This window comes from Bradyrhizobium sp. Mp19, from assembly GCF_029952935.1.
GTDB classification, from domain to species: domain Bacteria; phylum Pseudomonadota; class Alphaproteobacteria; order Rhizobiales; family Xanthobacteraceae; genus Bradyrhizobium; species Bradyrhizobium elkanii.
Map to the genome: position 1 here is coordinate 1 of NZ_JASAUT010000009.1, position 54,893 is coordinate 54,893.

Annotated in this window: 61 protein-coding genes and 1 pseudogene (1 of these 62 running past the window's edge); 38 read left to right on the plus strand and 24 right to left on the minus strand. The window is 62.3% G+C overall.

Annotation, left to right across the window (positions count from 1 at the left end):
• The 3 genes from QJT82_RS13570 to QJT82_RS13580 form a co-directional block, all read left to right on the plus strand.
• Positions 1-1,779: recombinase family protein (locus QJT82_RS13570; RefSeq protein ID WP_281446642.1), on the plus strand; the 1,779-nt coding region annotated here is incomplete at its 5' end.
• Positions 1,780-1,902: 123 nt separating this feature from the next.
• Positions 1,903-2,283, plus strand: a complete 381-nt coding sequence (locus tag QJT82_RS13575) for a hypothetical protein (protein ID WP_264641786.1) — start codon at positions 1,903-1,905, stop codon at positions 2,281-2,283.
• Positions 2,262-3,524, plus strand: a complete 1,263-nt coding sequence (locus QJT82_RS13580; RefSeq protein WP_264641787.1) for an IS66 family transposase — start codon at positions 2,262-2,264, stop codon at positions 3,522-3,524. The genes QJT82_RS13575 and QJT82_RS13580 overlap by 22 nt, the downstream gene beginning before the upstream one ends.
• Here the strand turns inward: QJT82_RS13580 and QJT82_RS13585 are convergent, their stop codons facing one another.
• Both QJT82_RS13585 and QJT82_RS13590 read right to left on the minus strand, forming a co-directional pair.
• Positions 3,525-3,962 carry a hypothetical protein gene (locus QJT82_RS13585; protein ID WP_028339957.1) on the minus strand — a complete coding sequence of 146 codons (438 nt, stop codon included), beginning with the start codon at positions 3,960-3,962 and terminating at the stop codon, positions 3,525-3,527. It lies immediately after the preceding gene.
• A gap of 132 nt (positions 3,963-4,094) precedes the next feature.
• Positions 4,095-4,364, minus strand: coding sequence for a LysE family transporter (locus tag QJT82_RS13590; RefSeq protein WP_051447787.1), 270 nt, complete (start codon positions 4,362-4,364; stop codon positions 4,095-4,097).
• Positions 4,365-4,720: 356 nt separating this feature from the next.
• Between QJT82_RS13590 and QJT82_RS13595 the strand changes: the two genes are divergently transcribed.
• From QJT82_RS13595 to QJT82_RS13610, 4 genes are all read left to right on the plus strand, one after another.
• Positions 4,721-5,182, plus strand: coding sequence for a CBS domain-containing protein (locus tag QJT82_RS13595; RefSeq protein WP_018268815.1), 462 nt, complete (start codon positions 4,721-4,723; stop codon positions 5,180-5,182).
• A 199-nt stretch (positions 5,183-5,381) separates the two neighbouring features.
• Positions 5,382-5,570, plus strand: a complete 189-nt coding sequence (locus QJT82_RS13600; RefSeq protein ID WP_129964714.1) for a hypothetical protein — start codon at positions 5,382-5,384, stop codon at positions 5,568-5,570.
• Positions 5,563-6,570: an LOG family protein gene (locus tag QJT82_RS13605; protein WP_051447788.1), complete on the plus strand. Its 1,008-nt coding sequence runs from the start codon at positions 5,563-5,565 to the stop codon at positions 6,568-6,570. The genes QJT82_RS13600 and QJT82_RS13605 overlap by 8 nt, the downstream gene beginning before the upstream one ends.
• Positions 6,567-7,955, plus strand: a complete 1,389-nt coding sequence (locus QJT82_RS13610) for an MBL fold metallo-hydrolase (RefSeq protein ID WP_028339959.1) — start codon at positions 6,567-6,569, stop codon at positions 7,953-7,955. The genes QJT82_RS13605 and QJT82_RS13610 overlap by 4 nt, the downstream gene beginning before the upstream one ends.
• Positions 7,956-8,017: 62 nt before the next feature.
• Here QJT82_RS13610 and QJT82_RS13615 read toward each other — a convergent pair whose 3' ends face one another.
• Both QJT82_RS13615 and QJT82_RS13620 read right to left on the minus strand, forming a co-directional pair.
• Positions 8,018-8,206: a BON domain-containing protein gene (locus QJT82_RS13615; protein ID WP_028339960.1), complete on the minus strand. Its 189-nt coding sequence runs from the start codon at positions 8,204-8,206 to the stop codon at positions 8,018-8,020.
• Positions 8,142-8,846: a CBS domain-containing protein gene (locus QJT82_RS13620; RefSeq protein WP_028339961.1), complete on the minus strand. Its 705-nt coding sequence runs from the start codon at positions 8,844-8,846 to the stop codon at positions 8,142-8,144. The genes QJT82_RS13615 and QJT82_RS13620 overlap by 65 nt, the downstream gene beginning before the upstream one ends.
• Positions 8,847-9,122: 276 nt before the next feature.
• Here QJT82_RS13620 and QJT82_RS13625 point away from each other — a divergent pair, with 276 nt between their 5' ends.
• The 5 genes from QJT82_RS13625 to QJT82_RS13645 all read left to right on the plus strand — a co-directional run bounded on the left by QJT82_RS13625 (position 9,123) and on the right by QJT82_RS13645 (position 11,539).
• Positions 9,123-9,494, plus strand: coding sequence for a carboxymuconolactone decarboxylase family protein (locus QJT82_RS13625; RefSeq protein ID WP_028339962.1), 372 nt, complete (start codon positions 9,123-9,125; stop codon positions 9,492-9,494).
• An 84-nt stretch (positions 9,495-9,578) separates the two neighbouring features.
• Positions 9,579-9,869, plus strand: coding sequence for a hypothetical protein (locus tag QJT82_RS13630; protein ID WP_129964731.1), 291 nt, complete (start codon positions 9,579-9,581; stop codon positions 9,867-9,869).
• A 113-nt stretch (positions 9,870-9,982) separates the two neighbouring features.
• A complete protein-coding gene (locus QJT82_RS13635) occupies positions 9,983-10,804 on the plus strand; it encodes a universal stress protein (RefSeq protein ID WP_028339964.1) in 822 nt (273 codons plus the stop codon).
• A gap of 245 nt (positions 10,805-11,049) precedes the next feature.
• The gene (locus tag QJT82_RS13640; RefSeq protein ID WP_028339965.1) at positions 11,050-11,262 is read left to right on the plus strand and encodes a DUF2892 domain-containing protein; all 213 of its coding nucleotides are present in this window, start codon (positions 11,050-11,052) and stop codon (positions 11,260-11,262) included.
• Positions 11,263-11,278: 16 nt separating this feature from the next.
• A complete protein-coding gene (locus QJT82_RS13645; RefSeq protein ID WP_028339966.1) occupies positions 11,279-11,539 on the plus strand; it encodes a hypothetical protein in 261 nt (86 codons plus the stop codon).
• Between the two features lie 369 nt (positions 11,540-11,908).
• On the opposite strand, the gene mgtA is transcribed toward QJT82_RS13645, so the two are convergent.
• The gene (gene mgtA / locus QJT82_RS13650) at positions 11,909-14,518 is read right to left on the minus strand and encodes a magnesium-translocating P-type ATPase (RefSeq protein ID WP_264641788.1); all 2,610 of its coding nucleotides are present in this window, start codon (positions 14,516-14,518) and stop codon (positions 11,909-11,911) included.
• A gap of 256 nt (positions 14,519-14,774) precedes the next feature.
• Here mgtA and QJT82_RS13655 point away from each other — a divergent pair, with 256 nt between their 5' ends.
• On the plus strand, positions 14,775-14,939 hold the full coding sequence (locus tag QJT82_RS13655; protein WP_172646738.1) for a hypothetical protein: 165 nt from the start codon (positions 14,775-14,777) through the stop codon (positions 14,937-14,939).
• Between the two features lie 382 nt (positions 14,940-15,321).
• Here QJT82_RS13655 and QJT82_RS13660 read toward each other — a convergent pair whose 3' ends face one another.
• Positions 15,322-16,047, minus strand: coding sequence for a CBS domain-containing protein (locus QJT82_RS13660; RefSeq protein ID WP_051447789.1), 726 nt, complete (start codon positions 16,045-16,047; stop codon positions 15,322-15,324).
• Between the two features lie 137 nt (positions 16,048-16,184).
• On the opposite strand from QJT82_RS13660, the gene QJT82_RS13665 reads away from it, so the two are divergent.
• On the plus strand, positions 16,185-17,408 hold the full coding sequence (locus QJT82_RS13665; protein WP_244980968.1) for an OpgC domain-containing protein: 1,224 nt from the start codon (positions 16,185-16,187) through the stop codon (positions 17,406-17,408).
• Between the two features lie 28 nt (positions 17,409-17,436).
• On the opposite strand, the gene hemN is transcribed toward QJT82_RS13665, so the two are convergent.
• From hemN to QJT82_RS13695, 6 genes are all read right to left on the minus strand, one after another.
• Complete coding sequence (gene hemN, locus QJT82_RS13670) at positions 17,437-18,789, minus strand: oxygen-independent coproporphyrinogen III oxidase (protein WP_028339970.1); 1,353 nt, start codon at positions 18,787-18,789, stop codon at positions 17,437-17,439.
• A 55-nt stretch (positions 18,790-18,844) separates the two neighbouring features.
• Positions 18,845-19,522: a helix-turn-helix domain-containing protein gene (locus tag QJT82_RS13675; RefSeq protein ID WP_028339971.1), complete on the minus strand. Its 678-nt coding sequence runs from the start codon at positions 19,520-19,522 to the stop codon at positions 18,845-18,847.
• Between the two features lie 188 nt (positions 19,523-19,710).
• A complete protein-coding gene (locus QJT82_RS13680; protein WP_155258421.1) occupies positions 19,711-19,875 on the minus strand; it encodes a hypothetical protein in 165 nt (54 codons plus the stop codon).
• 19 nt (positions 19,876-19,894) lie between these two features.
• The gene (locus QJT82_RS13685; protein ID WP_028339972.1) at positions 19,895-20,617 is read right to left on the minus strand and encodes a CBS domain-containing protein; all 723 of its coding nucleotides are present in this window, start codon (positions 20,615-20,617) and stop codon (positions 19,895-19,897) included.
• Between the two features lie 62 nt (positions 20,618-20,679).
• Positions 20,680-20,985, minus strand: a complete 306-nt coding sequence (locus QJT82_RS13690; RefSeq protein WP_028339973.1) for a c-type cytochrome — start codon at positions 20,983-20,985, stop codon at positions 20,680-20,682.
• Between the two features lie 65 nt (positions 20,986-21,050).
• A complete protein-coding gene (locus QJT82_RS13695) occupies positions 21,051-21,887 on the minus strand; it encodes a universal stress protein (protein WP_028339974.1) in 837 nt (278 codons plus the stop codon).
• A 162-nt stretch (positions 21,888-22,049) separates the two neighbouring features.
• On the opposite strand from QJT82_RS13695, the gene phbB reads away from it, so the two are divergent.
• From phbB to QJT82_RS13725, 6 genes are all read left to right on the plus strand, one after another.
• A complete protein-coding gene (gene phbB, locus QJT82_RS13700; protein WP_028339975.1) occupies positions 22,050-22,775 on the plus strand; it encodes an acetoacetyl-CoA reductase in 726 nt (241 codons plus the stop codon).
• A gap of 15 nt (positions 22,776-22,790) precedes the next feature.
• Complete coding sequence (locus tag QJT82_RS13705) at positions 22,791-23,270, plus strand: CBS domain-containing protein (protein ID WP_244980971.1); 480 nt, start codon at positions 22,791-22,793, stop codon at positions 23,268-23,270.
• Positions 23,267-23,656 (plus strand): hypothetical protein, encoded by a 390-nt coding sequence (locus QJT82_RS13710; RefSeq protein ID WP_080686696.1) that lies wholly within the window; start codon positions 23,267-23,269, stop codon positions 23,654-23,656. Before QJT82_RS13705 ends, QJT82_RS13710 begins: the two co-directional genes overlap by 4 nt.
• The gene (locus tag QJT82_RS13715; protein WP_210291461.1) at positions 23,653-25,467 is read left to right on the plus strand and encodes an alpha/beta fold hydrolase; all 1,815 of its coding nucleotides are present in this window, start codon (positions 23,653-23,655) and stop codon (positions 25,465-25,467) included. The genes QJT82_RS13710 and QJT82_RS13715 overlap by 4 nt, the downstream gene beginning before the upstream one ends.
• Positions 25,468-25,624: 157 nt before the next feature.
• Entirely contained in the window at positions 25,625-25,792 is a 168-nt protein-coding gene (locus tag QJT82_RS13720; protein ID WP_162832437.1) for a hypothetical protein, read from the plus strand.
• Positions 25,777-28,332: a cation-translocating P-type ATPase gene (locus QJT82_RS13725; protein ID WP_129964726.1), complete on the plus strand. Its 2,556-nt coding sequence runs from the start codon at positions 25,777-25,779 to the stop codon at positions 28,330-28,332. Before QJT82_RS13720 ends, QJT82_RS13725 begins: the two co-directional genes overlap by 16 nt.
• Before the next feature lie 144 nt (positions 28,333-28,476).
• Here the strand turns inward: QJT82_RS13725 and QJT82_RS13730 are convergent, their stop codons facing one another.
• The 3 genes from QJT82_RS13730 to QJT82_RS13740 all read right to left on the minus strand — a co-directional run bounded on the left by QJT82_RS13730 (position 28,477) and on the right by QJT82_RS13740 (position 31,354).
• Entirely contained in the window at positions 28,477-28,722 is a 246-nt protein-coding gene (locus QJT82_RS13730) for a hypothetical protein (RefSeq protein ID WP_018273625.1), read from the minus strand.
• A 68-nt stretch (positions 28,723-28,790) separates the two neighbouring features.
• The gene (locus tag QJT82_RS13735; protein ID WP_063607071.1) at positions 28,791-30,371 is read right to left on the minus strand and encodes an AAA family ATPase; all 1,581 of its coding nucleotides are present in this window, start codon (positions 30,369-30,371) and stop codon (positions 28,791-28,793) included.
• Positions 30,371-31,354 (minus strand): zinc-dependent alcohol dehydrogenase family protein, encoded by a 984-nt coding sequence (locus tag QJT82_RS13740; RefSeq protein WP_018273623.1) that lies wholly within the window; start codon positions 31,352-31,354, stop codon positions 30,371-30,373. The genes QJT82_RS13735 and QJT82_RS13740 overlap by 1 nt, the downstream gene beginning before the upstream one ends.
• A 132-nt stretch (positions 31,355-31,486) precedes the next feature.
• Between QJT82_RS13740 and QJT82_RS13745 the strand changes: the two genes are divergently transcribed.
• The 3 genes from QJT82_RS13745 (at position 31,487) to QJT82_RS13755 (ending at position 35,242) form a co-directional block, all read left to right on the plus strand.
• Positions 31,487-31,960, plus strand: a complete 474-nt coding sequence (locus tag QJT82_RS13745; RefSeq protein ID WP_028339981.1) for an Hsp20/alpha crystallin family protein — start codon at positions 31,487-31,489, stop codon at positions 31,958-31,960.
• 70 nt (positions 31,961-32,030) lie between these two features.
• Positions 32,031-32,507: a CBS domain-containing protein gene (locus QJT82_RS13750; RefSeq protein WP_018273621.1), complete on the plus strand. Its 477-nt coding sequence runs from the start codon at positions 32,031-32,033 to the stop codon at positions 32,505-32,507.
• A complete protein-coding gene (locus tag QJT82_RS13755; protein WP_028339982.1) occupies positions 32,489-35,242 on the plus strand; it encodes a bifunctional acetate--CoA ligase family protein/GNAT family N-acetyltransferase in 2,754 nt (917 codons plus the stop codon). Before QJT82_RS13750 ends, QJT82_RS13755 begins: the two co-directional genes overlap by 19 nt.
• Here the strand turns inward: QJT82_RS13755 and QJT82_RS13760 are convergent.
• Complete coding sequence (locus tag QJT82_RS13760; protein ID WP_028339983.1) at positions 35,229-35,639, minus strand: hypothetical protein; 411 nt, start codon at positions 35,637-35,639, stop codon at positions 35,229-35,231. The genes QJT82_RS13755 and QJT82_RS13760 overlap by 14 nt on opposite strands.
• A 178-nt stretch (positions 35,640-35,817) precedes the next feature.
• Here QJT82_RS13760 and QJT82_RS13765 point away from each other — a divergent pair, with 178 nt between their 5' ends.
• The 3 genes from QJT82_RS13765 to QJT82_RS13775 are packed head-to-tail and all read left to right on the plus strand — an operon-like array spanning position 35,818 to position 38,796.
• On the plus strand, positions 35,818-36,930 hold the full coding sequence (locus tag QJT82_RS13765) for an ABC transporter permease (protein ID WP_244980973.1): 1,113 nt from the start codon (positions 35,818-35,820) through the stop codon (positions 36,928-36,930).
• Positions 36,931-36,932: 2 nt separating this feature from the next.
• Positions 36,933-37,670: an ATP-binding cassette domain-containing protein gene (locus tag QJT82_RS13770; protein WP_018273616.1), complete on the plus strand. Its 738-nt coding sequence runs from the start codon at positions 36,933-36,935 to the stop codon at positions 37,668-37,670.
• Positions 37,671-37,686: 16 nt separating this feature from the next.
• Entirely contained in the window at positions 37,687-38,796 is a 1,110-nt protein-coding gene (locus QJT82_RS13775) for an MlaD family protein (protein ID WP_028339985.1), read from the plus strand.
• Here the strand turns inward: QJT82_RS13775 and QJT82_RS13780 are convergent.
• The 3 genes from QJT82_RS13780 to QJT82_RS13790 all read right to left on the minus strand — a co-directional run bounded on the left by QJT82_RS13780 (position 38,793) and on the right by QJT82_RS13790 (position 43,154).
• Positions 38,793-39,977, minus strand: a complete 1,185-nt coding sequence (locus tag QJT82_RS13780) for an acetate/propionate family kinase (RefSeq protein ID WP_028339986.1) — start codon at positions 39,975-39,977, stop codon at positions 38,793-38,795. The two genes, QJT82_RS13775 and QJT82_RS13780, sit on opposite strands and share 4 nt — an antisense overlap.
• 28 nt (positions 39,978-40,005) lie before the next feature.
• The gene (locus QJT82_RS13785; protein ID WP_035631294.1) at positions 40,006-42,417 is read right to left on the minus strand and encodes a phosphoketolase family protein; all 2,412 of its coding nucleotides are present in this window, start codon (positions 42,415-42,417) and stop codon (positions 40,006-40,008) included.
• Positions 42,418-42,896: 479 nt separating this feature from the next.
• A complete protein-coding gene (locus QJT82_RS13790) occupies positions 42,897-43,154 on the minus strand; it encodes a hypothetical protein (protein WP_018268778.1) in 258 nt (85 codons plus the stop codon).
• Positions 43,155-43,214: 60 nt separating this feature from the next.
• Between QJT82_RS13790 and QJT82_RS13795 the strand changes: the two genes are divergently transcribed.
• Positions 43,215-43,460, plus strand: a complete 246-nt coding sequence (locus QJT82_RS13795) for a hypothetical protein (protein WP_129964723.1) — start codon at positions 43,215-43,217, stop codon at positions 43,458-43,460.
• 2 nt (positions 43,461-43,462) lie between these two features.
• On the opposite strand, the gene fixJ is transcribed toward QJT82_RS13795, so the two are convergent.
• The 5 genes from fixJ to QJT82_RS13820 all read right to left on the minus strand — a co-directional run bounded on the left by fixJ (position 43,463) and on the right by QJT82_RS13820 (position 46,744).
• A complete protein-coding gene (fixJ, locus tag QJT82_RS13800) occupies positions 43,463-44,071 on the minus strand; it encodes a response regulator FixJ (RefSeq protein WP_028339989.1) in 609 nt (202 codons plus the stop codon).
• Positions 44,068-45,498, minus strand: coding sequence for a PAS domain S-box protein (locus QJT82_RS13805; RefSeq protein WP_028339990.1), 1,431 nt, complete (start codon positions 45,496-45,498; stop codon positions 44,068-44,070). Before QJT82_RS13805 ends, fixJ begins: the two co-directional genes overlap by 4 nt.
• A 110-nt stretch (positions 45,499-45,608) precedes the next feature.
• Positions 45,609-45,836 carry a hypothetical protein gene (locus QJT82_RS13810; RefSeq protein WP_035631256.1) on the minus strand — a complete coding sequence of 76 codons (228 nt, stop codon included), beginning with the start codon at positions 45,834-45,836 and terminating at the stop codon, positions 45,609-45,611.
• A 1-nt stretch (position 45,837) separates the two neighbouring features.
• Entirely contained in the window at positions 45,838-46,194 is a 357-nt protein-coding gene (locus QJT82_RS13815) for a hypothetical protein (RefSeq protein WP_028339991.1), read from the minus strand.
• A gap of 403 nt (positions 46,195-46,597) precedes the next feature.
• On the minus strand, positions 46,598-46,744 hold the full coding sequence (locus QJT82_RS13820; RefSeq protein ID WP_155258422.1) for a hypothetical protein: 147 nt from the start codon (positions 46,742-46,744) through the stop codon (positions 46,598-46,600).
• 151 nt (positions 46,745-46,895) lie between these two features.
• Here QJT82_RS13820 and QJT82_RS13825 point away from each other — a divergent pair, with 151 nt between their 5' ends.
• The 11 genes and pseudogenes from QJT82_RS13825 to QJT82_RS13875 form a co-directional block, all read left to right on the plus strand.
• On the plus strand, positions 46,896-47,645 hold the full coding sequence (locus QJT82_RS13825) for a CBS domain-containing protein (protein ID WP_028339993.1): 750 nt from the start codon (positions 46,896-46,898) through the stop codon (positions 47,643-47,645).
• On the plus strand, positions 47,642-47,851 hold the full coding sequence (locus tag QJT82_RS13830; protein WP_129964721.1) for a hypothetical protein: 210 nt from the start codon (positions 47,642-47,644) through the stop codon (positions 47,849-47,851). Before QJT82_RS13825 ends, QJT82_RS13830 begins: the two co-directional genes overlap by 4 nt.
• 151 nt (positions 47,852-48,002) lie before the next feature.
• The gene (locus QJT82_RS13835) at positions 48,003-48,302 is read left to right on the plus strand and encodes a hypothetical protein (protein WP_244980974.1); all 300 of its coding nucleotides are present in this window, start codon (positions 48,003-48,005) and stop codon (positions 48,300-48,302) included.
• A 112-nt stretch (positions 48,303-48,414) separates the two neighbouring features.
• On the plus strand, positions 48,415-48,912 hold the full coding sequence (locus QJT82_RS13840; RefSeq protein WP_155258423.1) for a hypothetical protein: 498 nt from the start codon (positions 48,415-48,417) through the stop codon (positions 48,910-48,912).
• 26 nt (positions 48,913-48,938) lie between these two features.
• Positions 48,939-50,561, plus strand: a complete 1,623-nt coding sequence (gene ccoN / locus QJT82_RS13845) for a cytochrome-c oxidase, cbb3-type subunit I (protein WP_028339996.1) — start codon at positions 48,939-48,941, stop codon at positions 50,559-50,561.
• Between the two features lie 8 nt (positions 50,562-50,569).
• Positions 50,570-51,304, plus strand: coding sequence for a cytochrome-c oxidase, cbb3-type subunit II (ccoO, locus tag QJT82_RS13850; RefSeq protein ID WP_028339997.1), 735 nt, complete (start codon positions 50,570-50,572; stop codon positions 51,302-51,304).
• A 10-nt stretch (positions 51,305-51,314) separates the two neighbouring features.
• Positions 51,315-51,479 (plus strand): cbb3-type cytochrome c oxidase subunit 3, encoded by a 165-nt coding sequence (locus QJT82_RS13855; protein ID WP_016845468.1) that lies wholly within the window; start codon positions 51,315-51,317, stop codon positions 51,477-51,479.
• A gap of 6 nt (positions 51,480-51,485) precedes the next feature.
• Positions 51,486-52,363, plus strand: a pseudogene (ccoP, locus tag QJT82_RS13860) (cytochrome-c oxidase, cbb3-type subunit III).
• 94 nt (positions 52,364-52,457) lie between these two features.
• Complete coding sequence (gene ccoG, locus QJT82_RS13865; RefSeq protein WP_028339999.1) at positions 52,458-53,915, plus strand: cytochrome c oxidase accessory protein CcoG; 1,458 nt, start codon at positions 52,458-52,460, stop codon at positions 53,913-53,915.
• A 15-nt stretch (positions 53,916-53,930) separates the two neighbouring features.
• Positions 53,931-54,431 (plus strand): FixH family protein, encoded by a 501-nt coding sequence (locus QJT82_RS13870; protein ID WP_028340000.1) that lies wholly within the window; start codon positions 53,931-53,933, stop codon positions 54,429-54,431.
• Positions 54,432-54,442: 11 nt separating this feature from the next.
• Positions 54,443-54,893, plus strand: partial view of a heavy metal translocating P-type ATPase gene (locus QJT82_RS13875; protein WP_028340001.1) — the 5' portion only. Its footprint extends 1,736 nt past the window's final position; only the first 451 of its 2,187 coding nucleotides appear in the window; the start codon lies at positions 54,443-54,445; the stop codon falls past the right edge of the window.

Below are 54,893 nucleotides of genomic sequence, written 5' to 3' on the forward strand. Positions count from 1 at the left end.
TATCCGCTGCTCGATATCTGCGGGCTGCACGGCTGCCTCATCGCCGACCGTGATGGCGTCTATGACCCTGGCAGCGCGAATGGCCGACTGCTGCTCGGCCTAAAGGGGACGATATCGGAGCTCGAGCTCCATACAATTCGTAGTCGATTGACGGCTGGTCTTCTTGCCAAGGCGGAGCGCGGCGAGCTTGCGCTCACCTTACCGATCGGCCTTGTCCGCGATCCCTCTGGCGTCGTCGTCAAGGACCCGAACCTGGAAGTGCAGGAACGGCTCGAGCTGCTGTTCGAGACCTTCCTGAAACTGCGCACCATTGCCAAGGTCATGCGTGAGTTCAACGACCGTGGTCTGGAGCTGCCGCGCCGCGATCGTCACGGCGATCTGCATTGGGCGCGGGCGACGACAGCCGCGGTCGCGGCGATTCTGAAGAATCCTGCCTATGCGGGCGCCTTCGTTTACGGACGGACACGACTGCGCAAACCGTCGGAGGGAAGATTACCGACGAAGGCGCCGAAGCCGATCGAGCAGTGGCGGATCATCGTCAAGGACCGCTATCCTCCCTATATCGCTTGGCAAAGCTACGAGAAGATCAGGGGCATCGTCAGCGACAACCGAGCAGAATACATGCGCAACAAGACGAGGGGGGCCCCACGTGAGGGCGAACTACTGCTGCAAGGCATCGCATGGTGTGGAAGATGCGGTCACAAGATGTACGCGCGCTACAAGAGACGCGCCGAATACGTCTGCAATCACCTGCGTTCACATCAGGGGTTGCCGGCGTGCCAATACATCCGTGCTCCCCGCGTCGACGCCGCCGTGGCGCAAGCCTTCCTTACAGCGCTGGCGCCGGCCGAGATCGACGCGTTGTCGTGCGCTCGTCGCGCTCAGCAGCAGACGTACAAAGCAATACGAAGCAATGCCGAGCAGCAGCTCGAGCGGCGACGCTACGAAGCAGCACTCGCCGAACGTCAGTTCAACCGCGTCGATCCCGACAACCGGCTCGTCGCCGCCGAGCTCGAGCGCCGTTGGGAGGCGGCTCTGAAGGAGGCTCGAGCGGCAGAGGAGACCCTGGCCCGTTTAAAGTCTCCCCAGGCTATCGCTCAGATCACCTTTGGCAACAAGGCGCTGAACGACAAAGTCGTCCACCTCTCCGGCCGTCTGCCTGAGATCTGGACGGACTCAAGCACGACCGACGCGAAACGCAAGGCGCTGCTGCGCTGTCTCATTGACAAGGTGATTCTCGATCGTGGCGAGCACGACCTCGTCAAGGTGAGGATTGTGTGGCGCGGCGGAGCCGTCACCGAGATCGAGGTAAAGGTGCGCGTCAATTCAGTAGAGAATCTCACGCAGGGCGTGGAAATGCGAGAACGCGTCCTCGAGCTCGCCCGCACCAAGCTGCACGACGACGAGATCGCTGCCATATTGACGGGCGAAGGACACCGGTCACCAAAATGCCCAGACGGGGTGCTGCCGATCACTGTCCAGCGCATTCGCTTCCAGGCCGGCCTCAAAGGGCTTACCGAGCAACGCACGCGATGGCGGCATTCACCCGATTTGCTCAGCGCACAGGAACTCGCCGGCGTATTGAACATTCCCGTGAACTGGCTGTACGTTCAGATCAGGCAGGGCCGTCTTTTGATCGATCGTCACCCTTCGGGCGCGCACCTGTTCTCCAACACGTCGCGCGTGATTGAGGCTGTTCGAAAACTCCGCAATCACGAGCTCGATCATCTCGATCTCAGAATCACTGAGCCTCACGAGGAGGGGCATTCACATGGATAGTCGCTCGATGGCTCAGACTGGAAGCGTGTGCCGATGCGGGTTGTGGATCAGCCAGCACGAGCTGGTTGATCCGTATCAAGAGTAGTTCGTCACTCATGCGGAGTTGTTGTAGAATCACTCTGCATGAGTGATTTGCCTTCTGATCCAGCATTGCTCCGACAAGCCGTGATGGCGCTGTCGTCACGGCTTGCGGCGTTGTCGGCGGAATGCGGCACGCTGGCGGCCGAGCGTGATGCGGCGATTGCCCAACGCGACGCTGCGGTCCAGGAGAACGACAAGCTCCAGATAATCCTGTCCCAGTACAAGCGCACGATCTTCGGTCCCCGCTCTGAGACACTGGATCCCGGACAGCTGCCTCTCTTCGCCATCACGGCGCAGGCGGCTGGTCCAACGACGACGTTACCGGAGGCGGGCTGCCTGACGGAGCGGAGGGCCGTGGAAAGCGACCGGCGCGACGCAACCGGGGGAAGCTTCCGGAGCATTTGCCGCGCATCGACGTCGTGATCGATATCGAGAGCCACATCTGCCCTTGCTGCGGCGAGCGGCTGCACAAAATCGGGGAGACCGTCAAGGAAGCCTTCGACGTCATTCCGATGCAGTACCGGGTCAAGCGCATAGTGCGTCCGCGGTACGGCTGCCGGGGATGCCGCCAGGGTGTGCTGCAGGAACCCGCGCCGGCCCAGGCGATCGACGGCGGGATGGTGACGGAAGCCTTGCTGGCCCACATCGCGGTGATGAAATACGGCTACCAGCTGCCGCTGTATCGGCAGGAACAGATGTTCGCTGCGCAAGGCATCACGCTCGACCGGCAGACGCTGGCCTCGTGGATGGGGCGCGCCGCCTGGTGGCTGAAGCCGCTTCACACGCTGTTGCGCGACACAGTGATGTCCTACCCGCGGCTGTTTGCCGACGAGACGCCGCTGCCGGTTCTCGATCCCGGCCGTGGCCGGACCAAAGTCTGCCAGTTCTGGGCGATCGCCACCGATGACCGTCCGTGGGGTGGCCCGGCGCCGCCGGCGGTGGTCTACATGTTTGCCGAGGATCGCAAGGCGATCCGCGCCAAGCAGCTGTTCGGGGACTACCACGGCATCCTGCAGGTCGACGGTTATGCCGCCTACAAGGGCCTGATCAAGAACGGCGGCCATCTGGTGCAGCTGGCGTTCTGCTTCGCGCATGCGCGGCGGAAGTTCTGGGACGTTCACGTCGCGACCAAGTCGCCGATTGCCGCGGAAGCGCTGCGACGGATCGCGATGTTCTACGCCATTGAGGATCGCATCCGCGGTCTGCCGGCGGCGCATCGGGCTGCTATGCGGCAAAGCGACACCAGGCCGTTGATCGAGGACTTCAAACCCTGGCTTGAGGCGCGGCTGCTGGAAGTCTCGAAGAAGTCCGGTCTGGGTAAAGCCATCCGCTACACCCTCAACCATTGGGACGGCCTGACGCGCTTCATCGACGACGGACGCATTGAAATAGACAGCAATACGGTTGAGCGCAGCATCAAGCCGATAGGCCTGGGAAAGAAGAACTACTTGTTCGCCGGCAGTGAAGGCGGCGCCGAGACATGGGCCATTCTCGCCTCGCTCATCAACTCGGCAAAGCTGCAAGACATCGACCCGCGGCACTATCTGACCGATGTTCTCGAGCGCATCGTCTCCGGACGTACCAAGATCAATCAGCTGCACATGCTGCTGCCGTGGAATTGGAAGGCCGAGCGCGACAGTTCGCCGGCAAAGCTCGCCGCCTGATCAGTTCGACGGCAGGGCATCTGGAACTTCCTGCGCATCGCTGGTGTCGTCATAGATCTCCTCGCGGATCACACGCAGCGTCACCTCGTGCAGATAGACTTGCAGCGCCCTCTCCAGCTCGGTGAACTCCGGCAGCAGCACTTTGTCGACGAAGCCTCGTGACGCGCGGATCATCACCGTGTTGCGTCGCTGGCGGTGATAACGAAACGGCCGCAGCCCGCAGCGACGGCAAAGCGCCAAGAACAGGTGCCGCGACCATTGGTCGGGAAGTGAGAATTGCTGTTCGATCGGTGGATCGTGGCGAGCGAGTTCCTCGACCCGGGCACGCACCCGCCGCAGCGCGGCTTCCGCCGCAAGGCGCTCACCAGCAGTTCCCGCACCCACGAACAACGCCTCGATCTTCCGAAGCTTCTCGCGCAGCTGCGACTCGCTGGTCATTCTGATCCCCGTTGCCCGCTCCGAACCGGGATCACCCCATCACCGCGTGCTTGCGGCGTCAATCATCCCGACCGCGCTATCCAGAGCATTCCGCGCGAGTCAAGGCCCGGCACGGTGCGCTTCCCGTGACGCTCACCATCCTTGCCAGGCAAGCCAAAGCAGGTAGAGCGCCCAGCGAAGGGCTTCGTAAAGCGGGTTGGAGGCAGCCACGATAGCTGCAAGGCCGAGCGACGATGCGATCCCAACTCCAAACAAGCCGAAAGCAACACCGGCTGTTGCGGCAAGACCGGCCCTGCGTCCGGCCGACGCGGCCAGCACCGCGAGATAGCCCATGTTAGGTCCCGGGGTCAGTTCGATGAGCGTGACCGTGAGTGCGAAAGCAAAGAGAGAGTTTTCACCCATGGATCGATCCCTGCGCTTCCGAGGCGGGGTTGCCCTAGATGTTGGTCAGATGGCTTGATCTGGGTCAAATTGTCCGCGTCATGCCGCCTCTCTCGATTCCGAGCTGACATGAATGCAGTCGACAGAGGGCGCAACGACCGCGAGCTTCCGCAGGTAGCATTCGACGTGGGCAATCAGGGTAGCGGCCCCATCCTCGACGGCGATTCCCACATGAGCTGACAGCTCGCCGAATGATCCTGAGGCGAAAACCAGCGATTACAAAAGCTGCACGGCTTTTTGATCCAGATCAGCCTGGCCTTCCATTTTTGAATGATGCTGGCAGATCATCGCGTACACGAAGCTCTGGGGAGGTTGCCATGTTGGCTTTGGATGTCATGCGGACGTCTTTCTCGACGATCAAACCCGGCGCGCCATTGCTCGATGCCGTTCGTCTCTTGCTGGAAACTGGCCAGCGCGGCTTGCCTGTGCTCGATGGCTCAGGGGCGCTGATCGGTGTTATCTCTGAAGGAGACTTCCTTCACCGTCGCGAACTCGGCGTGCATTGGCCAGAGGGATTTTGGCTCGAATGGCTGTTGAGCAGAGAGGAGGGACGGCTGGTCCGCGAGCGGACCCGGGCCCTGAGCGTCGACGCTGTGATGAGCCGCAAGCCCGTTTGCGTCGACGAATGCGCGACTGTGGACGAGATCGTGGTCGAAATGGACAAGCATCAGATATCGCAAGTCATGGTGCTCCGGGGTATGCGTGTCGTCGGCATCGTTGGACGTGTGCAGCTGATCACCGCGCTTGAGCGGATACTCGCGCGATCCGAGGGTAACTGACGCGGAAGACCCCGGCAGGCGATTGCGGAGCGTGCGATTGATCCGGACGCGCTTCCGGTTGAGCGTAACAGCGGCGAGAAACTAGGCTCAGGTTGGCGCCTTGCCATCAAAGAAATCCCTGAATTGACCCTGCTCAAGGCGCCCGTGCAGCCGATTGCGGATGCTAGGCAATGCCCATCGAATGCCGACGAGGTTCGCCATGACTGACCGAATGAAGTTGCCGGCCGTCAAGCAACCGGTGAATTTTGAAGCAGATATTGGTAGGTCGAAGCCGACCGATCACCGCTGGCTACTGGATGCGTTGGAGGATGACGAGGTTCGTGAGGCCCTGAAGCACGATGCGGCGCTCACATCCTCCGAGGCGGACGGCGGGCCGGCGCATGACTGACGATCTGCCATCGACTCGTCCGAGCCCGAAGCCGGCTCACCATGTCGACAGGGCTGTGGTACTCCCGGGTGGGCAGCCCAACGGCGCCGAAGAGGACGGCCGTGCGCTTGGCGATCTGCGCAGCATCCTGCAATCGCCAAGCTATCGGGAGGCGAATCAGGACGAAGATTTCCCGCAGAGCGAAGCCACACGCGGCATTCGCCTCCAACTCGATTTCCTTAAGACGGAGACCCTGCTCCGGGAGCATCAGATCGCTCATACGATCGTTGTCTTTGGCAGCACTCGCATTTGCGAGGCGCAGGCGGCGCGCCGGACCGTCGCATCGATAGCCGATGCGCTCGCGTTGAATCCCGACGATGGCGGCTTGCAGCGCCGTCTCAAGACGGCACGGAGCCTTGCGGCGAAGACCAAGTATTACGGAATCGCACACGAGTTCGGACAGATCGTCGGTGCCGCGAGCGAAAAGGCCATCGGTGGCCGCCTCATGATCATGACCGGCGGTGGGCCGGGCATCATGGAAGCAGCTAACAGGGGCGCGCACGATGTCGGGGCCCAATCGATCGGACTGAACATTACCCTGCCGAAGGAGCAGGACCCTAACCCATATGTCACGCCCGAGCTCTGCTTCAGGTTCCACTATTTTGCGATGCGCAAATTGCATCTCCTGATGCGCGCCCGCGCGCTGGTGGCATTCCCGGGCGGCTTTGGCACGATGGACGAGCTGTTCGAAGTGCTGTCGTTGGCGCAAACCCGAAAGATCGCGCCGGTGCCGGTCGTGCTGGTCGGCGAGTCGTACTGGCGTCGCGCGTTTGATCCGGACTTCCTGGTCGGCGAGGGTGTCATCGATCCGGAAGACAGGGGCCTGTTTTGGTTTGCAGAGTCCGCCGAGGAAGCCTGGCATGGCATTCTGCGGTGGTACGAGACGGCCGGCCGCCCGCTTCTGCCGATCGGAGATGGCGCCTCACGGGGCAAGTCGATCAGTCAAGAGGGTAGATCGTGAAGTTATCCTTTCATGGCGCCGATCGCGCGGTGACCGGGTCCTGTCACCTGGTCGAATGCCTGAACCAACGCATTCTGATCGATTGCGGTCTTTTCCAGGGAAGCCGCGACCTGGTGGAAGAGAACGTCGCCGCCTTCGGGTTCGATCCTGCAACCATCGACTATGTCCTGCTGACCCATGCCCACCTGGACCACTGCGGCAGGATTCCATTGCTCGCGAAGCGAGGGTTCAGCGGTGAAGTGATCACGATTGCGGCCAGTCGCGAGCTGGCCCGCCTCGTGCTGGTCGATGCTGCGCATCTCCAGGAAGAAGACGCGCAGCGGAGAGCCCGCCAGTGGCGCAGGCGGGGGGAAGAAGAAGCGCCGTCGCCGCTCTACACCGTCGTCGACGCGCTCGAGTGCTTCGACCGGTTTGGAAGGACGGCTGAATATGGACAGCCGTTACAGCTCGCGGAGGGACTTCGCGCAACTTTCTTCGATGCCGGCCATATCCTGGGCTCTGCGAGCATCCTGATCGAGGCTGCCGAGCACGGCCGCACACGTTCGGTCTTGTTCTCGGGCGATCTCGGCAACGCCGGTCGTCCGCTGCTGCGGTTGCCGAGCCCTCCCGCTCGCGCCGACGTTGTCGTCATGGAATCGACGTATGGAGACAGGCGCCATCGGCCGCCGAAAGACTCGATCGAGGAGCTTTACGGCGCGATCAGCGGCACGCTGGCCCGCGGCGGCAACGTCATCATCCCGACCTTCGCGCTCGAGCGCGCCCAGGAGATCCTCTATGTCCTGCGTCAGGGGCTAGAGCGGAGCAGGCTGCCGCCGGCCATGCAGATCTTCCTGGACTCGCCGATGGCGATTTCGGCGACCGAAATATTCAAGCGGCATTCCGAATGGCTCAGCTCCGAGGCTGCCTCCATGTTTCGCGAAGGGCGGGATCCGCTGCATCCGGCAAACCTGCGTCTGGTCCGCGAGAGCGCCGATTCGGTTGCCATCAACAGGATAACCGGCGGCGCCGTCATCATGGCCGGGTCCGGGATGTGCACGGGCGGCAGAATTCGCCATCACCTCAGGCACAATATTTGGCGCAAGGAATCGGCGATCGTATTCGTCGGATACGCCGCCGCGGGAACGATCGCGCGGCAGATCATCGATGGGGCCAAGTCCGTGCGGCTGTTCGGCGAAGACATTGCGGTTCGCAGCACGATTTACACGATCAACGGATTTTCCGCGCACGCGGACCAGCAGGAGCTGCTGGCATGGCGACGCGCGATCGAGGGATGCGAAGCAACGTTCCTGGTCCATGGCGAAGAGCCCGCAATGCAGGCGCTCGCTGCGCACTTGGAGGGACGGCGGGTCGAGCTGCCGCGCCTGGGCGACGTGTTTGATCTCTAGATGGCCCGCGAAGGCGAGCCGGACAATGCGAGCCAAACAATCATTCTGAGCTGCTGGTTGCTTCAGCTCGCAGCCTTCACGTCCCTGGGAGATTCGACGTAGAGGCCGGTATAGGTATCCACGAAGCAGGGGTGATCGTACACCTTCTTGACGCCGGCGGTGTTCTCCGCGGCCACGATGGTTGCCTCACGCGCATGGTCGCTGGTGGCGATGCCATGCAGATGGACAACGCCGTTGCGGACGATCACCATCGATCTGTCGGACGATACGGTCACGGATATGGTAGTCGTCCGCGGTTGGATCCGGGATTTCGTGTGCCCCGCTCAAGTGGACGATGCCGTCCCGAACGATGACGCTGAGTCCAAGCGGGCACCAGGCGTTGCGTTCGATCTCGTCCAGAATGCGCTGCCGGATCTGGTCGTCGTTTTCGGTCGGATCAGGTACGTCGCGTGCAAGACTCGCCACCGTTCGCAGCAGGTTGCTGCGGGTGATAATGCCGACAAGTTTGCCGTCGCGAATCTCCGGCAGCCGCTTGACGTTGTTTTTCTCCATCAGTTCGACGAGCGTCGTCAGCGGCGCATCCTCGGCCACGGTGACCGGCGCACGCGTCATGATCTCAGAGACCTTGCGTCCATGCTCGGACACGTAGTCCTCGGCCCACTTTCCCGGTCCGAGAATGAAGGTCATCAACCAGTTGCGCTTCCGCTCGGTGCCGATCTCGCTGCGATGAAGAAAATCGCCTTCGGTGACGATGCCGGCGATCGCGCCGTCGCGATCGACCACCGGTAGCCCGCTCACATGGTGCCGAAGCATGATGTTTGCCGCGTCGAGGATGGTGCTGTCCGGCGTTGTCGAGGGCACCTTGCGAGCCATGATCTGGTGCGCGTACATCCGAATGTCTCGTGGTGTTCAGCCTAACTCCAGATGCGGTGGGACGCGTTGATCTGACGCAAGCGGTAAATTGGGTGCGGTTTGATCTGGCGCAAATGTCACGCGCGATCACCGGGTTACAAAGTGCGGGTCCTTGCAGGCCGAACACGCACGTCCTTCATAGAGGCCAGATCGTGTTGCCGGCTGCGTTGGATGAAGGGCGGCGTTCGCCGTTGCATCCCCGTCGGCGGAGCCGCCCTTTCCTGGACCGTTTGAATAGCGAAGACCGAGGGTCGCATGCAAAAGGACTATGCCGACATCTGCAAGCACATCTCCAACAATCTGGGCCAGTTGCGCAAGGGCATTCCTGAAACCATGCGAGCGTTCTCGGCCATGGCGCAGGCGGCCACCAGAAATGGCGCGCTCGATGCCCGAACCAAGGAATTGATCGCGCTCGCGCTGGGCGTTGCCGCGCACTGCGACGGCTGCATCGGCTTCCACGCCGAGGCCCTGGTCAAGCTTGGGGTCAGCCGCAAGGAGGTCGAGGAGACGCTCGGATTGGCGGTCTACATGGGCGGCGGACCGTCCTTGATGTATGCCGCCGACGCGTTGCAAGCTTACGACCAGTTTCAGGAGCGCGCGGTGGTTTCCGAGCCGGCGATGGATTGATCCGACGCCACGCGCCGTGGGGCGTTGGCGAACTGCTGGAAGGGACCGGAGCTGTCCTCCTTCGATAGCCGGGAGTTTGGTGCGATGTGCTCTGGAGATGGCAAGCGGCGGCTGCCGCAGCAACACGGGAATGGAGCCGTCACCGTTGCGCAGCCACGTCAGGCGGCGAAGAATGCCGATGAGGTGGCGCAGAAGAAGCCGCGTGCCCGAAAGCCTCAGGACGACGCTTCATATTGGGCGTCCCGCGCCGAGCGGACGAAGCGGCAGGCCGCGCGACATCAGGACCAGGCGACTCGCGATCATTTCATGAAGATCGCGGCCGGATATGAGGCGCTCGCCCGCTCGGCCCGCAGCGTCGGGCAGGATCGAGATTAGGCGGACGGCAGACGTAGAGCTTAGGGGACCGAGGCGAGCTTGAGCTGGCTCAACGTAGGCAGCGCCGCCATACGCGGCAATACATGATCATTTTAGCTTGGTGGAGCAGACACATGTTTTTGGCCAATGTCATGGTTTATGTCGACCCTCAGCAGCAGGACGAGGGACAGATTCGCGTCGCCGAAGGGATTGCGGACAAGTTTCACGCATCGATGATCGGCGTCTCAGCTTCCGCCATCGATCCGCCCTTCGTCGCCGAAGGGGTGATCATCGAGCAGACGACCGAAGATGACGTCAGGCGGATGCGGGCCGATCTCGCGGCGAAGGGCGAATGGTTCGGGAAGATCACGGGTCGGGAGCGTCACAAATTGGAGTGGCGGTGGGCGCTGGAATCCCCCACCGCGTTTCTCGCGGAGCAGGCGAGGGCGGCAGATCTGGTTGTCTTCAAGCGCCGGAAGGCCCAGTCCTACAATTTCCATTACCTCGATTCGGCCGAGGCCATCCTGCGGATGGGTCGTCCCACGCTGTCGGTGCCGGAAGGCGTAACCGGCTTGTCCGCCGATCGCATCGTCGTCGGGTGGAAGGACACCCGCGAGGCGCGTCTGGCGATTCGGGACGCGTTGCCCTTCCTGACCCGGGCTTCCAAAGTGACCGTCGCCGAAATCTGCACGTCGGACGAGCAGGACGCAGCGACCCGCCGCTTGCGCGATGTCGCGAGCTATCTCGAACGGCACAGCGTCAATTGCCAGTTCGACGTTCGCGTCCACACGGCCGAGCCGGACGCAGGGTACCTTGTCAGACTGGCAAAGAGCGAAGGCGCCGACCTCATCGTCACCGGAGGCTATGGACATAGCCGGCTCGGTGAATGGATGTTCGGCGGCATGACGCGGGGCTTGCTGCAGCAGGCTCCAATCTGCCTGCTGATGTCGCATTAGACCAGCCGTTCCAGGGCGCGGTGACGGTGGCATCTGAGGATGTTGGTCTTGCGGTCGCCATGGCCGTTTAGTGCCGCTCGGTGCGCGTCGGAGCAGCTCTGCCGTCTGAGGTTCGACAAATCGACAATCGCGGCGAAGTGCCAATGGTGCTGGTTGGCGATCTGCGCCGCGTGAATTGATCACGATCAAGGGCCGGGAGCCGGAGTGCGTTCAAAATGGAGCGGCATCGAAGGAGGCAGATTGCCATGACACGCAACGTCGGACTCATTGATCAGTACGCCCGGATCATCATCGGTCTGGCCGTGATCGCATATACCCTGAAGGACGGCTCCCTTGGAGCGGGATGGCTGGTCGCCGGGACTCTCGGATGCGTCCTGATCGCGACAGCGTTCTTCTCTTACTGTCCGCTCTACACATGGCTGGGAATCAACACTCGGCAGACGTCCAACTCGATCTAGAGATCTGACAAGATTAATGAATAAGAATCTCACCCTTGTCGAGTTGCGATCGCGACTCGATCGCCTCGGCGCAGGCGCTGTCTTGAGAATCTCTGATCGTGATTATGAGCGGTTGTTTGGGATCAACGAGGTCGCTGCCGCCAAGGCCGCACAGTTTGCCAGGAAGCATCGTTGCGTGAGCGTTCCGCGCGAAGATTCGGTGTACTTCCGAAAGTCGACCCCCGACGCGTATGGTTCAGCCGAACTGGTGCAGGACGGGCCTTCAATTTCCACCTGAACTGGAATTCCGCTCAACGAGACCTTCAGTCGAGAGTGATGATGGTCAGAAGCAGCTGGAAGATCTCCCAGCCGGCGGCGACCAGTAATGTCCCAACGATGAGCACACGGCCGTACCATGAGACAGTCGGATCGCTCCGACGCTTCCGGCGTCGAAGCTGATTGACCGTCGGCATCGATGTAAGGCTTGGAATGGCGTGAGCATGCCTATCGCTCGCGTCGCCAAGTCTCAGTTCGTTCCGTTGTCGTGATCGATCCATTTGTGGGCAAAGCCGTGCACTGTACCAGCACAACGATCGCATTCCAGGGACGAAAGACCTTGATGCGAATCAACTCCGGTCCACGGTTCGGTTGATGTGAGCGCCGTAGGTCATCCATTCAGTGCGGTACCCTTGGCAGGATATTGTCGCCTCAGCGCAGCGCGATTTGGCTCATATGTAGCGGCTGGAAGAGCAGGGCGCTTTCCGGTCTCCGCCATGACGAGGTAGCCGAGCGTTATCAGCGTGATCGCGCCTAGCAGCACAGGCGGCAGGTCCGCGAAACCGAACAAGGAACCGAACGGTCCCAGGGCCAGGAAGATCCCTGAAGCAAGCGCGCCCAGCGAGCCCAACCCCAGGATGAGGTGCGGGCGGCTGGCGCGCCACGGCGGCCGCCGCGAGCGGATCAGGAAGATCACGAGGATCTGCGTAGCGATCGATTCCAGGAACCAGCCGGTCTGGAACGCGGCGGCATCAGTATGGAAGACCTTCAGGAGAATGGTGAAAGTTGCGACGTCGAACAGCGATGAAATCGAGCCCATGACGAACGTGAACCGCAGGATATCAGCCATGTTCCATGATTGGGGTCTCTCGACATCCTCCTCATCGATCTCGTCAAACGGAATGCCGGTCTCGGAGAGATCGTAGAGCAGGTTGTTCAGGAGAATCTGCAGCGGCAACAGCGGCAGGAACGGCAGGGCAATGGATGCCAGCGCCATCGATAGCATGTTGCCGAAATTCGAGCTGGTTCCCATCCGGACATATTTCAGGATGTTTGCGAACGTTCGTCGTCCCTCGATCACGCCCGCACCCAGCACCGAGAGATCCGGCGCCAGCAGGATCATGTCCGCCGCCGCGCGTGCCACCTCGGTCGCGCCGGCGACGGAAATTCCGACATGGGCGGCGTGAATCGCCGGAGCGTCGTTCACGCCGTCGCCCATGAAGCCGACGACGTGACCGCGTTGACGCAAGGCCCGGATGATCCGCCTCTTCTGCTCGGGATCGATCCTGGCGAACAGGTCGACGTCCTCGATCTGCGCGGCGAGCGCCTGATCGCTCAGATTGGCGATCTCGCCGCCGGTCAGGATACGACCGGAGGGAAGACCGACGGCATCCGCGACATGCGCGACCACCGCAGGGTGGTCTCCGGAGAGCACCTTGATGCCGACGCCACGTGCCCTCAGGTCTCGGACCGAGTCGGCCGCATCGCGCTTGGGAGGGTCCGCGAACGCGCAGAAACCGACCACCGTCAGGACAGCTTCGTCCGCGGTCGTAACATTGGCCCGATCCGGCGCCATGGTTCGGATGGCGACGCCGAGCAGCCGAAAGCCCTGCCGGGCATGGTCATCCTGCAGGCGAACGAGCGCGGCACGGTGGCTGTCATCCAGCGGCCGGGCCAAGCCGTCGACCTCGACTGCAACCGCGCGGTCCATGATCGCTTCCGGCGCGCCCTTGACGATCAGGAACCGGTCGTTGTCCCGCATCGCAAGGACCGAGAGGCAGCGCCGCTCGAAGTCAAACGGAATCTCGGCGAGCCGGGTCCAGGCGCTGCTGCCCGGCGGGCTGTCTGCGGCAAGCAGCGCCTCATCCAGCGGGCTGTGAATGCCGGTCTGGAAGGCGCTGTTCAATCGAGCCAGCTCGAGCACCCGATCGCTGGGGCGTCCCGCAGGATCGAAATGTGCTGCGAGCGTGATCTTGGCTTCTGTCAGCGTGCCGGTCTTGTCGACGCATAACGTGTCCATCGCACCGAGATCGTGGATAGCAGACAGCCTCTTGACGATCACCTGCCGCTTCGCCATCCGCTGCGCTCCGCGCGCCAATGTCACCGTCATCACCATCGGCAAGAGCTCGGGCGTCAGGCCGACGGCGAGCGCGACGGCAAACAGGAATGATTCCATGGCCGGCCGATGTGCCACGAGGTGGGCGAGCAACACGAACAGCGTCAAAAAAAGCGTCAGCTTGAGGATGAGCAAGCCAAGCTTCTGTACACCTTGCTCAAGGGCGCTTGGGGGATCGTTCGCCAGCAGCTCGGCGCTGATCATGCCGAAGCGCGTACGGCGGCCAGTCTCGACGACGAGCATGACCCCGTTGCCGCCAACGACGCTGGTGCCGGCGAACAGCGCATTGCTCGCTTCCGCAGGCTGACTGGTCGCGCATGGCTCCGTCGTCTTCGCGGCAGGAAACGGCTCGCCGGTCATCAGGGCCTCGTTCAGCTGGAAATTGCGGGCCATGAGCGCGACCCCGTCGGCCGGCACGAGGTCGCCGGTCCGCAGCTCCACGACGTCTCCGGGCACGAGTTCGCTCACCGGCAACGCGACGATTGCGCCATCGCGAATGACATCGGCCTGGATGGCAACCGAGCGTCGCAACGCATCGGCGGCGACCTCCGCGCGGTGCTCCTGCACGATATCCAGCGTCAGTGACAGGCCCACCACGAGCGTGATGATCACAAAGCTCGCGAGGTCGCCGCTGAAGCCCGACACGGCCGCCGCCACGATCAGGATGGCAATCAGCGGGTTGACCAGACGATGTACGATCTTCTGCAGGATCGATCGCGTGCCCGATGGCTCTGCGAGGTTTGGGCCGATCCGGGCGAGCCGCTTTTCGGCCTCCTGTTGGCGCAGACCGCACCGCTGGGTGTCGAGCCTGCACAACAGCGCATCGGCCGGCTCCCGCCAGAACGCTTCAACGGCAGGCCCATACGCGGGCGGCTTGAGCGGCATGAGAATCTCGCGCTGCTGGAAAGAATTGGCAGCAAATCATACTGCAGCCTCGTAGGTGCGAGGTTGATGCGGCTCAAGCGACTCGGGGCGGTGTGCGACCCGTCTCCCTGGCGAGGTAAGTCTCGGGCAAAGCGAGGAAATTCTCGCTCCAAGGCAGGCGGGGCCGGGTCGAGCCACAGCCGCTGCTTGCTGGCCAGCGTGTGCGCGGCTAGGATTACTCTTTCAAAGCACGCGAATGGGTAGAAAACGCTGTCCCATGGAGCGATTTATTCACGACGAGAACCTGGCCTTGTTCAGGAAAAAGCTTGCAGATCCACAGCTGACGGACGAGGAACGCAAGGTCGTGCTCAAGCTGTTGGCCGATGAAGAAGCGAGACAGATTGCGTCTCAAGGCACGGCAGAAGATCGCAGGCCGGATTGATGCAGATCAAGTCCGATGCCCGGGCAATCTGCTTTGCTTGGATGCGCAGATCCCCTAACTGCGTAGAGCAGCCCCACTGAAGCTGCCGGCTGGCCTAAGCTGCCGGCTTCTTTGGGCGGGCCGCGATCGGAGACCCGCAGGATGGTGTTCCGGTCCGTGATCGGATCGGACTGGAGTTTCTGAACGCCGCCGCTGCGATCACGCACAGGAAGCAGGATTCGAACCGAGGAGCCGGCTGGCAACGTCGATCGTCACGTTGTGGTCATCGACGGGTCGGGCAAGGAAATTCACCGGGAGGCGATCTATCTCGTCTAGGGACTGGCGCATAGTCTGTCGATGCAAGGCAGGCGCCATTGGCGCGATCATCGGCGCCTTTGCATGCTTACAAGGGTTGATCGTCTTCGGTCGAAGGCTCTTGCTCTAACGAGACAAAGTCGCCGCCGCCATAGTCCTCTTCCGCCGGCGGGTAGGCCATTTTTACCAGTTGGTCTTCGACCCGCTTCACGCCCGAGACGTTTTCCGCAGCAACGATCGCTGCTTTGTGCGCATTATCGCTCCGGATGCTGCCGCGTAGGCTGACGATCCCGTCATTTACGCTGACGTCCAGTGCAGCGGGTCGCCAAGGCGCATGCGCAAATGCCGCAATGACCGACGCACGGATCTGATCGTCATTGCCGGAAATGGAAGACCATTCGAGGCGAAGCCTTGCGATTGCCGTCATGAAATCCGTGCGCGTGACCATCCTATCGCGCATGACCGGGAATCGCGTGACGCCGTGCGATTCCATGAGCTGGACGACCTGCTCAAGCGATGTGTCCTCCTCGACGGTGATTGGGTCGGGCGACATGATCTGACTGACCTTGCGGCCATGTTGGCGCGCGAAGTCGAGTGCAACCTGGTTCGTGCCCGCGAGCATCGCAAGCCAGCGGCCGCGGCGCTTCTCCGTTCCAACTCCCACGCGCCGGATGAAATCTCCGTCCGACAGGATTCCGATGAGCGCTCCGTCTTGATCGATGACAGGAAGGCCACTGATGTGATGGGACAGCATGGTCTTGATGGCATCGATCACCGATGCATCGCCATCGATTGTGATGACGTTCCGTGACATGATCTCCCGTACGCGCACAGCGTAGATCCTCCGACTCGAACTGATCCAGCTAACTCTCGGAAGGAACAACGTGTGTTGATCCTTATCAATCGGACGGTCGTGCAACTGCGCTGATATGTTAAACAGTGCGGCAGGCAATGGGCAAGCCGACAGCTGGTAATGGTCTCATGCTTTCTGACTGTTCGACCGGTCCCTTGAACGGCAAGAGTCTTCACCGGAACCCCGCGCTCCTGACCGTTCATCCCGGGAAGGACGACAGCGTGCCTTTGGACCGCGATCTCCGGCTGGATCTATGCCGAGGTCTTGCGCTCTGGTGCGTCTTCCTCGATCACATCCCCAAGAATGTCTTCAGCTGGTTGACCTTGCGCCATTATGGCTTCAGCGATGCGACCGAAGTCTTCATGTTCGTGTCCGGCGTGACATGTGCGCTGAGCTACAGCAGCGTCCGCCGTCGCGATGGGTGGGCTACAGTCCTCGCACATACGCTGCTGCGAAGCTGGGAGATCTATGCGGCCTTTCTCATCCTGACCATCGCGCTTGCCATCGTTGCGTACAGCTCAGGCAGCAACCGGCTGGCGGACGAAGCCAACGTGAAGATCCTGCTGCAAGAGCCGGGTGCTGCGCTGGCCCACGCCGCCATCCTGATGTATCGCCCCGTAAATACGGATGTCCTGCCGACCTTCGTGCTGTTTCATCTATCGTTTGCGCCTGCCCTCTGGGGAATATCGAAGTTTCCTGGTGCGTCCCTGCTGATCTCCGCGTTCCTCTATGCGCTGGTCCAATTGTACGGCTGGAACTTGCCGCAGTGGCCGGTCAATCTGTGGTACTTCAATCCGTTTGCCTGGCAGCTTCTGGTCGTTCTCGGGGCGTGGTGGGCGATCCGGGGCTATCGAATGTTTGGGCGGAAAATCGCGTCGTGGCCCGTCGTCGCACTTGCGATAGCGTACCTCGGCTTTGGTCTTGTGATCACATTGAGCTGGCAGATCGAGCCATTGGCGGCCGCGGTTCCCAGCTATATTGCGCGGTTGATCTATCCGATCGACAAGCCGGATCTGGACCCGCTGCGGCTCCTGCATTTTCTGGCAATTGCCGTCGTCGTGGCGAGGTTCGTGCCGCCGAATTGGCGAGGACTTGCCAGGGGCGGCCTGAGGGGCGCAATTCGTTGCGGCGAGCGTTCGCTCGAAACCTATTGTGCAGCTGTCGTGCTCTCCCTGTTGGCGAGTTTGTATCTCATCGAAGTGTCCGACAGCATTGCGGCGCAGTTTCTGACGAGCGCCGCAGGGATCGCGGCGCTCGTTCTGTTTGCGACATGCCTGGCCTGGATCGGTAAACGAAGCCGCCAACATCCGAAACTGCTGTAGACGGCGGACCGGTTCCGCCGGTCGGAATCTAGACCGCTCGGCTATGCCGGTTCGTGGCGCGACCAAGGTGAGCGTCGAACGCCGAGGCGACGCTTCGGACCAGGAACTCCGCATCATCGTTGATCAGGAGCCGGTCACCTCTCATCGTCACCGCGCCGTCCGCGATCAGCCTGTCGAGCCGGGAACGATCGACGACGGCCGAACCAGGATCCCAGCGGTGCCGGCGGCACATTCCCGGCAGGTCGACGGCCATGTCGCACATGATGCGCTCGATGATGTCGGCTCGGAAACGGTCCTCCGCCGTCAGCATGTAGCCCTTGACGGTGGCAAGCCGGTCCTCGGCGATGCGCGCAAGGTAGTCGCGTGTCGCGACTGCATTCTGCACGAAGCCCTGCGGCACGCGGCCGATTGCGCTGGCGCCGAGACCAATCAGGGTCTCGGCAGAATCGTCCGTGTAGCCCTGGAAGTTACGCCGCAGCCGGCCCTCGCGCTTTGCGATGGCCAGATTGTCGCCGGGGAGCGCGAAATGGTCGAGGCCGATGCGGATGTATCCGGCGTCGGTCAGCGCCTGCGCGACTGCCTCGGACTGACGATGCCGCTCGAGGCTATCCGGCAGCGACGCCCCGTCGATCATGCGCTGGTGCTTCTTGAAGGAGGGAATATGGGCGTATCCGAACACGGAAAACCGGTCGGGCCGCAGCGCGACGCATGTGTCGACGGTATCCAGGCAGGAAGCGACAGTCTGAGCGGGCAGGCCGTAGAGCAGGTCGAAGTTGATGCGGCCGACGCCGGCACGGCGCAGCCGCTCGACCGCTTCCGCGGTCTGCTCAAGGCTCTGCGACCGATTGATGGCGTGCTGGACGACAGGATCGAAGCTCTGGACGCCAAGGCTCGCGCGGTTGACGCCGCTGTAGCCCAATGCTTCCGCCATCGGCTCGGTCAGGGTGCGTGGATCGATCTCGACGGCGATCTCGGCGTCGGGCTGCACGAAGAACGAGTAGCGTAGCGCGCTGACGAGGTCGGCAAAGGCTTCTGGCGTCATGATCGTCGGAGTGCCGCCACCGAAATGGATGTGGGAGACGGGCAATCGCTGACCGACCGCTTCCGCAACGAGATGCGCTTCGGTGCGAAGGCCGGCGGCGTAAACGACGACCGGTTCGTCGCGGCTGGTGATGGAGGTGTGGCACCCGCAGTACCAGCACATCGACCGGCAAAACGGCACATGCAGATAGATCGAGGCTGGCCGCCGAGCTGGAACTGACTTGAGCCATGCCCCGTAATCAACGTCGCCGACCGCCGCAGAAAAATGCGGAGCCGTGGGGTAGCTGGTGTAGCGCGGGAGCCTGTCCTGCCCATAGGTGATCGCCAGGTTCGACCGCATGCTATTCTTTGCCTCTCACTTGCGGCCGATTATCGAAGCCTGGCACGCCCTTCGCTTACGCCGCCATGTTCCGGTTCGATATCGCGCGGTTGCGCAGTTCCACCCGACGCGAGGTCGGAAGGGAGATCACGCCGTTCTGCTCGAGCTGGGTGAAGGTGCGTGACACCGTTTCGATCGTCAGACCGAGATAGTCGGCGATATCCTGCCGCGACATCGGAAGCTCGATCGCCGCATTCTTGACGGCGCGGCGCGCCATGTCGTGGAGGAAGCCGACGACACGATCTTCAGCGCTGCAGATCAGCAGCATCAGATGCTCCTGGAAGCGACGCAGTTCCTGGGCCGTCGCATCCCAGAGTTGGCGTGCCAGATCCTTTTCGTGGGTCGCACGGACCATGAGCGCGGCGCGCTTGACCACGATGACCCGCGTCTCGGAGACGGCCTCGGCCGAGGAGATATGGGTCTCGCCGGCCTCGAAGCCGAAAATATCCCCGGGCAGATAGAATGCGCCGATCTGGCGACGTCCGTCTTCCAGAATCTTGTAGGTTCGGACGGCGCCGGAAACGACCTGATAGAGGTATTCCGCGGCCTCGTCCTCGCCGTAAATTTCGCTGTTGCGGGCGAACCGCATCGGCGTCCCAACCATGCCGAAGGGTCCTTCAACGCGCGCCTGCCGGCTGAGGATGCTGGTCGGGTGATGGCTGTTCTCGAAAGAAATGGCGTTCTGGGTCTGCATGGCGACGCTCCATGAATGGGAAGATCGATGGAGGCAGATTGATCGCATCTCGTGGATCGGGAAATTTGGATATTTCCCCTAAGTAGAAGCCACTTACGTATTTGTACGTAGCTCCGGGAATGCAGAGCAATAAACGGTGGCCGCACGGCGAGACATCAGTGTCTCGGCGCGCGAGGCAAAAAGCGCTGCTAGGTCCCGTTCTTATCGGGATAGGCAGCGCGTGTGCTGGCTCCATTCCCGTCCTGTTCCCGAAGCCAGCGCGTCGTGCTGCGATCGGTCACGGCGAGCACGAGCGCAAAGATCGCGAAGATGAGACAGACGGCTGTGACGACAAGCAGTGTACTGATTGCCATGTTGGCCTCCTCGATCTGATCAGCTAGCCGCCTTGACGTCTTCCGGCGATTGCACGTAGTAGCCGGAGTAGCCGTCGACGAAGCATAGATGATCGCGGACTTCCCTGACGCCCGAGGTATTCTCGGCGAGGACGATCGCGGCCTGGCGAGCTCGTTCATCGAAGATCAGGCCGTGCAGATGCACGGCGCCGTTGCGTACCCAGACCTGGAAGCCGGCCGGCCGCCAGCCGGTGGCGTTGATTTCGCGCAGAATCCGTTCACGGATATGGCTGTCGTCGGCGGTCGGATCGGGAACTTCGCGCGCCAGCGATGCGACGGCCTGCAGGATGTCCGCCCGGGTGACGATTCCGACCATGGTCTTGCCCTTCACAACCGGCACCCGCTTCACGCCGTGCTTGTGCATCAGATGCACGATCTCGTCGAGCGGCGCCTGCTCATCGACGGTGATCGGGGTCGTGGTCATGACGTCCTCAACCTTGCGGCCGCGTTCGTGCACGAAATCGGTCGCAGCGCGACCCACGCCGGTGAACAGTTCCAGCCATGCCGAGCGCTTGTGTCCTGTGCCGATCTCGGCGCGCTCCAGGAAATCTCCCTCGGACACCATGCCCCTGAGCGTGCCGTCTTCGTCCATCACCGGCAGACCACTGAGGTGACATCGCAGCATGATATTGGCCGCATCCAGGATCTTCGTGTGCGGACTGACGGCGATGATATGCCTGGTCATTATCTGATGCGCACGCATGTCGGACCTCCGTGTTGAAGCTTGAACAATGAGGCTTTGTGCGTTCCGCGCATTGACCTGGCTCAACGGTCCGCTTGGCCCCGCTCGAGAGATTTCAAGAACAGAATGAAGTCGCCCACCTGGTCCGGCTCGAAGCTGAACTGGGGCATGGTCGGATGGCCGGTGACGATCCCTTCCGCCAGCGATTCCTGCAGCATCTCGACCGGATAGCGTTCGTGCAATGTCCGGAACGGAGGTGCTATCCTCAGCGGGCTCGGGCTTACCCGGTCGATTGAATGGCAGCGGGCGCAGTAGAGTTGCGCAAGGCGACGACCTTGTTCCTGGTCGGCGGCAGCAGGAGTCAGTGCGGCGCAGATCGTGCCGAGGATGACGAGGCCGCGAGCGACATGATGCCGAAGTGGACTGGCAGGATGTTTCACCAGACGCCTCGCGCTTAGTGGGACATCAGGACCGGGACGGTCATCGCACGCAGCATGTCGCGCGTCACGCCGCCGAGCAGGATTTCCTGCAGGCGGGAATGGCCGTATCCGCCCATCACTAGAAGGTCGAGGCTCTCATCCGCCGCGATCGACAGCAGGATCGACTGAACCTCGGACTTGGACGCCGGCAACGACGTGATCTTGGCCGGAAGCCCCTCCTTTGCAAGATAGCGCACCAGATGGTCGGTGGAGCATTCTGAAGGGATCGGATCAACGCCATCGATGGTGATGACGGCGAGAGCATCGGCTGCGCGCAGTAGCGGCATTGCGTCGTGGAGAGCGCGGGCGGCGAGCCGGCTGCCGTCCCAGCAGATCCCGATTCGCTTCGCCGAGAACGCGCCATGGAACGTGTAGGGCATGAACAGGACGGGACCGCCGGCCTGGAACAATAACTCCCGAGGGATCACGTTGTCGTAGCTGTTGTATTCGCCCAGCGGTTGCACCACCACGGTCAGGTCATGCAGTCGCGCGCTCGCGCAGATCATCTCCCGAGCATCGATGGGGAGCGCACCCACGGCGCGGGTCGCGTAGGATATCCCCGCATTACGTGCCTCGATATCGAAGACGCGCAGCGCAACCTCGGCGCGTTCGAGGGCCTGCTCATGTTCAGCCTCGAACAGTGAGGCGACCGCCGCGCCGCCTTCAACGACGAACGGTACGCTGGCGGTCTCGTAGCCGATCGCCATTGCGTCGAGGTGCGCGCCGGTGCCGAGCGCGAGCGAAACCGATCCGTCGACCGCGGGACGTGGCGACAGCTCCGTCGGGATGTGGACCAGGATGTTCTTGAACATGGCCGTTCTCCAAAGAGGTGGAAGAGCAAGTGCCACCAAAGCACGGATCGAGGCGGGCCAATTTGATCTGCCTCATGCGCGGTCGGGGATTCAGATTGAGCGAGATCAATTCATCGAGCGTGTAATTCGCGCAAATGTTGTGCCCAGCTTGGAGGAGCCGGCATGGCGCGCGTCGCATTGGTTACGGGTGGAAGCAGAGGAATTGGCGCAGCGATCTCGCGTGCCCTCGTTGCTGCCGGATGCCGGGTTGCGGCCTGCTATGCCGGAAATGCCGGGGCCGCCTGGTCGTTTCAGGATCAGGCCGGAATTCCGGTGTTCCAATGGGATGTCGCGAACTTCCAGGCCTGTGCAGCCGGCATCCGCGAGGTGGAGGCGGCGCTGGGCCCGATCGACATCCTGGTCAACAACGCCGGTATCGTGCGCGACGCTACACTGCATCGAATGACCAAGCAGCAATGGGACGCGGTGATCCGAGCTGATCTCGATTCGCTGTTCAACATGTGCCGACCCCTCATCGAGGGCATGCGGGCGCGCAAGTTCGGACGGATCATCAACATCTCGTCGATCAATGGGCAGAAGGGCCAGATCGGCCAGACGAACTATGCCGCGGCGAAGGCCGCCGAGCTCGGCTTCACCCGTGCGCTCGCGCTCGAAAGCGCGCGGTTCGGAATCACGGTCAATGCGATCTGTCCCGGTTATATCAACACCGAGATGCTGGCCGCGGTGCCGACCGATGTCATGCAGAACTCCATTCTACCGCAGATTCCGGTCGGGCGGCTGGGGCAGCCGGAGGAGATTGCCCGTGCCGTCGCGTTTCTTGCCGCCGACGAAGCAGGGTTCATCACCGGATCGACGCTGTCGATCAATGGCGGTCAACACATGTGCTGAAGGGGAGAGATGACTATGCTCGCAACCGATGTGATGCGAAGTTCGTTCGCGACGATCAAGCCAACTGCCACAGTGCTCAATGCCGTCGAACTGCTGCTTGAAACCGATCAGCGCGGCCTGCCGGTGATCGACGACGCCGGCGAACTCGTCGGCATGGTTTCGGAGGGCGACTTCCTTCACCGCGATGAGCTGGACATCAGCCCGCCGTCCGGAAACTGGCTGGAGTCGCTGCTTGGCATTGTGGAGAATACATCTGAACGCGAGCGCATGCGGACGCTGCAGGTCGGCTCGCTCATGAGTGGATTGCCGATCACCGTCGATATCGAAGCATCGATCGAAGACGTCGTCGCGCAGATGGATGTCTACAATGTCGCCCAAATTCCGGTGCTCTGCGCCAGAACCGTCGTGGGTATTGTGAGTCGCAGGGAACTACTTGCGGCATTGGCGCGCCGATTGAGAGACGCAGAGAAAGCAAGCACCGGAGTTACATCATGAGCGAGACGGCCCTGCAATCACATGCGCACGCCGTCGTTTGGATCGATCACCTTGTTGCGAAGGTTTTCGGCATTGGGTTGACAGGCATCAGCACGACGGCCGTCCATGCGCATTTGGTGTCGCAGCATCTGCATCACAAGGCGAATACGATCGGCGATGGTCGCGTCCAGGCCGACGCGACGTTCCTCGCGAGGGTGGGGGAGGCCGTGAACGGTTGCAGCGATCTGCTCGTCATCGGTCCGGGTATCGAGAAGGTCGAGCTGACGCAGTATCTCAGGGCGGAGCGGCCCGACCTCAATTTGCATCTTGAGTCGAGCGATCATCCGACCGACGCGGAGATCGTGGCGCTCGGTCGGAAGCGGTTCCACCTCGGAGACGGGCGATGACAGTCCAGGCAGTTCTCGACCAGCCCAGATCTCCTGCCAACGACGATGTGACGGGTGCCGGAACGCCTGCATCGGCGCAGCCCGAGAAGGAGCCATTGACGGGTACGGAATCGCTCGACCAGCTCGTTCACGCGGCGATGGCGCAATGGACCGGCGGGCTTTCACCGGCTGGCCTCGCGCTCGCCTTCGCCGATTGGCAACTGCATCTGGCGGCCTCACCCGGTAGACGGCTTGAGCTGGCGTTGAACGCAGTTGCTGACGGCTCGCGCTTCGCGCGCATGGTGTCGACGCCGCATGCGGCCTGGCAACCCTGGTTCATGGTTAAGCCTCAGCCGGGTGACAACCGTTTTGCGGGCCAGGATTGGACGTTGCCGGCCTTCAACGTCATTGCGCAGGCGTTCCTGCTGGCGGAGCATTGGTGGCATTCGGCGACCAGCGGCCTGCACGGCGTCTCGAAAGCAAATGCAGCGGTCGTGGATTTCACCGTCCGGCAATGCCTCGACGTCGTTGCGCCGTCCAACTTTGCGTTCAGCAACCCCGAGGTGCTGCGCAAGGCAATGGATTCGGGTGGCGGCAACTTCGTTTCGGGCTGGCATAACTGGCTGGAAGATTGCAGGAATCTGTTGAGCGCCGAGCCGTCCGGATCCGCGCCCTTTGTGGTCGGCAAGGACGTTGCCGTGACCGAGGGCAAGGTTGTGTACCGGAATGAACTGATCGAGCTCATCCAGTACGCGCCCGAGACGGCCGACGTTTGCCCCGAACCGGTGCTGATCGTGCCGGCGTGGATCATGAAGTACTACATCCTCGATCTCTCGCCGCAGAATTCGCTCGTCCGGTTCCTGGTCGAGCGCGGCTTCACCGTGTTTATGATCTCGTGGCGAAATCCGGGGCCAGCTGACCGCGACCTTGGCCTCGATGACTATCGCAAGCTTGGGGTCGACGCTGCGATCGACGCGATAAATCAGCTCATTCCTGAACGTTCAATCCACGCGGCCGGCTATTGCCTCGGCGGCACGCTGCTCGCGGTTGCGGCCGCTCGGTTGCAGAAGGAGCGGCCCGGCTGCCTGCGCTCGGTGACACTGTTGGCAGCCCAGGTCGATTTCACCGATGCGGGCGAGCTGACGCTCTTCATCAATGAGAGCCAGGTTGCGTTCCTGGAGGATATGATGCGGCAGCGCGGCGTGCTCGAGACGGCGCAGATGGCCGGTGCGTTCCAGTTGCTGCGGTCGAACGACATGATCTGGTCGCGCCTGATCCGCGACTATCTGATGGGTGAGCGTGCCGCACCGAGTGATCTGATGTCATGGAACGCGGACGCGACCCGCATGCCCTATCGGATGCATTCGGACTACCTGCGCAAGCTCTTTCTGAACAACGACCTTGCCGAGGGTCGCTATCTGGCGGACGGGCAGCCGGTGGCACTTTCCGACCTTCGCGCCCCCATGTTCGTGGTCGGCACCGTCCGCGATCACGTCGCGCCCTGGCGGTCGGTTCACAAGATTCACCTGTTGGCTGATGCCAATATCGCCTTCGTGCTGGCGAGCGGCGGTCACAACGCTGGCATCGTTGCTCCGCCGTCGGAGGAGGGGCACAGCTATCAGTTGTTGGAGAAAATGGCGGATCAACCCTATGTCGGCCCCGACGAGTGGCTGCGCAAGGCGATGAATCGCGACGGATCCTGGTGGCTGGAGTGGGTTCGTTTCCTCACGGCGCATTCCGGTGCGTGGGTGCCGGCGCAGCCGGTGCTTCACGCGCCCGAGGGTGAATCGCCGCTCGAGGATGCGCCGGGCCGGTATGTCCTGCAGCATTGAGCTGCCGGCACGGGTGCTCGGGCAGCTTGATCTGCCGCAACTTCTCAACGGTGCGAACCGCTACGGTAAACTGCGCCGCGCCAGCAGGATCGAGTATCCAGCTGGGCACCCCTTGCCTAGGAAGCTTCAAACGGCGTTGTGCCAGCAGGAGAGAGCCATGAGCGTCATCCTTCGCATCCTCTTCGTCCTCGTGGGATCTATCACCGCGTTCTTCGTTGCGCGGGATTCTCTGAACTTTGACATCATACAGACATTTGTGGCCATTCTGCTCGTTACCGCGCTCTTGCTGGGTGGAAGCGTCTGGAACCTATGGCGGAAGACGTGAGCGCCACAGACCTCACAGGACTAAGCGAAGCCGAAGCGACGGCCCGGCTTCGGGTCGAGGGGCACAACGAGCTTCCGAGCCCTGAGCGGCGCACTCCCATACGTATCGCGTTGGACGTGCTGCGCGAGCCCATGCTCGCGCTGCTTCTGAGCGGCGGACTGATCTACCTTTTGCTTGGTGATCTCCAGGAGGCACTCCTGCTCCTTGGCTTCGGCGCCATGTCGATCGTGATCACGATCGTGCAGGAGACACGAACTGAACGCGTGTTAGAAGCCTTGCGCGACCTGACCAGTCCGCGGGCCCTCGTGATGCGGGATGGAGTACGCCGGCGTATCGCCGGCCGGGACGTCGTCCGAGGCGACCTCATCATCCTTGGCGACGGTGATCGCGTGCCAGCCGACGCTGTGCTCCTCGACGGTCATGATCTGCAGGTCGACGAGTCCCTGCTGACAGGCGAGTCGGTACCCGTTCGCAAGCAGGTGGTCGAGACGGACGCCGTGGCCGAGCATCGGCCGGGCGGCGACGATCAGCCGTTCGTGTATTCCGGCTCGCTCGTCGTGCGGGGCGAGGGCGCCGCCCGGGTCACGTCCACCGGACCGCGAAGCGAGATCGGAAAGATCGGAGCGTCTCTACGCACGCTGCAAGCGGAGCCGCCACGTCTCCAACAGCAGACGGCGAGGCTGGTGCGGTTTTGCTTTTTCGGCGGCGCTGCGGTCAGCATCGTTGCCGTGCTGCTTTACGGGACGTTGCGCGGAGACTGGCTGCAAGCGTTGCTCAGCGGCGTCGCAATCGGCATGTCCATGCTGCCGGAAGAATTTGGTGTGGTGCTCACCGTGTTCATGGCCATGGGCGCGTGGCGCATTTCGAAAGTCCGCGTGCTGACGCGCCGGGCGGCCGCAATCGAGACGTTAGGCTCCGCCACCGTCTTATGCACCGACAAGACCGGTACTCTGACGCTGAACGAAATGTCAGTTGTAGAATTGCGGTTGCTCGACGGTTCATGCATGCGTCCCAAGTCTTCGAATCCGGGTTGCGTACGACCCGAATTCCCGGAGATGCTGCGCTACGGCGTCCTTGCCAGTTCGCCTCAGCCGCTGGATCCGATGGAGCGGGCGCTGCACGCCCTTGCGGGCCACGTCCGGAAAGAAACCAGCGGGCAGGATGTTCATGGGCAACTGATACGTACCTATGGACTCCGGCCCGAGCTCCTCGCCATGACCCAGGTCTGGCGGTCATCCCCCGCAGAGGAATACGTTGTTGCAGCCAAAGGAGCCCCTGAAGCGGTTGCGCGTCTCTGCCAGCTGAGCCGTTTGGATCAGGAATCGATGAGAAGTGCCGTCGGCTTGATGGCGGAGCAAGGGCTCCGTGTGCTCGGGATCGCGGCGGCCGTGCATAAAGGCAACCAGCTTCCTTGTTCGCAGGAAGCCTTCGCATTCCGCTTCCTCGGACTGGTGGGATTCGCCGACCCGCTTCGCCCCGGTGTGCCTGCTGCGGTGCGTGAATGCCGCTCAGCGGGAATTGGCGTCGCCATGATCACAGGCGATTATCCGATAACCGCGGCCGCAATTGCGAAGCAGGCGGGGCTGGATGTCCATGAGGTGATCACGGGGAATCAGATCAAGCTCATGAGTGACCTGCAGCTTGCGGAACTCGTCAGACGCGTGAACGTGTTTGCTCGCGTATTACCGGAGCAGAAGCTCCGCATCGTGCAGGCAATGAAGCAGAACGGCGAGATCGTTGCGATGACCGGCGATGGCGTCAACGACGCTCCATCCCTGAAAGCGGCTCACATCGGTATCGCGATGGGCGGGCGCGGAACGGACGTCGCGCGCGAGGCGTCGTCCATAGTGCTGCTTGACGACGATTTCAGCGCGATCATCTCGGCCGTCCGCCTGGGTCGGCGCATTTACGACAATCTGCGAAAGGCGATGGCCTTCATCTTCGCTGTCCACGTTCCTATCGCGGGGCTCACCCTGCTTCCCCTGGTGTTCGGATTACCTTTGATTCTCGGCCCCGTTCACATCGCATTTCTCGAGCTAATCATCGATCCCGTATGCTCACTCGTGTTCGAGGCCGAGCGCGAGGAGCGCGACGTCATGGCGCGTCCACCCAGGCGAGCTGACAGCCCTCTGTTCACCTGGACGCTAGTTAGCTGGAGCGTACTTCAAGGTGCCCTGATTTTTGTGCTTGTCGCCGTTCTGTTCGTCATTGCACTTCACGCCGGCATGCCTGCAGATGAGGTCAGAGCCTTGGCCTTCTTCGCCCTCATCGGGTCAATTGTCGGTCTCGTCCTGGTCAATCGATCTTTCAGTTCTTCGTTCCTATCGGCGTTCTTCCGGCCGAATCTGGCGCTGGCGGTAATCTTGCTTTCAATCGCAGGCGCTCTCGGGACCGCACTGCTCTGGCCTCCGGCGTCCAGCTTGTTTCGTTTCGGTCCCCTTCATCCGGACGATCTGATGATCGCGCTCGGACCGGGAGTGGCGATGCTGGTGGTGCTTGAGCTGCTCAAGCCACTCTGGCGCCGGCGACTGAGATCCTAGCCGGCGGAAACGTTGAAGTGCGCCTGAAAGGTGATAACTGGGTGCCTACCTTACGAGGAACACGTCGGTAGCGGTGTTCCTACGTCGAAGGCCGGCTCCGAAGAGCCGGCCTTCGAGGTATGGCAGGCACGAGCAGCGCGCGTTCTAGCGGACTGTGACATCTCGGTTGGTGAGGGTCATCAGCAGCAATGACAGTCCGGATGCCGCCGCCACGAACGCTGCGGTCCATGTCAGCGCAGTGACTACGAACGCCGCCTCCAAGCGCCAGGCTAGAAGCGGCTCGGTCGAGGCAAGCGGAATGGCATTGGGGAAGAAGTAATTGTAAAATAAAACAAGCGCTACCGTTGAGATGACGCTTCCGGCAAGAAGAAGGCTCAATGCGCGTTTCATGACATTCTCCTGTCTGGGCGGGAGAATGCTGACAGGTTTCCGTCGATCGACCAATTCCGGATGTTTCCTTAGGTGATATTCCGCCGATTTGAATGGAAAGGTGCGTCTGGCAGGCAGGGCATGCTGCGCTGGAGAGTGGCGGCAGGTGAGCCTGATGCGTCGATGAGCTGCCAATCGATATGGCCAGTATCGATGCTCTCCTGGCTCAGAACGACGCCAGCCGTTGCATCCGAAGCGTCGTGTTGCCGTGAGGCGACGCGTCGCAGCCGGATGGCTTGTTCGGCGGTCAGGAACAATCCACTGAATTTCACCTTGGCATTGCGGGCGGCGGCTCGTGCGGCATCGCGCTCCGCCTGCTTCAAGAATGCCGCGTCGAGAACAACGGAAATCCCCTGAGCCATGGCGCGTTTGGCTCGGTCGAGCATGGCTTGATAAACGCGGTCCGATGCTTCGGGAGTGTAGGTCTCCGGCGCTAACGTGGCATGTTCGGCGACGTGGGAGAGTTGCTTGCGAATGACATCCGATCGCAGAACCAGGGCGCCCGGGGGCGGCGCGATCAGACGCGCCATGTCGCGCGCCAGCACGCTCTTGCCGGTACCCGACTTCCCGCCAACTGCAACTAGGCGGGGCGGCTCCGGCTCAATCAGCCGACGTGCAAGCTCGAAATAGCGGCCCGCTTGGGCGGCGATCTCTTGATCGAGTTGATGTTGCCGTGCCTTGGTGAAGAGCACATTAGCCCGGATCGCCGCTCGCATTGATAGAAACAATGGCAGCAAAGACAACGCACCCGATTGCGTGTCCCAGGCATTCTGCATGTAGCTATTGAATAGCCTGTTGGCGACGGTCTCGCGTCCGAAGTACAGCAGATCCGTCAGTGGAAATGCGAGGTCGTAGAGGACGTCGGTCGTCGCGATATCGGGGTCGAACTCGATCGCATCGAACAGAACAGGCTCGCCGTCGAGCAGGACGATGTTGCCGAGATGTGCATCGCCGTGACAATGCCGGATTTGCCCAGCTGCGGCGCGGAGGCGCAGAAGCTCAAGATTCCGAGCGAGCGATCGATGGCTCAACTCGTGCAGTTCATCGATCTTCCTGCAGGAAAGAGTTGACTCGGCGCGAAACTGCTCGGTGTTGCGATCGATGATGACGGGGAGTGACGTAAGCCAGTGCGATCCATCGCTCCCAATCAGTTCTCGATGGGATTTGAGCAGGATGGCGGCCAGTCTCTCGCCCAGCTCCGGCCGGATTGCATCCCGCTCGGCGAGATGATCGAGTGTCTTGTTTTCGTCGAAGCGGGCCATTTCGACGGCCCATTCGACGACTGGTCCGGTCCCGCCGACCGCAAGTCCATCGCGCCCGTGCGTGATCGGAACCACCCCGCGATAGATCGCGGGGGCGTGGCGCTTGTTGACGGCAATCTCATCCTCGCAAGCGCGCCGCCGCTTCTCCAACGTCGAGAAGTCGAGATAGGGCAGCTTGACCGCTCGCTTGATCTTCAGGACGCGCGAAGCTTCGAGAAAGACGATCGAACAATGGGTGTCGATCCGCTTGACCGGGGTGTTCGGCTCGCCAGATCCGGCCAGAAACGACAATACGGCGGCCTGGCCGGTCTCGCCTGTGGCAGTCGCAGTTGATGATGCCGGCGTCATCATGGCTTCAAGACGGCTGCGCCGACGAGCTTGCCGTCCCGCAAGCGCGCAAGTGCTTCGTTCGCCTGGTCCAGGGGAAAGACGGTGACGTGCGTCCGGATTCCAGCCCTTGCCGCTGTCTTGAGAAAATCGACGCCATCTTGTCGCGTCAGGTTGGCAACGGAAACGATCTGCCGTTCACCCCAAAGGATGTCGTAGGGAAAGCTCGGGATATCCGACATGTGAATGCCGGCACAGACCACGCGTCCGCCCTTGCGCAGCGTGCGCAGTGCAAGCGGGACGAGGGGCCCGGTCGGCGCATAGATGATCGCGGCATCAAGTTCTGCCGGGGGCCGATCTTCCGAAGCACCGGTCCAGCATGCGCCGAGCGACAATGCCAGGCGCTGGGCCTCGGTGTCGCCGGCGCGGGTGAAAGCGTACACATCCCGCCCTTGCCAGCGCGCCACTTGCGCGACGATATGTCCCGCCGCGCCAAAACCGTAGATGCCGAGCTTGCGGCCGTCGCCAGCCATCACCAGGGAGCGCCAGCCGATCAGGCCGGCGCACAGCAGGGGCGCCAGCTCCGCATCCTCGCCGTCTCTGCCGAGCGGAAAGCAGTAACGCGCGTCAGCCACCAGGTGCGTGGCAAAGCCGCCGTCCCGCGTGTAGCCGGTGAACAGGGGGGCGTCGCAGAGGTTTTCCTTGCCCTCCCGGCAGTAGGAACAATGCCCGCAGGTGGATCCGAGCCAGGGAACGCCGACGCGTGCACCGAGATGCAGGCCATCCACGCTTTCACCGATCGCGTCGATACGGCCAACCACCTCATGGCCGGGAACGATCGGATAGGCGATGCCGGGCAGTTCTCCATCGACGACGTGCAGGTCGGTGCGGCAAACGCCACAGGCGCCGACCTTGACGCGGACCTCGCCTGGTCCCGGAAGTGGGTCGGGCCGCTCCGTATATTGCAGCCGCGCGTCGCGCGCGGGCAGGATCATGGCGTGCATGGCGGAACTCGCTTCGGTCTGTGCCTCTCCTTTGATCACATGACATTGGTTGGGTTTTGATCCTGGTCAACGGCCGGGGGGCTGTTCCTGACTAGCTTTGTTTCACGAGCGACATTCAAATAGGAGGTACTGATGGCTAACAACGTGATTCCCGTTGGAAGCGAGCGCGCCTTGGCGCGGCGCGAAAACAATCCCTTCGCATTTCTGCAGCAGGAGATCGACCGGCTGTTCGACGGCTTCGGCCGCAATTTTCCGGCGTTCGCCGCGCCGCAGGCGATGATGCCGCGCATGGACGTCAGCGAGACCGACAAGACCGTCGAGATCTCAGCCGAACTGCCAGGCCTCGAGGCCAAGGACATTCAGCTCAATCTCGCCGACGACACGCTCACGATCCGCGGCGAGAAGAAGAGCGAGCGCGAGGAGAAGGACAAGGACTATCGCCTGATCGAGCGCAGCTTCGGCGCGTTCTCGCGGTCCGTTGCATTGCCCGAGGGCGTCAAGGCGGAAGACGTCAGTGCCGAGATCGCCAAGGGCGTGCTCAAGGTCACCGTCAAGAAGCCGGCTCCCAAGCAGAGCAGGCAGATCGACATCAAGACGGCGGCGTAGCTGCCTTGCGAGGCGCGTCGCCCGTTAGGCAGCGACGCGTCCCCGAAGCAACCATCAAAGGGGATCAGCCATGTACGAGTTTCTTCAGGAGACCGTTGCGAGCAACATGACGAGATCGGTACGAAGCGTCGCTCCCGAAATGACCGTCGGCGACTTGTACCGGTTGTTCGCGAAAGACGACTATGACGCCTATCCCGTGCTCCGCGACGATATTGTGGTCGGGTTCGTCACGAAGCTGGACGCCCTGAAGGTGTTCGCCTGTCCGGTAGATCACATGCTGCCACGTTACGACGATCGCATGGGAACGACGGTCGATGAGATCATGTCGTCCGATGTGATCGCGGTCGAGCCGGATACAAATCTGCAGCGCGTCCTTCAGCTAATGGTCGCGCATCGGCTCAAGAGCCTACCGGTGATCGACAAGTATCACCACCTGGTCGGGATTATTGCTCGCGAGGATGTCATGCGGGCCCTGGCGCGCTGCACGAAACGGCAGGCGCCTCCGCTGGTTCCCTGCGAGACTGTCCGATGTCTACGTTTGGTTTAGATCGGGTTCTCTCGCCTCGATCGGTCGCGCTTGTCGGCGGCAGTTCGCGTCCGTCTTCGCTCGGTCTGGCGGTACTCATGAACCTCAAGACATGCGGTTTTGCCGGCCGCATCGCCGTAGTCAATCCGAAATACACTGCGATCGATGGCGAGATTACGTCCCGGGATATCAAATCACTTCCATTCGTTCCCGACCTCGTTGCGATCACGGCGCCTGCGGCCGCGATTCCCGGAATCATATCGGACGCTGCCGCGGTCGGTGCCGCCGGTGCGGTCATCCTGTCCGCCGGCCTCGGACATGGTGCCGGCTCGCTAGCCGAGACGGTCGCGCAGACGGCGCGCCGGCACGGCATGCGCCTGATCGGGCCGAACTGTCTCGGCGTCATGGTGCCGCGCGCGAAGCTCAATGCGAGTTTTGCCGCGCATCAGCCCGCCGAAGGCTGTCTTGCCCTGATCTCGCAGTCCGGGGCCGTCGCTGCCGCGATGATCGAATGGGCGGCAGAGCGGCGGCTCGGCTTCTCCGGCATCGTGTCGATCGGAGATCAGCTCGACGTCGATGTCGCCGATCTGCTCGATTATTTCGCGCAGGACGATCATACCAACGCGATCCTGCTCTACGTCGAGGCCGTCAGGGATGCGCGCAAGTTCATGTCGGCCGCGCGCGCCGCGGCACGGCTCAAGCCCCTGATTGTCGTGAAAGCGGGCCGGGTGGCGCAAGGCGCCAAGGCCGCAGCCACCCATACGGGAGCGCTCGCCGGTTCGGACGCCGTCTATGACGCGGCGTTCCGCCGGGCCGGCATGCTGCGCGTGTACGACCTTCGGGAACTGTTCGACTGCGCCGAGTTGCTTGGCCGCGGCTTCGTTCCGCGCGGCAACCGCCTGTCGATCCTGACCAATGGCGGCGGGCTCGGCATCCTCGCGATCGACCGGCTCGTTGAGCTCGGTGGCGTTCCTGCAGGCCTGACGACGGAGACGATTGCGGCGCTCGATCGGGTCCTGCCGCAAGGCTGGTCTCGTGCCAACCCCATCGATATCTCCGGCGATGCCGACGCTGCCCGCTACGTGGCCGCGCTCGGCCCGCTGCTCGAGGACGCCAACAGCGACGCCGTGCTGGTCATGAACGTGGAAACGGCTGTTGCGCCGACCGAACGGATTGCCGAAGCGGTCACGCGGTGCGTTGACGGCCGCCGAGCCAGGAACAGCGAGGTAGCCGCACTGGTGCTTGCGTCGTGGGATGGTGCCGACGCCCGCACGGCGGCGACCTTCGAGCGGGCGCGCGTCCCGCATTTCCCGACCGAGGACGATGCAGTGCGCGCCTTCATGTATCTGGTGAGATACCGCGATGCTTCCATCGCGCTGGCCGCAACGCCGCCCAGCAGCGCCTCGACGTTTGCGCCGCGGACGGCGGCGGCGAGGCACGTGATCGCGAAGGCGCTGTCCGAGAGGCGGGAATGGCTCGACCCGATCGAGATCGTCGCGCTGTTCGAGGCTTATGATATTCCGATCGTTCCGACCGTCGTGGCCCGTGATGCCGACGATGCCGTGGACAAGGCAGCGCCCTTCCTGGCGCAAGGGCTTGCCGTGGCGGTGAAGCTGTTCTCGCGCGACATCAGGCACAAGTCGGACATCGGCGGTGTCATTCTCGGCCTGCGGACTCGCGAAAGCGTCGCACAGGCCGCCAGGACGGTGCTGGCGCGCGCTCGTGCCGCGCGTCCGGATGCCGCCCTGCAGGGCGTGACGATCCAGCCGATGATCGAGCGGCGGGCGGCACGTGAGCTGATCCTTGGCATTGCCGACGATCCGACCTTCGGCCCGGTGATCGTGTTTGGCCGCGGCGGCACCGCGGTCGAGGTGATCGACGACAAGGCGTTGGCGCTGCCACCCCTCGACATGAACCTGGCGCGCGACCTCGTCGGGCGCACGCGGGTCTCGCGGTTGCTTGCCGCCTACCGCGACGTACCCGCCGTTCCGGAAGATGTCGTTCCGCGCACCCTCGTCAAGCTGGCGCAGATGGCGGCCGATATTCCCGAAGTCGCTGAGCTCGATATCAATCCGCTGCTGGCTGACGAAACCGGCGTGATGGCGCTCGACGCGCGGGTGGCGGTCCGCAAGCCCGCGCGGCTGTTCGCCGGTCAGACACGACTTGCAGTGCGGCCCTACCCGTCGCAGTGGGAGGGCGAGCTTGCTCTAAGGGATGGCTCGCGCGTCGTGGTGCGGCCGCTGCGGCCGGAAGATGAGCCCATGGTGGAGAGCTTCTTCAAGCGAGTGACCGCCGAAGATCTCAGGCTTCGCTTCTTTCAGGCGATGAAGAATTTCTCGCACGCGTTCATTGCGCGGTTGACCCAACTCGACTACGCGCGTGCGATGGCCTTTGCGGCGCTGGATCCAACTACGGGTGCCATGGTTGGAGCGGTCCAGCTTCATTCCGACTCGCTCTATGAGAATGCCGAGTACGCTATCCTGTTGCAGTCTGATCTCAAGGGCAAAGGGCTTGGATGGGCGCTGATGCAGCTCCTGATCCGTTATGCGAAGTCGGAAGGGCTGAAGCGGCTGTCTGGCGAAGTGCTGGCCGAGAACAGCACCATGTTGAGCATGTGCCATGAGATCGGATTCACGGCGGCCACAGAGCCGACCGACCACAGGATCGTCAATGTCGTTCTCGATCTCTCCCTTCCGGTGGTGGATGCCTTGGGCGTCGACATCCTGATCCGGCAAAGTGCAATCAGAGCGGCGTGACGGCGACGACCCGGTAAGGATGCATGCCGTCCACCTCATGGACGGAGGCATATTCGCCGACCCGAAAGGGCTCACTGCCGAAATGAAACCCGGCTTCATCGGCGGTGGCGCCGGCAACGTCATAGTGAAAGCGCCAGCTGTCGGCCGGTCCATGCACGAGGTGGCCGAGCTGATCGTCTTCGCCCGGCCGTTGGCGGATGACACGGCACGCGTCGCGATGGGCTCTCCAGGTCTCGACATCGATCCGCGATGTCGTGTCGAGCGGGGCGACGATGACATAGCCGATCGCGGACGCACCCTCGGGGTGATCGTGCTCGCGGGCGCGCTCGAGCCGGACCTGCCTGAACGAGTGCGGCAACGCGGTGTTTTGCAAAGGTTTGAAGGCGGCGCGATTCATCTGAAATCTCCTGAGCACGCCCGAGGCTGCCGGGCAATCTGTCAAATCATAAGGCCACCGCTTGCCAAGCCGTTGATCTCGGTCAAGCGCATTCCGGGGCACGGTGAGGCCGATTGCGCTGGGTCAAACACAGGCGTCTCCAGCACCCTAAGGTGAGCTGCAAATTGGAGTCAGAATCGTGCTCAACGCCCCAGCCCTGATAGCGAATGCGAATGATCCGCGCGTGCTCACCGCATGTGGGGCCTGGAACGTTGCCAACGTCGAGGCGCTGGAGCGGCTGTGCGCGCACGCCGCGAGCACCGATATCGGCTCGATCGATGTACGGCGTGTCACCGCGCTCGACACCGTCGGGGCCTGGCTGCTTGAAAGGCTCGCCCGCGGTCGCGCGACCAGAGCAGTTCTCACCGGTGCCGATGGCCCATATGGCGACCTGCTGGAAGAGGTGCGGGGACTGAATCGCTCGGGCTGCGCCGAACGCAGACCGGTCAACCCAGTGCTGCAGAAGCTTGATCAACTCGGCCGCGGCAGCAGGCGGCTGGCATCCGATTCGGCGGCATTCCTACATATGCTCGGCGCCTTCAGCCTAGCGCTGCTTGGCATTTTCAGGCATCCGCGATCGTTCCGATTGACGTCGACCGTCTATCAGCTCGGCCGGGTGGGCTGGCAGGCGGTGCCGATCATGGTGCTGATCACGTTCCTGATCGGTGCCATCATCGCCCAGCAGGGCATCTTCCATTTCCGCCGCTTTGGCGCGGAATCCTATGTCGTGGACATGGTTGGCATCCTCGTGCTGCGCGAGATTGGCGTGCTGATCGTGGCCATCATGGTGGCCGGACGATCCGGCAGCGCCTATACGGCCGAGATCGGTGCGATGAAGATGCGCGAGGAGATCGACGCGCTCAGCACCATGGGGCTCGATCCTGTCGCGGTGCTGATCCTGCCACGAATCCTGGCGCTGGTGGTGGCGCTGCCGATCCTCGCCTTTCTCGGCTCGCTCGCGGCGCTCTATGGCGGCGGGCTCATCGCGTGGCTTTATGGCGGCATGAGTCCGGCGATCTTCATTGCACGCCTCCATGACGCGGTTTCGGTCACTCATTTCGAGGTCGGGATCATCAAGGCGCCGTTCATGGCGCTCGTGATTGGGCTTGTCGCGGCCGTCGAGGGATTGAGCGTCAAGGGCAGCGCGGAGTCGTTGGGGCAGCAGACGACGGCATCGGTCGTAAAATCGATCTTCCTGGTGATCGTGCTCGACGGGTTGTTCGCGGTCTTCTTCGCTTCGATCGGGATGTAGCCATGGCCGACACGCCAGCGATCCATATTAGCGACCTCGTGGTCGGTTTCGGCGAGAAGATCATCCTCGATCATCTCGATCTCGACGTGAACGACGGCGAAATTCTCGGCCTCGTGGGCGCGTCTGGCGGCGGAAAGTCGGTGCTGATGCGGACATTGGTTGGCTTACTTCCGAAGCGGAGCGGACAGATCGATTTCGCAGGCGACAGCGATGACGAGCGCCGCTGGGGCGTGCTGTTCCAGCAGGGGGCGCTGTTTTCGGCCCTGACGGCTCGCCAGAACATCCAGTTTCCGCTGCGCGAGCGCGCACGGCTGTCGCCGGGGCTGCTGGACGAAATTGCGGACGCGAAGCTCGAGATGGTTGGCCTGAAGCGCGAAGACGGGGACAAGTATCCGTCCGAGCTCTCGGGCGGCATGACCAAGCGGGTTGCGCTCGCGCGGGCGCTGGCGCTCGACCCCTCGCTCCTGTTTCTCGACGAGCCAACCTCCGGTCTCGATCCCATCGCCGCGGGAGAATTCGATGCCCTGATCCGGACGCTGCACCGGACGTTGCGCTTCACCGTGTTCATGGTGACACACGACCTGAACAGCCTGCAGGCCATCTGCGACCGCGTCGCCGCGCTCGCCGACGGCAGGATCGCGGCAATCGGGCGGCTGTCATCGGTGCTCAAGTCCGATCATCCCTGGGTCCAGGCCTACTTTCATGGTGCCCGGGCGCAGAAGCTGGGCCTCGGCAATTAGGCAGAGAGAGACGCATATGGAAATCCGCGCGCCCTACATCGTCGTTGGTGCATTCGTGTTATCGGCGATCGTCGCTGTGTTCGGCTTCGTTTACTGGCTGAACAATGTCGGGGGGATTGGGAAACGGCAGACATATCAGCTGGTTTTCGCCGATCCGGTGCCCGGACTGCTGGTCGGGGCGGGCGTCCTCTTCAATGGCATCCGCGTCGGCGAAGTGACCGCGCTTGAGCTGGTTCCGGACCGTCCGCGCGAGGTTCACGCCACGATCGCAGTCGCCGAGCGTACGCCGGTGCATAGCGATACGCGCGTCGGCCTCGATTTCCAGGGACTGACTGGTGTTCCGGTGATCGCGCTCGAAGGCGGCGATGATCCCCAGGCGCCGCCGGCGCGCGAACCGCTGGTGGCCGAAAAGGGGGCCGGGCGGAGCATGACGCAGGCCGCCCGCGATGCACTACGCCGGGTCGATGCCGTCCTGTCCGAGAACGCCGCGCCGCTGCACAGCACGATCGACAATCTCAGCACGTTCGCCGAAGGGCTCGCGCGCAACACGCCGAAGCTCGACGGTATCGTGGCCGGGCTGGAACGCATGACCGGCGGTGGTGCGCCCGCGCCGCGCAAGGTAGTGTACGACCTTCACGCGGTGGACGACTTCGGAGCGCAGCGCCATGCCAATCTGCCCGAGCAACTGGTCATGGCGGAGCCGACCGCGATCGCACGCTTGCAGACCCAGCGCTTCCTGTTTTCCCCGGATGAAGAAAGTCAGGGGTTCGAAGGTGCGCAGTGGGGCGATAGTCTCCCGGTGCTGGTGCAGGCGCGGTTGCTGCAGAGCTTCGAGAATTACGACGTCGACCATGCGCCACTGCGGGCCGACAGCGGTGTAGAGGGTACGCCGCGCCTGCTGATCGACCTGCGTCGGTTCGAAATTGTGCAGGGAGCCCAACCGCGCGCGACGATCTCCCTGTCCGCGAAAATCGTCGATCGAAATGGGCAGGTAAAGGCCGCCAAGCTTCTTGAGGGATCCGAAGGAATAAACTCGCTCACACCATCCGAGGCGGCAGCCGCATTCGATCGGGCCTTCGGGTCTCTCGCAAGGGAGCTTGTGATGTGGGTTGCATCGACGGACTAGCGACCTGTGCGCAGCAGGCTGCGGCAGTGCCGCGCAATACTGACTTCCTCATTGGTCGGAATGACAAGTACGTCGACCGGGCTGCCCTTCGCGGCGATGCGTTGTTCGCCCTGCGCATTTGCAGCCGTATCGATGCTGACGCCGAGCCAGGAGAGGCGATCGCAGACGCGTTGCCGGATGTCCAGGGCATGCTCGCCTATGCCGCCGGTGAACACCAGGCCGTCGAGGCCCGCAAGGGTATTTGCCATCACGGCGACTTCTGCGGCGACACGAAATGTGAAGAGATCGACCGCTTCGCGGGCCTCGGGCTTTTGGCTCGCCAGTAGGGCGCGCATGTCGGCTGACAGCCCTGAGACGCCGAGCAGGCCCGAACCTTCGTACAGCAAATGTTGTACGTCATCGACCGACATCCTTTCTTCCTGCAAGAGATAAAGCAGTACGCCGGGATCTATCGTTCCACAGCGGGTCCCCATGACGAGACCGTCGAGCGGGGTCAATCCCATGGTGGTGTCGACGCTGTTGCCCTTCTGCAGGGCACAGAGGCTCGCGCCGTTGCCGAGATGCGCCACGACGACGCGCTTGTCCGCCCATTGCGGCGCGATCGCGGCGAGTTGGCTCGCGACGTATTCGAAGGAGAGGCCGTGGAAGCCGTAGCGACGGATGCCGCGCTCCTCAAAGTGCCGCGGGATGGCAAAGCGGCTGGCCGGCGGCGCCAGGCCGTGATGGAAGGCCGTGTCGAAGCAGGCGATCTGCGTCAGCTGCGGCCGCAGCGATTGCACGGCGCGGACCGGCGCCAGGCAGCGCGGCTGGTGCAGCGGCGCAAGCGGCGTCAAGGCCTCCAGCGCGGCGATAGTCTGCCCTGTGATGACGACCGGTCGATAGAACGCACGCCCGCCATGGACGATACGATGCCCGACGGCGGCGAGCTTGCCGCCGGCGAGATAGTCCTCGATCCAGGCAAATACGTCGCTGAACAGGCCGTTGTCCCCCGACGTGCCGCTCGGGCGACGCCTCTCGAACAGCTGCCTGCCCGAGGCATCGCTTATCACGATGCGCGGGACTTTCTCCTGCTCATCGAGCAAGCCCCTGCATTGCAGCTTTGGCTCGGCCGGTGCGATGTCGAACAGGCCGAACTTGATGCTGGACGAGCCGGCGTTGAGCACCAGGACGCTGTCGGACATGGACCGTCTCTCTCGCGTGTTCGCTGCCTCAGTCAACGGATTTGTGGTCTGTCGTACCGTAGGGCCAGACCCAGTCACGGATCTGCGGCATGTCCTCGCCATGCTCGCGCACGTAGCGGGTGTGCTCGGTCAGGGCGTCACGGAATCGCCGCTTGACGTGGGCTGCCGCGATGTCGAGCCCCGGCACGCGCTCGATTGCCTCGATGGCGAGATGGAAGCGGTCGAGGCCGTTCAACACCACCATGTCGAACGGGGTCGTGGTGGTGCCTTCCTCCGCGAAGCCCCGCACGTGCATTCCGTCGTGATTGGTGCGGCGGTAGGTCAAGCGATGGATCAGATAGGGATAGCCGTGATAGGCGAAGACGACAGGCTTGTCGCGGGTGAACAGGCTGTCGAAGTCGCGGTCGGACAGGCCGTGCGGATGCTGCTCCATCGGCTGCAGCGTCATCAAGTCAACCACGTTGACGACGCGGATCTTTAGTTCCGGCAGCGCCTTGCGGAGCAGGTCGACGGCGGCGAGCGTCTCCAGCGTCGGAACGTCGCCGGCGCAGGCCATCACCACGTCGGGCTCAGCATTGGGGGGCTCGGTGCCGGCCCAATCCCATATCCCGATGCCGGCTTCGCAATGGGTGATTGCCGCACGCATCGAAAGCCATTGCGGGGCAGGTTGCTTGCCCGCCACGATCACATTGATGCGGTCATAGGTGCGCAAGCAGTGATCGCCGACCCAGAGCAGGGTGTTGGCATCGGGCGGAAGGTAGACGCGGACAATGTCGGCCTTCTTGTTGGTGACGAGATCGACGAAGCCGGGATCCTGATGACTGAATCCGTTGTGGTCCTGACGCCAGACATGCGAGGTGAGGAGATAGTTCAGCGACGCGATCGGTCGTCGCCAAGGCAGCGCGCGCGAGACATTCAGCCATTTGGCGTGCTGGTTGAACATTGAATCCACGATGTGGATGAAGGCTTCATAGCAGGAGAAGAAGCCGTGCCGGCCCGTGAGCAGATAGCCTTCGAGCCAGCCCTGGCAGAGATGCTCGCTCAGGACTTCCATCACGCGGCCGTCATGGGCGAGGTGGACGTCGTAAGGCTCGATGCCTTCCATCCAGACCCGGTCGGTGGCCTCGAATACCGCGTCGAGCCGGTTCGACGCGGTTTCGTCCGGACCCATGATGCGGAAATTGCGGGCTTCCGCATTCAACTCCACGACCTCGCGCAAGAACTTGCCGAGTTCCCGCGTGGCTTCGGCGACGACCTCGCCCGGAGCGGTGACCTCGACCGCATACGCACGGAAATCCGGCAGCTTCAGCTCCCGCTTCAGGAGGCCGCCATTGGCGTGCGGGTTGGCACCCATCCGACGGGCGCCTGCGGGCGCAAGGGCTTGCAATTCAGCTACCAGCCGCCCGTTTGCATCGAACAGGCTTTCAGGCTCGTAGCTCCTCATCCAATGCTCGAGCAGCTTCAGATGCTCGGGGTTGCCGCGCGGGTTGGCGATCGGCACCTGATGTGCACGCCAGAATCCTTCGACCTTCAACCCATCGACCTCCTTCGGTCCGGTCCAGCCCTTCGGGCTGCGCAGCACGATCATCGGCCATCGCGGCCGCTTAAGGTCGCCGGGCTGCTGCCGCGCGGCTTGCTGGATTGCGCGGATGCTGCCGAGCGCAGTGTCGAGCGTGCTGGCCATCGAGCGATGCATCGCATGCGGATCGTCGCCTTCGACGAACAGCGGCTCGTAGCCGTAGCCAGTGAAGAGGCTACGGACGTCCTCGTCATCCATCCGCCCCAGCACGGTGGGATTGGCAATCTTGTAGCCATTGAGGTGCAGGATTGGCAGCACTGCGCCGTCATGCTTCGGGTTCAAGAACTTGTTGGAATGCCAGGAGGCCGCGAGCGGGCCGGTCTCTGCCTCGCCGTCGCCGACGACGCAAACGGCGATCAAATCGGGGTTGTCGAACACTGCGCCATATGCGTGAACCAACGCATAGCCGAGTTCACCGCCTTCGTGGATCGAGCCGGGTGTTTCCGGCGCGGCGTGGCTTGGAATGCCGCCGGGGAAGGAGAATTGACGGAACAGCTTGCGCAAGCCGTCCAAATCGCGCGTCACCTCCGGATAGAGCTCCGTGTAGGTTCCTTCGAGATAGGTGTTCGCGACCATGCCGGGGCCGCCATGGCCGGGACCGCAGATATAGATGACGTTGAGGTGGGAAGTGCGGATTGCACGATTGAGGTGAGCATAGATGAAGTTGAGCCCGGGCGTGGTGCCCCAATGTCCAAGCAGGCGCGGCTTGATGTGCTCCGGCTTCAGCGGCTCTCTCAGAAGCGGATTCGCGAGCAGGTAGATCTGTCCAACGGAGAGATAATTGGCGGCTCGCCAATAGCGGTCGAGCAGCACAAGATCGTCCGCCCGCGCTTGCTCGTTTGGAGTGGTCGCAGATTGCATGTCGTTCTCCCGGGATTCAAAGATGACCTCGGACGCCGCTATCGGTTCCACGTTAGAGGGCGAATGTGACGGGAATGGCTTGAGCCAGCTCAAAGATGCACGCCAATTCGAGTCGAAACCGCAACGTTGCTGCGAACGTCCATCCAATCCTGGCGTCCAAGGAACGGAAGGTTCAATCGTTCGAAAGCGGAACCGGCTCCTTCGAGGCAAGGTTTGCTCGCGCTCCCACGAGTTCCGGCGGCGGTTATCTCAGGGCCATCTCTGGAGGCCTCACGCTGACCCGCAGTAACGCCGCGCGCCTGCCGGGGTTCTGCCAATTTCTCAGCATCATGCGGCGAGACAAAAAGATGCCCGGCAAAGCCGGGCATTGAATATCGAGACAACCCCAGGGAGAATAGGTCACTCGTCCTAACAGCTGCATTCAAGCATGCGATGCCGGGCGACGATTTGAGCTAGCGCAATAAATCGTAGATTAGTCTTTACCAGGAGTCAGGACGAGACCGTTCCTGCTCCAGGTCGCTTGGCACCATGCCATATGTCCTCAGCACGGTCATTTTCGTCCCCGGATGGCCGGTACGGACGACTGCCGCGGCACCCGCGTGGCCGAACGTCTTCCATAAATGCTTGGCGTGCTCAATCGCCGCGGCGGGGCTGGCGCACTTGGCCTGCTGGCCTGGAACGAGTTCGCCATCGGTCCGATCGTACGGCAGGGCAATGAAGTGCGCGATCTCGTCCATCGATGGCCCTTTCTCGTTCGGTCGACTTCACCCAGAAAATGATGGTTCGGAGGGGCTATCTTGATCTCCCTCGGCCCATTTCGCTTGATCCGGATCAAGGCGGAATGGCGCATTTTGTTGCTGTTGGTGGGGTCGAAAGGGAGCTTGCTTGCCATTGAGCTTCCTCCTCTCGAATATGGGCTGGCCAGGGCAATGGGAAACCTCGTGCACTTTCCGGCACCGCGTCGCGCGAACTGCGAACAGGAACAGGTGGCGTCAGGAGCGGACATTCGCCATTCCGTCCGCCAACTGTTGCTCGCAGCTTGAGGCTAGAGCCCGGCAGCGATGGCGATCCGCATCAATTCCGACATGCTGCGCACATTGGTCTTGGCCATCAGGTTGGCACGGTAGACCTCGACCGTGCGTGGGCTGATGCCAAGATCGTGGGCGATCACTTTGTTGATCTTGCCCGCCACGAGCCCCCGCAGAACGTCACGTTCGCGCGGCGAGAGATCCACCAGGCGAGCCTCGGCCTCGCGCTTGACCGTACCGTCGGCGGGGGCCGCCGACTGCATTTGCAACGCTTCGCCGATTGCACGCAAGAGCGCCTCGTCCTCGAACGGTTTTTCGATGAAGTCAACCGCGCCTGCCTTCATCGCCTCGACCGCGAGTGCGACGTCTCCATGGCCAGTCATCAGAATGACGGGACATGCGACTGCGTCGGCCTTGAGTTTGCGGACCAATTCGAGGCCGCTCATGCCCGGCATACGGATATCAGATACAATGCAGTCGACTGTTCTGCCGGCGAGATGATCGAGAAAATCGGTTGCCGTCTCATAAGAGGTTACGGCAAAGCCGTTGACGTCAAGAAGGAAGGCCAGTGAGTCTCGCATAGCTGGATCATCGTCGATCACGAGAATTGTACGCCGCGTTGTCATGCTTCTTCTCCGTCCTCCGCGAACGGGAGGATGAACTGAAAAACCGTGCCGCCACCAGCGTTTGGCGTCACATCGATGCGTCCGCCATGGGATTCGATGATGGTCCGGCAGATCGAGAGGCCGACACCCATGCCATGCTCCTTGGTCGTGATAAAGGGCTGAAATAAACGGTCGGCGATATCGGGGCTAATGCCCGGGCCGGTATCGGCGATAGTGAACGTCGCAACACCGTTAGTGTTGGCGACGCCGACGGTCAATTCGCGGCGCGGGCCCGAGGCCATCGCCTCGATCGCGTTGCGAACCAGGTTGAGCACGACCTGCTGAATCTGGATTTTGTCAACGATGATCGGGGGCATGTCCCGGTCGCTGCGGATCGCCACCCGGACGCCCTGCTCCTTGGCGCCGAGCAGCGCTAATGCGACAGCCTCTTCGAGCAGGGTGGCCGGGCTCTCCAGGGACTGCTGGGTCTCGCCCTTCGCGACAAATTCGCGCAGACGCTTGATGATGTCGCCGGCCCGTAGGGCTTGCTGCGCGGCCCGCTCGAGCGCATCCCGAATGCGGGTAGCATCCGGTATTTCCGACGGCAGCAGCGCCTTCGCACCGCGCATGTAGTTCGTGATGGCTGACAGCGGCTGGTTGATCTCATGCGCGATTGAGGACGCCATCTCACCCATAGCGGTCAATCGCGACACATGAACCAGCTCGGACTGCAGCTCCTGAAGCCGCCTTTCCTGCGCCCGACGCTCGGTGAGATCGCGGATAAAGCCGGTGAAGAAGCGTTCTCCGCGTACCTTAGCCTCGCCGACGGCGAGCTCCATCGGAAACGTCGAGCCGTCACTCCGTTCTCCGACCACGATGCGGCCGATGCCGATGATGCGCCGTTCGCCGGTCGTAAGGTATCGCTCGAGATACCGGTCGTGCTCGCCGCGATACGGCTGTGGCATCAGACTCGAAACGTTCGTTCCGACGACCTGGTCCGCTTTCCAGCCAAACAGGCGCTCGGCTGCAGCGCTGAAGGAGCGAATAATGCCGTGGTCGTCGATGACAATCATCGCGTCAGGGACCGTGTCTAGGATCGACTGCAGATGGGCCTGGCGATTTCGCGCCTGATCGCTCTCCTTCAGTAGCCGGTCACCCATAAAGCCAAGGATCGGACCGAGGACAGCAAAACAGGCGATATCGATCAGATTCGCAGGCTCAGTGACCAGGCTCCTGCCGAGGAATTTGGCGCTGATGACGAGGCAGAGCAGGGTGGTGAGGATCGCCGGACCGCGGCCGCCGGCGAACGCGGCAAACAGCACGGCGGGGACAAAGATGATCGTGAAGGTCCGGTCTTCGAGATAGTTATCGAGCCCCGCGCGCACCGCGAATACGAGCGCGGCCGCTGCCGCGGCAGTGCCATAGCGGTACCAGATGCGGTCGGACATATTCCCCCGGCAAAGCCCTCAAATCCGCTTCGACAGTACAACGTTCAGGTACCTGAAGCCAACCGTCGCTCTGATGGGCACGTCTTCGGCGACCTTGACCAGGAATCTGCTCATTTGCCCCAAGCGCGCCAATGCGTCGGCTGCACCAGGATGCGTTCGACGGTCCCCGCCTTCATCCAGCCGCCCAGGATGCGGCGGCAGGGGAAGACGAGCTTGTGAATAGCGTTACCTTCGATGACGGCGAGCTCAAGGTCTCGATCGAAGGGGGCTGTCGCGACCCCCTTCCATGTCTCGCTGACGCCGGCCCTTGGGCGCTCTGGAGCGTCGGGTGCCGGCATGTCAGGCGGCCTTCTGAGTAGCCTCGTCGACACTGCCGGTCTTTCTAGCAAACAGGTTCAGCTCGATCGTGCCCAGCGAACGCGCGGTCTCGATCGCGTACGTCGCGTCGTTCGCGCCACGCGCGGTAACGCCCTTGGCCCAGTCCTGCAGCGCTGTGATCTTCTCGGCGACCGAGGCGGTAGAATTGAACCTGCGGAAGAGTTCCCAGGCCTCGTTCGCTTCGATTTGCATCTGCTCGAACCAGTGCCGGTTTGCCTCGACCAGTTTCTCCGAGAATTCCGACTGGACGGCCATCGCGCGCTTCGCATAGCTCTGGATGGCGTCGGAGACGGGCCGGGCTTCGCTGTGGTCTGTCATGTTCAACCTCCTTCGTTGAGGAAGGCTTTTCTTTCCACACGTCCGGCACTTGCGTGTTGATGTGCGTCAACTCGATAGCCTTCCGGATCGCACGGTTCTGGTGATCGAGTTAGCCGCGCTTGGGATCGACGACTGCGCCGGTTCGCAGGTTGATGAAGTGGATGCCATCACAAGCGGCGCAGGAGATCGAATGCAGATCGTCAGTCAGAGGTCCGGACGGGTCATCGGGAAGCAGGCCTTGGACGCGATCACCGGTAGTCGGACACGAGAAGATAATGGGGCGTAAAGCCGTTCTGTCTGCCATTTGCACAATCCTGACGGAGCGGCATCGTCTGGCGGGGCGCGCCGCGCCGCATTGATGCACGTCAAAAATCCGGTGCACGGTCGAGGCGGCGCCGGCGGCCTAGAACGGGCGACGGCGATGGTGCCGAGCAAGGCTGGATCCGGCCGGCTGGCTGAGCGAAGGCCGCTTTGCCTGCAAGATCATCCGGACGAAGGCCACGACAACGATCGCGAGCGCTCCGAGCGAGGCGAGCAGATTCTGCAGCATGATTTGTTCTCCTGACTAACTGCCAATACCTTCGATCTTTGATCATCGGTCGTGGCGCCTTGATTCCCGACAAGCGCGGGCATTGAGAAGGATCAAGATGAACGGGCCGATCATGTGCGAGCTTGCTGCGGGCATTGAAAGGAGAGCGGCAATGCGCGCACACCAGATTATGGCGAGACATCTCATTATTGTTGGAACCGAGACCTTAATTATCGAGGCCGCCAAGTTGATGCTGGATCATCATGTCAGCGGCCTACCGGTGGTCGATTCGGCTGGAAGATTGGTCGGAATCCTGTCGGAGAGCGACTTTTTGCGGCGAAGCGAGATCGGCACGCAACGTCGGCGTGGCCGCTGGCTTCAGTTCCTTCTCGGCCCCGGCTATGCAGCTGCGGACTTTGTCCACGAGCGCGGGCGGAAGGTCGGAGAGATCATGTCGTGTGATCCCGTTACCGTGACGGAAGAAGCGCCCCTGCCTGATCTTGTCGATCTCATGGAGAGGATGGGGGTCAAACGGCTGCCGGTGATGCGCGAGGGGCGCCTCGTTGGCCTCGTGACACGTGCCGATCTGCTGCGGGCAGTCGCGTCTATTGCGCACCAGATCCCGGATCCTACGGCGGATGACAAGCACATCCACGATCGCATCGTGCGAGTCCTCGACGGTGCAAATTGGTGTCCGCTCGGGCTGCAGGTCTCGGTGCGCAACGGCGAGGTGCACCTCCGTGGGGTCATCACGGACGAGCGGGCGAGGCAGGCTGCGATTGTCGCCGCGGAGAATGTCGCCGGCGTCAAGGAAGTGCACGATCATCTGTGCTACATCGACACCTATTCCGGCTTCTATATCCAATCCGCGGAAGACGAACGAGCAGCTGCAGCGAAAGCAGCAAAGGAGACGGCAGGATGATCGTTCGCCCCGCAATCGCTCTGATCCCGCTGATCGCGACTGCGGTGGTAAGCGCCGATGTCGTGGGCTTCGCCGCAACATTGATGACGATCTTTGTAATCGTGGGCTTCGCGGTCACTGCCGCAGGATGGACCGTCAATGGCAAGACGACGTCAATACCGGCAGTCCGGCCGTCATCCGCGGACTGGACATCTCACCACAGATAGCACCTCGTCCGGCCTGGTCTCAGTGCCCGATGATGAGAGCCAGACGTCGCGAAAGGCTCGTCGCTCGAGTTCCTGGCGGTCGAGGACGTTCAAGGCTCTGCTCGCCTTCGATATCCTCTACAATAGGACAGCCGCGCCTCAGAGCATTCCGTTGCGGCAGATCAATACGGGCGTCTCGCGCCAATGGCAGCATGAGCAAGGAATCAGCCCAAGCGAGGGTGCCATGACATCATTTGACGTTCGTTTCATCAAAACGGTTTGCGACGATACCGGCCACGAACATCGCGCCTGCCAGGCAGCGTTCAGGGTTGACGCTGTCTCGCTTTCCGCGGCTGCACAGCTGGCCGAGGCCGACTTCTGCAGACAGAAGGGCGTCCGCGACTGGACGATCTTTGCCGATTCCATGGAGCTTCGAACGCCGCCGGCTTTGCCGTCGGCCTGGGGCGGCTAGCGCCCCTTGGGCGGCCGTCGCGGTCGATTGGCGCGCTATCGCGTGCTTGATCGGTATCAAATCGACAATCGGGTCCTTCGGCTAGAGATGGAGAGCCAAAAGGGGGTGAGAAATGACCGACCGATCAGCTGGCAATAGCTCGCCGCAATTCAAGAATCTTCTCGCGCGCTTGCGAGCGTTTCTTGTGCGTCGACACGAATTCGATCTGTTGACCGCCAGGGAGATCGACGAGGTCGCGCACGAGCTGAATCTGCCGACGTCGGACCTTCGTGCGCTTGCCCGCGAGCAAGGTTCGCCGGAGTTGCTCAGCAAGCGTCTCGATCATGCAGGGTTGTCCGAGCAGACGCTCGCGTCGTCCCATTGCGATGTGTTGCGTGATCTGCAGCGAGTGTGCGGTCTATGCCGTGAGAAGGCTCGCTGCGCCGCGGATCTCGCGCGGGAAAGGCGGGCCAGTCCGGCACGATACTGTCCGAATGAACTGACCCTGACGGCGCTGAGCCGCGGCGCCAGCGGCGCTCGGCATGGCGCAGGAATTGATGCCGATCAAGTAGCTGGCGGCGAGATTGTAGTCTCCATGACGCCACCGCATCCAAAGAAAGCTTCCACATGACAAGTCCATCTTCCGTTTCAAAGTCGATGACGATGGGCGAAGCCGGCTTGACGTCTTCACTTGCGGTTTTTGCCTTCGTTAGCTTTCTGGGCGCGGCGATGGGGCACGATGCGGCGTTCAGTTTTCACGCGTCGCTTGCTTGTGCCGCCAGCCTGATCTCCGTGGTCATGATCGGCAATCGCTACCTTGACCGTCCTGCAGAATTGCCACCGGCGGAGATCGGCGGGCGCCCCAATTACAACCTTGGCCCGATCAAGTTCGCGTCCGCCATGGCGATGTTCTGGGGCATCGCGGGTTTCACTGTGGGTCTGATCATCGCCATGCAGCTGGCCTGGCCGGCGCTTAATTTCGATCTGCCCTGGACGACATTCGGCCGCCTGCGGCCGCTGCATACGTCGGCCGTGATCTTCGCGTTCGGCGGCAACGTCCTGATCGCAACGTCGTTTTATGTCGTGCAAAAGACCTGCCGCACTCGCCTTGCAGGCGACCTGTCGCCCTGGTTCGTCGTGGTCGGCTACAACTTCTTCATCCTGATCGCCGGCACCGGCTACCTGCTCGGCGTGACCCAGTCGAAGGAATACGCCGAGCCGGAATGGTACGCCGACTTCTGGCTGACGATCGTCTGGGTGACGTATCTGCTCGTGTTCCTGATGACGCTGGTAAAGCGCAAGGAGCCGCATATCTTCGTCGCCAACTGGTTTTACCTGGCGTTCATCATCACGATCGCGGTGCTGCATCTCGGCAACAATCCCGCGCTGCCGGTTTCCTTCCTCGGCTCGAAGTCCTACATCGCCTGGGGCGGTGTGCAGGATGCGATGTTCCAGTGGTGGTACGGCCACAACGCGGTCGGGTTCTTCCTGACCGCCGGCTTCCTGGCAATCATGTACTACTTCATTCCGAAGCGGGCGGAGCGTCCGGTCTATTCATACCGGCTTTCGATCATCCATTTCTGGGCGCTGATCTTCCTCTACATTTGGGCCGGCCCGCATCATCTGCACTACACGGCGCTGCCGGACTGGGCGCAGACGCTCGGCATGACGTTCTCGATCATGCTCTGGATGCCGTCCTGGGGCGGCATGATCAACGGCCTGATGACGCTGTCGGGAGCGTGGGACAAGCTGCGCACCGATCCCGTGCTGCGCATGATGGTGGTGTCGGTCGCCTTCTACGGCATGTCGACCTTCGAAGGCCCGATGATGTCGATCAAGGTGGTCAACTCGTTGAGCCACTATACCGACTGGACCATCGGCCATGTGCATTCCGGCGCATTGGGCTGGGTCGGATTCGTCTCCTTCGGCGCGCTCTACTGCCTGATCCCCTGGCTGTGGAATCGCCAGCTCTACAGCCTGAAGCTGGTCAACTGGCACTTCTGGATCTCAACCATCGGCATCGTGCTCTACATTTCCGCGATGTGGGTGTCGGGAATCCTGCAGGGTCTGATGTGGCGTGCCTACACCTCGCTCGGTTTCCTCGAATACTCCTTCATCGAATCTGTCGAGGCCATGCATCCCTTCTACATCATCCGCGCAGCGGGCGGCGCGCTGTTCCTGGTCGGCGCCCTGATCATGGCCTTCAATCTCTGGATGACGGTCAATGCCGGCCAAGCCAGCGAAACCGAGGGCGCCGGCGCTCTCCAGCCTGCCGAATAGGTCACGCAATGTCCTTCTGGAATCGACACAAGATCTTTGAGAAGAACTCGATCATCCTGATCGCCGGCATTCTCGTCGTCATTGCGATCGGCGGGCTGGTCGAGATCACGCCGCTGTTCTATCTGAAGAGCACGATCGAGGCGGTCGACGGCGTGCGGCCCTATACGCCGCTCGAGCTCGCCGGGCGCAACATCTATGTCCGCGAGGGCTGCTATCTCTGCCATTCGCAGATGATTCGACCGCTGCGCGACGAGGTCGAACGCTATGGCCACTATTCGCTCGCGGCCGAGAGCATGTACGACCATCCATTCCAGTGGGGCTCCAAGCGCACCGGACCGGATCTTGCGCGGGTCGGCGGCAAGTACTCCGACGATTGGCACGTCACTCACCTGATCAATCCGCGTTCGATCGTTCCGCAGTCGGTGATGCCCGGGTACCCGTCGCTCGCGAAGACGGAACTCGATCCGTCCGACGTCGCGGCTCATCTGCGGACGAATCGCGCGGTCGGCGTACCCTATACCGACGAGCAGATCGCCAACGCGGTCGCCGATCTCAAAGCGCAGGTCGATCCCGACAGCCCCGGCTCCGATCCGTTTCAGAAGCGCTATCCGAAGGCCCTGGTCCGCAACTTCGACGGCAAGGCCGGCAATCCGACCGAGCTCGACGCCCTGATCGCCTATCTTCAGATGCTCGGCACGCTCGTCGACTTCAAGCTCTACAACGAAAAAGCCAATCTGCGCTGAGGGCACGAGCATGAAAGCGATCATTCACGTCGAGAATTTCGCATCAAGCCTGGTCGGCACGCTCTGGACGCCGATCTTCGTTGGAATCTTCATCGCCATCGTCGCCTACGCACTGTGGCCCCGCAACAAATCTCTCTTCGACGCCGCAGCCCGGATGCCGCTGCGGGAGGACTGACCGATCATGAGCGAGCATAATGAGATCGACCGCGTTTCCGGCCGCAGCACGACCGGTCATGAGTGGGACGGCATCAAGGAACTGAACACGCCGCTGCCGCGGTGGTGGGTCCTGACTTTCTATGCAACGATCGTCTGGGCGATCGGTTACTGGGTCGTCTATCCGGCCTGGCCGCTGGTCTCGGGCTACACCACCGGTCTGTTCCAGTATTCCACCCGCGCCAGTGTCGCGACCGACCTGGCCGATCTCGAGAAGCTGCGTGGCGAGAAGATGGCGGTGCTCGGCAATGCGTCGCTGGCCGACATCGAGAAGGATCCTGCTCTGCTGGCGCTGGCGCGCGCCCGCGGCAAGACCGTGTTCGCCGACAATTGCGCGCCCTGCCACGGCAGCGGCGGCGCGGGTGCAAAGGGCTATCCGAACCTGAACGACGACGACTGGCTGTGGGGCGGCTCGCTTGACCAGATCATGCAGACGATCCAGTTCGGCGCGCGCTCCGGACACGCAAAGACCCATGAAGGCCAGATGCTCGCATTCGGCCGCGACGGCGTCCTCAAGAAGGACGAGATCGTGACCGTCGCCAACTATGTGCGCTCGCTTTCCGGCCTTTCCACCGCGCCGAAGTTCGATGCCGCCGCCGGCAAGAAGCTATTCACCGAAAACTGCACCAGCTAAGTCGGATCGTAGCCATGTCGTTCTGTGAGCCAAGGAGTTGCCAGACATATTTGTCTTCCTAAGACCGCTTGGCCTCCGACTTCGAGGGGGCGCTGGTCGAGACGATCACCAACGGCCGCGCCGGCGTGATGCCGGCCTGGGTCGGCCGTCTGGATCCGGTCACCGTCAAGGCGCTGGCGGTCTATGTGCACTCATTAGGCGGCGGCAAATAGCTGCCGCCGCGAGGCCGTCCGGGATCATTGACCGAGGTCAAACCCGGACCTGGTGCAGGGATGTAGGTTTCAACCAGCCTCATTCGAGCAACCCATGAACAAGCCCGTGCCGCCTGCTGAACTCATGACCGACGAAGACGGGCCGCTCTACGCGCCTCGCAAGAAGGTGTACCCGCAGAGCGTATCCGGCCGGTTCCGCTCGATCAAGTGGCGGCTGATGGCCGTCTGCCTCGGCGTCTACTATCTGCTGCCCTTCGTACGCTGGCATCGGGGTCTCGGCGCGCCCGACCAGGCGGTCCTGATCGACTTCCCAAACCGACGCTTCTATTTCTTCTTCATCGAGCTGTGGCCGCAGGAAATCTACTATTTCACCGGTCTTTTGGTGCTCGCAGCTCTCGCCTTGTTTCTGATGAACGCACTGGGTGGCCGGATCTGGTGCGGCTATCTCTGCCCGCAGACGGTCTGGACGGATCTTTTCTATGCGGTCGAGCGGCTGGTCGAAGGTGACCGCCGCGCCCAGATCAAGGCCGACGCTGGCCCAATGACCGCAAAGCGCGCCGGTCGCCGTGCATTGAAGCACGCAATCTGGCTGATGATCGCCTGGTGGACCGGTGGCGCCTGGGTGCTCTACTTCGCCGATGCGCCGACCTTGGTGCGCGATCTTGCGACTCTTCGGGCGCCGGCGGTCGCCTATGTCTGGATCGCGATGCTGACCGCGTCGACCTATTTGCTGGCCGGCTATATGCGCGAGCAGGTCTGCGTCTACATGTGCCCGTGGCCGCGGATTCAAGCCGCACTGACCGACGAATGGGCACTCAACGTCACATACAAATACGATCGCGGTGAGCCGCGTTGCTCGGTCAAGAAGGCGTTCGACATTCGCTCGCTCGGCGAGAAGGCCGGCGATTGCATCGATTGCAACCAGTGCGTTGCCGTATGCCCGACCGGGATCGACATTCGCGATGGTGCGCAGCTTGGCTGCATCCAGTGCGGCCTGTGCATCGATGCCTGTGACGCCGTCATGACCAAGGTCAGCCGCAAGGCCGGTTTGATCGGATACGATAACGATATCAACGTTCAGCGGCGCGTCGCCGGCAAGCAGGAGATTTTCAAGCCCGTTCGCGCCCGTACCGTCGTCTACGCCAGCCTGATCACCGTAGTCTGCGCCGTGATGCTTTACGCGTTGATGTCGCGAACCCTGCTCGACGTCAACGTGCTGCACGACCGCAATCCGATCGCGGTGCGTCTCAGCGACGGCGCGATCCGCAATGGATACACACTGCGCTTCCTCAACAAGCGCGGTTTTGATCGTGTGATCGCGATCGATGTCGATGGACCCGCCGAAGCGAAGCTACACGTCATCGGTTCGGACTCCGTGACGCCAGATCGGCCGATGATCGTTCTTGCGCGTGACACCACCACCGAACTGCGCGTGCTGGTGACGACGCCCTTCGATGAAAAAGCGGAAAAGTCGGTGCCGGTCACATTCCGCGTCACTGATATCGGTCTCGGAGAGGTCGCCTCCGCGACCGACCACTTCGTCCTTCCCTAAGCACGGAATTTCATCATGGCAGTCTCAAGTCAAGCCGCGCGACCTATCACCGGACGTTTCGTCCTGGTCACGACGGTCGCGTTCTTTGCCGTCGTCATCGGCGTGAACATGGTCATGATGCGCCTTGCCATTACGACTCTTCCGGGCACCGAGGTCGACAGCGCATACAGCGCCAGCCTCGCCTATCAGCGCGAGATCGACGCGGCCAGACAGCAGAACGAGCGCGACTGGCGGGTCCGGGCGCATATCGACCGGCGGCTTGACGGCAGCGCTGCAATCGCGCTGGAGGCGCGTGACCACGCCGGAGCGCCGCTGACGGGACTGAGTTTCCTCGCTCGGCTCGAGCGGCCGATCGATCATCGCGCAGACCGGGCGATCGAGATCACCGAGGCCGAGGGTGGGAGCTATAGCGGCCGCGCCGAGGGCGTCGCCGCGGGGCAGTGGGACCTCGTCATAGAGGGCGACGCTGACGGCGGCCGCATGTTCCTGTCGAAGAATCGAATCCTGCTGAACTGAAGGTGGATCCTATGCAGGCGGATATCGACTTCTCTCACTATCTGAAGACCACGGGCGTCGGGCTCATCCATCTCGATCTCGCAGTCGAAGGCATCAATTGCGCGGGCTGCATGGCCAAGATCGAGCGCAATTTGTCAACCATACCGGACGTCACCTCGGCCCGCGTGAACCTGACGAACAGTCGCCTTGCACTGGAATGGAAGGCGGGTGCTCTTGACCCGGCGCTGTTCGTAAGCCGTCTCGCGGAGCTCGGCTACAAGGCCTATCCCTTCGAGCGGAATGATGCCGAAATCCAGGAAGCCCGGCGTGCGCAAGCCCTGTTGCGCCGATTGGGTGTCGCCGCCTTTGCGGCGATGAACGTCATGATGCTGTCGGTCCCGGTATGGTTCGGCAACGTCTCCGACATGCTGCCGGAGCAGCGCGACTTCTTCCACTGGCTGTCGGCGCTGATCGTGCTGCCGG

Coding starts and splice junctions, on each gene's coding strand:
- QJT82_RS13575 (WP_264641786.1), top strand. CDS start 1,903: ATGAGTGATTTGCCTTCTGATCCAGCATTGCTCCGACAAGCCGTGATG.
- QJT82_RS13585 (WP_028339957.1), bottom strand. CDS start 3,962: ATGACCAGCGAGTCGCAGCTGCGCGAGAAGCTTCGGAAGATCGAGGCG.
- QJT82_RS13590 (WP_051447787.1), bottom strand. CDS start 4,364: ATGGGTGAAAACTCTCTCTTTGCTTTCGCACTCACGGTCACGCTCATC.
- QJT82_RS13595 (WP_018268815.1), top strand. CDS start 4,721: ATGTTGGCTTTGGATGTCATGCGGACGTCTTTCTCGACGATCAAACCC.
- QJT82_RS13600 (WP_129964714.1), top strand. CDS start 5,382: ATGACTGACCGAATGAAGTTGCCGGCCGTCAAGCAACCGGTGAATTTT.
- QJT82_RS13605 (WP_051447788.1), top strand. CDS start 5,563: ATGACTGACGATCTGCCATCGACTCGTCCGAGCCCGAAGCCGGCTCAC.
- QJT82_RS13615 (WP_028339960.1), bottom strand. CDS start 8,206: ATGGTGATCGTCCGCAACGGCGTTGTCCATCTGCATGGCATCGCCACC.
- QJT82_RS13620 (WP_028339961.1), bottom strand. CDS start 8,846: ATGTACGCGCACCAGATCATGGCTCGCAAGGTGCCCTCGACAACGCCG.
- QJT82_RS13625 (WP_028339962.1), top strand. CDS start 9,123: ATGCAAAAGGACTATGCCGACATCTGCAAGCACATCTCCAACAATCTG.
- QJT82_RS13630 (WP_129964731.1), top strand. CDS start 9,579: ATGTGCTCTGGAGATGGCAAGCGGCGGCTGCCGCAGCAACACGGGAAT.
- QJT82_RS13635 (WP_028339964.1), top strand. CDS start 9,983: ATGTTTTTGGCCAATGTCATGGTTTATGTCGACCCTCAGCAGCAGGAC.
- QJT82_RS13640 (WP_028339965.1), top strand. CDS start 11,050: ATGACACGCAACGTCGGACTCATTGATCAGTACGCCCGGATCATCATC.
- QJT82_RS13645 (WP_028339966.1), top strand. CDS start 11,279: ATGAATAAGAATCTCACCCTTGTCGAGTTGCGATCGCGACTCGATCGC.
- mgtA (WP_264641788.1), bottom strand. CDS start 14,518: ATGCCGCTCAAGCCGCCCGCGTATGGGCCTGCCGTTGAAGCGTTCTGG.
- QJT82_RS13655 (WP_172646738.1), top strand. CDS start 14,775: ATGGAGCGATTTATTCACGACGAGAACCTGGCCTTGTTCAGGAAAAAG.
- QJT82_RS13660 (WP_051447789.1), bottom strand. CDS start 16,047: ATGTCACGGAACGTCATCACAATCGATGGCGATGCATCGGTGATCGAT.
- QJT82_RS13665 (WP_244980968.1), top strand. CDS start 16,185: ATGGGCAAGCCGACAGCTGGTAATGGTCTCATGCTTTCTGACTGTTCG.
- hemN (WP_028339970.1), bottom strand. CDS start 18,789: ATGCGGTCGAACCTGGCGATCACCTATGGGCAGGACAGGCTCCCGCGC.
- QJT82_RS13675 (WP_028339971.1), bottom strand. CDS start 19,522: ATGCAGACCCAGAACGCCATTTCTTTCGAGAACAGCCATCACCCGACC.
- QJT82_RS13680 (WP_155258421.1), bottom strand. CDS start 19,875: ATGGCAATCAGTACACTGCTTGTCGTCACAGCCGTCTGTCTCATCTTC.
- QJT82_RS13685 (WP_028339972.1), bottom strand. CDS start 20,617: ATGCGTGCGCATCAGATAATGACCAGGCATATCATCGCCGTCAGTCCG.
- QJT82_RS13695 (WP_028339974.1), bottom strand. CDS start 21,887: ATGTTCAAGAACATCCTGGTCCACATCCCGACGGAGCTGTCGCCACGT.
- phbB (WP_028339975.1), top strand. CDS start 22,050: ATGGCGCGCGTCGCATTGGTTACGGGTGGAAGCAGAGGAATTGGCGCA.
- QJT82_RS13705 (WP_244980971.1), top strand. CDS start 22,791: ATGCTCGCAACCGATGTGATGCGAAGTTCGTTCGCGACGATCAAGCCA.
- QJT82_RS13710 (WP_080686696.1), top strand. CDS start 23,267: ATGAGCGAGACGGCCCTGCAATCACATGCGCACGCCGTCGTTTGGATC.
- QJT82_RS13715 (WP_210291461.1), top strand. CDS start 23,653: ATGACAGTCCAGGCAGTTCTCGACCAGCCCAGATCTCCTGCCAACGAC.
- QJT82_RS13720 (WP_162832437.1), top strand. CDS start 25,625: ATGAGCGTCATCCTTCGCATCCTCTTCGTCCTCGTGGGATCTATCACC.
- QJT82_RS13725 (WP_129964726.1), top strand. CDS start 25,777: ATGGCGGAAGACGTGAGCGCCACAGACCTCACAGGACTAAGCGAAGCC.
- QJT82_RS13730 (WP_018273625.1), bottom strand. CDS start 28,722: ATGAAACGCGCATTGAGCCTTCTTCTTGCCGGAAGCGTCATCTCAACG.
- QJT82_RS13735 (WP_063607071.1), bottom strand. CDS start 30,371: ATGACGCCGGCATCATCAACTGCGACTGCCACAGGCGAGACCGGCCAG.
- QJT82_RS13740 (WP_018273623.1), bottom strand. CDS start 31,354: ATGCACGCCATGATCCTGCCCGCGCGCGACGCGCGGCTGCAATATACG.
- QJT82_RS13745 (WP_028339981.1), top strand. CDS start 31,487: ATGGCTAACAACGTGATTCCCGTTGGAAGCGAGCGCGCCTTGGCGCGG.
- QJT82_RS13750 (WP_018273621.1), top strand. CDS start 32,031: ATGTACGAGTTTCTTCAGGAGACCGTTGCGAGCAACATGACGAGATCG.
- QJT82_RS13755 (WP_028339982.1), top strand. CDS start 32,489: ATGTCTACGTTTGGTTTAGATCGGGTTCTCTCGCCTCGATCGGTCGCG.
- QJT82_RS13760 (WP_028339983.1), bottom strand. CDS start 35,639: ATGAATCGCGCCGCCTTCAAACCTTTGCAAAACACCGCGTTGCCGCAC.
- QJT82_RS13770 (WP_018273616.1), top strand. CDS start 36,933: ATGGCCGACACGCCAGCGATCCATATTAGCGACCTCGTGGTCGGTTTC.
- QJT82_RS13775 (WP_028339985.1), top strand. CDS start 37,687: ATGGAAATCCGCGCGCCCTACATCGTCGTTGGTGCATTCGTGTTATCG.
- QJT82_RS13780 (WP_028339986.1), bottom strand. CDS start 39,977: ATGTCCGACAGCGTCCTGGTGCTCAACGCCGGCTCGTCCAGCATCAAG.
- QJT82_RS13785 (WP_035631294.1), bottom strand. CDS start 42,417: ATGCAATCTGCGACCACTCCAAACGAGCAAGCGCGGGCGGACGATCTT.
- QJT82_RS13790 (WP_018268778.1), bottom strand. CDS start 43,154: ATGGACGAGATCGCGCACTTCATTGCCCTGCCGTACGATCGGACCGAT.
- fixJ (WP_028339989.1), bottom strand. CDS start 44,071: ATGACAACGCGGCGTACAATTCTCGTGATCGACGATGATCCAGCTATG.
- QJT82_RS13805 (WP_028339990.1), bottom strand. CDS start 45,498: ATGTCCGACCGCATCTGGTACCGCTATGGCACTGCCGCGGCAGCGGCC.
- QJT82_RS13810 (WP_035631256.1), bottom strand. CDS start 45,836: ATGCCGGCACCCGACGCTCCAGAGCGCCCAAGGGCCGGCGTCAGCGAG.
- QJT82_RS13815 (WP_028339991.1), bottom strand. CDS start 46,194: ATGACAGACCACAGCGAAGCCCGGCCCGTCTCCGACGCCATCCAGAGC.
- QJT82_RS13820 (WP_155258422.1), bottom strand. CDS start 46,744: ATGCTGCAGAATCTGCTCGCCTCGCTCGGAGCGCTCGCGATCGTTGTC.
- QJT82_RS13825 (WP_028339993.1), top strand. CDS start 46,896: ATGCGCGCACACCAGATTATGGCGAGACATCTCATTATTGTTGGAACC.
- QJT82_RS13830 (WP_129964721.1), top strand. CDS start 47,642: ATGATCGTTCGCCCCGCAATCGCTCTGATCCCGCTGATCGCGACTGCG.
- QJT82_RS13840 (WP_155258423.1), top strand. CDS start 48,415: ATGACCGACCGATCAGCTGGCAATAGCTCGCCGCAATTCAAGAATCTT.
- ccoN (WP_028339996.1), top strand. CDS start 48,939: ATGACGATGGGCGAAGCCGGCTTGACGTCTTCACTTGCGGTTTTTGCC.
- ccoO (WP_028339997.1), top strand. CDS start 50,570: ATGTCCTTCTGGAATCGACACAAGATCTTTGAGAAGAACTCGATCATC.
- QJT82_RS13855 (WP_016845468.1), top strand. CDS start 51,315: ATGAAAGCGATCATTCACGTCGAGAATTTCGCATCAAGCCTGGTCGGC.
- ccoG (WP_028339999.1), top strand. CDS start 52,458: ATGAACAAGCCCGTGCCGCCTGCTGAACTCATGACCGACGAAGACGGG.
- QJT82_RS13870 (WP_028340000.1), top strand. CDS start 53,931: ATGGCAGTCTCAAGTCAAGCCGCGCGACCTATCACCGGACGTTTCGTC.